Here is a 56174-nt window from a genome sequence, read left to right as displayed (position 1 = left end):
CACCCGTAAAGGCGTACGTCGTCCTGACGGTTCTGTCATTCGCTTCGACCGAAATGCTTGCGTATTGCTAAACGACAATACTGAGCAACCAATCGGTACACGTATCTTTGGTCCTGTGACACGCGAACTTCGTGGCGATAAGTTCATGAAGATCGTTTCACTGGCTCCAGAAGTTCTGTAAGGAGCACGTAGAAATGGCAGCTAAAATCCGTCGTAATGACGAAGTAATCGTTCTTGCTGGTAAAGACAAAGGCAAGAAAGGTAAAGTAACTAAGGTTCTAGCAACTGGTAAAGTTATCGTTGAAGGTATCAACCTAGTTAAGAAACATCAGAAACCTGTTCCAGCTATGGGTATCCAAGGCGGTATCGTAGAGCAAGAAGCAGCTATCGACGTTTCTAACGTGGCTATCTTTAACGCAGCTACTGGTAAAGCTGACCGTATCGGTTTCCGTTTTGAAGACGGCAAAAAAGTTCGTTTCTTCAAGTCTAACGGCGAAACCGTTTCTAACTAATAGAAGTAATTTGGAGTTCTACTATGGCGAAACTGCATGATTACTACAAGTCGTCTGTAGTCGCTGAACTGACCAAACAGTTCGGTTACACAAGCGTCATGCAAGTCCCTAGAATCGAGAAAATCACCCTAAACATGGGTGTTGGTGAAGCAATCAACGATAAGAAACTGCTAGAAAATGCAGCGTCTGATATGGCAACGATCTCTGGTCAAAAGCCACTTATCACAAAAGCGCGCAAATCTGTTGCAGGTTTCAAAATCCGTGAAGGCTACCCTATCGGTTGTAAAGTAACCTTGCGTGGCGAACGTATGTGGGATTTTCTTGAGCGTTTAATTAACATCGCTCTTCCACGTGTACGTGACTTCCGTGGTGTTAGCGCTAAGTCTTTTGACGGTCGCGGTAACTACAGCATGGGCGTTCGCGAGCAAATCATCTTCCCGGAAATCGACTTTGATAAAGTTGATCGAGTACGCGGTCTAGACATCACTATTACGACGTCTGCTGGTACTGATGAGGAAGGCCGTGCTCTGCTGGCTGCCTTTAACTTCCCATTCCGTAAGTAAGGTGAAGGGTTACTGTTATGGCTAAAAATTCAATGAAAGCACGTGAAGCAAAACGTGCGAAGCTAGTAGCTAAGTTCGCTGAAAAGCGTGCAGCGCTAAAAGCTATCATCAGCGATGTAAACGCATCTGAAGAAGATCGTTGGAACGCGGTTCTTACACTGCAATCTCTTCCACGTGATTCAAGTGCATCACGTCAGCGCAACCGTTGCAACCAAACTGGTCGTCCACACGGTTACCTACGTAAGTTCGGTCTAAGCCGTATTAAGGTTCGTGAAGCTTGCATGAAAGGCGAGATTCCGGGTCTTCGTAAGGCTAGCTGGTAATTGCCACTTAATCATTTGGAGTAAATCATATGAGCATGCAAGATCCGATTTCGGATATGCTGACCCGCGTTCGTAACGGTCAGGCAGCAAACAAAGTTGCTGTAAAAATGCCTTCTTCAAAGCTTAAAGTTGCAATTGCTGCACTACTAAAAGCTGAAGGTTACATCGTTGACTTCGCTGTTGAAGGCGAAGCAAAACCTGAGCTAGAAGTTACACTTAAGTACTTCCAAGCTAAACCAGTAATCGAGCAACTTAAACGTGTTTCTCGTCCAGGTCTACGTGTTTACAAGAAGAAAGATGAACTTCCTTCTGTAATGGGTGGTCTTGGTATTGCTATCGTTTCTACTTCCAAGGGTCTTATGTCAGACCGCGCTGCACGTAAAGCAGGTCTTGGTGGTGAAATCATCGCTTACGTAGCTTAATAAGGAGTAGACTATGTCTCGTGTTGCAAAAGCACCTGTCGCTATTCCAGCTGGCGTAGAGGTGAAACTAAACGGCCAAGAAATCACTGTAAAAGGTGCGAAAGGCGAACTAACTCGCGTTCTTAACAACGCAGTTGTAATCGCTCAGGAAGAAAATAACCTGACTTTCGGTCCTAAAGAAGGTGTTGCTAACGCATGGGCTCAAGCAGGTACTGCTCGCGCTCTAGTTAACAACATGGTTGTTGGTGTTACTGAAGGCTTTACTAAGAAGCTAACTCTTAAAGGTGTAGGTTACCGTGCTGCTATCAAAGGCAACGCTGTAGGTCTAACACTAGGCTTCTCACACCCAGTTGAGCACGAGTTGCCAGCGGGTATTAAAGCTGAATGTCCAAGCCAAACTGAAATCGTGATCACTGGTGCTGACAAGCAACTAGTTGGTCAAGTTGCGGCTGACATTCGTTCTTACCGTGAGCCTGAGCCATACAAAGGCAAAGGTGTTCGTTACGCAGATGAAAATGTGCGTACTAAAGAAGCTAAGAAGAAGTAAGGTAACACTATGGATAAGAAAGCATCTCGCATCCGTCGTGCTACACGTGCACGTCGTAAGATTGCAGAACTGGGTGCGACTCGCCTAGTTGTACACCGTACTCCTCGTCACGTGTACGCACAGGTTATCGCGGCTAACGGCTCTGAGGTTATCGCAGCAGCTTCTACTGTAGAAAAAGCGATCCGTGAGCAAGTGAAATACACTGGTAACGTTGATGCAGCTAAAGCAGTGGGTAAAGCTATTGCTGAGCGCGCTCTAGAGAAGGGCGTAACTGCAGTTGCATTTGATCGTTCTGGTTTCCAATACCACGGTCGAGTAGCGGCGCTAGCAGAATCTGCTCGCGAAGCTGGTCTGAAATTCTAAGGTAGGGTTGGAAGATGGCTAAAGAACAACAAGTTCAAGCGAATGATTTGCAAGAAAAGCTAATCGCAGTTAACCGTGTTTCTAAAACGGTTAAAGGTGGTCGAATCATGAGCTTCACTGCACTAACAGTAGTTGGTGACGGTAACGGTCGTGTAGGTTTCGGTTACGGCAAAGCTCGTGAAGTACCTGCAGCGATTCAAAAAGCAATGGAAAAAGCGCGTCGTAACATGACTACGATCGCTCTAAACGAAGGCACTCTTCACCACCCAGTGAAAGGTCGCCATTCGGGCTCTAAAGTTTACATGCAGCCTGCTGCAGAAGGTACTGGTGTTATCGCAGGTGGTGCGATGCGTGCAGTACTAGAAGTTGCTGGTGTACACAACGTACTATCTAAAGCGTACGGTTCTACGAACCCTATCAACATCGTTCGTGCAACGATCGATGCACTAGGTAGCATGAAGTCACCAGAAATGGTTGCTGCTAAACGTGGTCTAACTGTTGAATCTATTTCGGAGTAAGAACACCATGGCAACTATTAAAGTAACTCAAACTAAAAGCTCAATTGGTCGTCTGCCAAAGCACAAAGCTACTTTGCGCGGTCTAGGTCTTCGTAAAATCAACCACACAGTAGAACTTGAAGATACTCCGTGTATTCGCGGTATGATCAACAAGGTTTACTACATGGTTAAAGTTGAGGAGTAATCAGAATGCGTTTGAATACTCTAGCACCGGCTGCTGGCGCGAAAACTTCTGCGAAGCGAGTAGGTCGTGGTATCGGTTCAGGCCTAGGTAAAACTGGTGGCCGTGGTCACAAAGGTCAAAAATCACGTTCTGGCGGCAGTGTTCGTCCAGGTTTCGAAGGCGGTCAGATGCCTCTGAAACAACGTCTACCAAAATTCGGTTTCACTTCTCGTAAGAGCCTAGTGTCTGCTGAAGTTCGTCTAGCTGAGCTAGCGAAAGTTTCTGGTGACGTAGTTGATCTAAACAGTCTTAAAGCTGCTAACATCATCACTAAGAACATCGAATTTGTAAAAGTTGTTCTTTCTGGTGAAATCAACAAAGCAGTGACTGTTAAAGGTCTACGTGTGACTAAAGGCGCTAAAGCTGCAATCGAAGCTGCAGGCGGTAAAATCGAGGAATAATCTCGAGGAACGAGGTACAGATGGCTAAGAAACCAGGACAAGATTTTCGTAGTGCTCAGAGCGGCTTAAGTGAACTAAAGTCGCGCTTGTTATTCGTAATTGGTGCACTTTTAGTATTCCGAGCCGGCTCTTTTGTGCCGATTCCTGGTATTGACGCTGCTGTACTTGCCGATTTGTTCGAACAGCAAAAAGGTACCATCGTTGAAATGTTTAACATGTTCTCCGGTGGTGCTCTTGAGCGTGCATCTATATTAGCATTGGGCATCATGCCGTATATTTCGGCATCTATTGTTGTCCAATTGCTAACTGTAGTTCATCCAGCGTTAGCTGAACTCAAAAAAGAGGGTGAAGCAGGCCGTCGTAAGATAAGCCAATACACACGCTACGGCACGCTTGTACTTGCAACCTTCCAAGCTATAGGTATTGCAACTGGCCTACCAAACATGGTCGACAATCTGGTTGTTATCAACCAAACCATGTTTACGCTAATTGCTACCGTAAGTTTAGTAACCGGTACCATGTTCTTGATGTGGTTAGGTGAACAAATTACAGAGCGCGGAATTGGTAACGGTATTTCGATACTGATTTTTGCAGGTATTGTTGCTGGATTGCCTTCTGCAATCGGTCAAACAATCGAGCAAGCGCGTCAAGGTGAATTGCATGTACTTCTTCTGTTGCTAATCGCGGTATTAGCTTTTGCAGTAATTTACTTCGTTGTTTTCATGGAACGTGGTCAACGCCGAATCGTCGTTAACTATGCGAAACGTCAACAAGGTCGTAAAGTATTTGCTGCGCAAAGCTCGCACTTGCCTCTTAAAATTAACATGGCAGGTGTAATTCCAGCGATTTTTGCATCAAGTATTATCTTGTTCCCAGGAACATTGGCTCAGTGGTTTGGTCAAAACGGTGAGAGCAGCGCGTTCGGTTGGTTAACTGACGTGTCTTTGGCTCTTAGCCCAGGTCAACCGTTGTATGTAATGCTTTATGCAGCAGCAATTATCTTCTTCTGTTTCTTCTACACGGCGTTGGTTTTCAACCCGCGTGAAACAGCAGATAACTTGAAGAAGTCTGGTGCATTCGTACCCGGTATCCGCCCAGGTGAGCAGACAGCGAAATACATTGATAAAGTAATGACACGTTTAACCCTTGCTGGTGCACTGTACATTACCTTTATCTGTCTGATTCCCGAGTTCATGATGGTCGCGTGGAACGTACGTTTCTACTTCGGCGGTACATCGCTACTAATCGTAGTTGTTGTAATTATGGACTTTATGGCACAGGTACAGACTCATCTGATGTCTCAACAGTATGATTCTGTGTTGAAGAAAGCGAATCTGAAAGGCTACGGCCGTTAATCCGGCGGTAGACTCAGTTTCATTTACGGAGTTTAGCAATGAAAGTTCGTGCTTCCGTTAAAAAAATCTGCCGTAACTGTAAAGTAATCAAGCGTAACGGTGTCGTTCGCGTGATTTGCAGTGAGCCAAAGCACAAACAGCGCCAAGGCTAATTAGCAGAAATTTTTACTTGAAAATGAAGGTTGGGTCGAGTATATTCCTCGGCCTACCTTTTGCGTGCAAAAGAAGTAGTATTCCGCAGCGTATCCATAACGGGCTTTGCTGCGGCTAATTCTTTTATAGAAACACTTAGGAGTGAATAATGGCCCGTATAGCAGGCATTAACATTCCTGATCAGAAACATGCAGTAATCGCTCTAACAGCGATCTACGGCATCGGTAAAACTCGCTCTCAAGCTATCCTAGCTGAAGTGGGTATTGCTGAAAATGTTAAGATCAGTGAACTAACTGAAGAGCAGATCGATCAACTGCGTGATGGTGTAGCTAAGTACACTGTAGAAGGTGATCTACGTCGTGAAGTATCTATGAACATCAAGCGTCTTATGGACCTTGGCTGTTACCGTGGTCTTCGTCATCGTCGCAGTCTACCACTACGTGGACAGCGTACTAAAACCAACGCTCGCACCCGTAAGGGTCCGCGTAAGCCGATCAAGAAATAATCGGGAAGGTAGAGTACAATGGCTAAACAACCAACTCGCGCTCGTAAGCGCGTACGCAAGCAAGTTGCAGATGGCGTTGCGCACATCCATGCTTCTTTCAATAACACAATCGTAACCATTACTGACCGTCAAGGTAACGCTCTTGCATGGGCTACTGCAGGTGGTTCTGGTTTCCGTGGTTCTCGTAAGTCTACTCCGTTCGCTGCACAGGTTGCTGCTGAGCGTTGTGCTGAAATGGCTAAAGAATACGGCCTAAAGAACTTGGAAGTTATGGTTAAGGGTCCTGGTCCAGGTCGCGAATCTACTGTTCGTGCACTAAACGCCGCTGGTTTCCGCATCACAAACATCGTTGATGCTACACCAATCCCTCATAACGGTTGTCGTCCACCTAAGAAACGTCGCGTATAACGTTTCTAGGACAATTGGAGAAGAATCATGGCAAGATATTTGGGTCCTAAGCTGAAGCTTAGCCGTCGTGAAGGCACTGACTTATTCCTTAAGTCTGGTGTTCGCGCGATCGATACCAAGTGTAAAATTGATAACGCACCAGGTGTACACGGCGCTCGTCGCGGTCGTCTATCTGAGTATGGCGTTCAGCTTCGTGAGAAGCAAAAAGTACGTCGTATGTACGGCGTTCTAGAAAAACAATTCCGTAACTACTACAAAGAAGCTGCTCGCCTAAAAGGCAACACTGGTGAAAACCTACTTCAGCTTCTTGAAGGTCGTCTTGATAACGTAGTTTACCGCATGGGCTTTGGCGCAACTCGCGCAGAAGCACGTCAGCTAGTTAGCCACAAAGCTATCCTAGTAAACGGTAAAGTTGTAAACGTTCCTTCTTTCAAAGTAGCGGCTAATGACGTTGTTTCTATTCGCGAGAAAGCTAAACAGCAAGCTCGTATCAAAGCAGCTCTAGAAGTTGCTGAACAACGTGAAAAACCAACTTGGATTGAAGTAGATGGTGGCAAGATGGAAGGTACATTCAAGCGTATGCCTGAGCGTTCTGATCTATCAGCTGACATCAACGAACAATTGATCGTCGAGCTTTACTCTAAGTAAGGTTTAAACTAAAGAGAGGACACAATGCAGGGTTCTGTAACAGAATTTCTTAAGCCACGTCTAGTTGACATCGAACAGATCAGCTCGACTCACGCAAAAGTAACTCTTGAGCCATTAGAGCGTGGCTTTGGTCATACTCTGGGTAATGCACTTCGCCGCATCCTTCTATCTTCTATGCCAGGTTGTGCTGTAACAGAAGTAGAAATTGAAGGCGTACTTCATGAGTACAGCACGAAAGAAGGCGTTCAAGAAGATATTCTTGAAATTCTTCTAAACCTTAAAGGTTTGGCTGTGCGCGTTGCCGAAGGCAAAGATGAAGTGTTCATTACTTTGAACAAATCAGGCTCGGGCCCTGTGGTTGCAGGTGACATCACCCATGATGGTGATGTAGAGATCGCTAACCCTGAACACGTAATTTGTCACCTGACGGATGACAACGCTGAGATCGCAATGCGTATCAAAGTTGAACGTGGTCGTGGTTATGTTCCAGCTTCTGCGCGTATCCATAACGAAGAAGACGAGCGTCCTATCGGTCGCCTACTAGTAGATGCTACTTACAGCCCAGTAGACAAAATTGCCTACGCTGTAGAAGCAGCTCGTGTAGAACAGCGTACTGATCTAGACAAGCTTGTTATCGATATGGAAACAAACGGTACTCTAGAACCTGAGGAAGCAATCCGTCGCGCAGCTACAATCCTAGCTGAACAATTGGATGCATTCGTAGATCTTCGTGATGTACGAGTTCCTGAGGAGAAGGAAGAGAAGCCAGAATTCGATCCGATCCTACTGCGTCCTGTAGACGATCTTGAACTAACAGTTCGCTCTGCTAACTGTCTGAAAGCAGAAGCGATTCACTACATCGGTGATCTAGTACAACGTACTGAGGTTGAGCTACTTAAAACGCCTAACCTTGGTAAAAAATCTCTTACTGAGATTAAAGACGTACTTGCGTCACGTGGTCTGTCTCTGGGCATGCGCCTAGAAAACTGGCCACCTGCATCAATCGCTGAAGATTAATCGATACTAGTTAGAAGGATTAGGTCATGCGCCATCGTAAGAGTGGTCGTCAACTCAACCGCAACAGCTCACATCGCAAAGCGATGTTCAGCAACATGGCTAGCTCTCTAGTACGTCATGAAGTTATCAAGACTACTTTGCCAAAAGCAAAAGAGCTACGTCGCGTAGTTGAGCCTTTGATTACACTAGCTAAGACTGACAGTGTTGCTAACCGTCGTCTAGCATTTGCACGTACTCGTGACAACGAAGTAGTTGCAAAACTATTTAACGAACTAGGTCCACGTTTTGCTGCTCGTCAGGGCGGTTACACTCGTATCCTAAAAGCTGGCTTCCGTGCTGGTGATAAAGCTCCAATGGCTTACATTGAGCTTGTAGATCGCCCAGCTGCTGAAGAAGCTGCTGAGTAATCAGTTCGTAAGAACGAGAAAGCCGAGCATTAGCTCGGCTTTTTTGTATCTGTAATTCAGAAACCTTTATATCCAGCCTGCATTTATTTCAACCCATGCAGACTGGCAATTTAAAAAGTGATTATCACTTGCGCTTATTTACTAGTATTCCACAACCCGCCCAACGAACTTAGAAGCCCTTCGCTAGCGCCTTGCTTGTTCAAGTAATCCAAGATGACTGGAGCAAACTGACTGATCATAGATGGGTCTAAACCTAACGTATCGAATGCACTTTTTACTGCACTGATATTCTCAATATTTCCTAGTAAGCTTTGTGCTCCTTGCAAGTTTGAAAGTCCAGGAATCAAAGACTGTAATTCACTACTATTTTCTTGCGAAAGCTGGCTTTGAGCCAAAGCGAGTAGCGCACCACTGCCTCCGGCTGCTTGCTCAGTGGATACTGGTAATTGGCTAGTTAGCATGTCTGTTAATGGAGATGACTCGGTGTTCAAGCTGCTGCCGACCATGTCCATCAGGCCACTTTCTTTACTTTTTTGAGTGACTGAATCTAAGAATGCGTGCGCACTACCAATGTTGATTGATAGGAGTGCTAGAGTTAGGAGTGTTTTACGCATAGTACCTCCAAAGGTTGAGCGTTTTTTAAAAGTGATTTTATTTTTAAAGGCTATCAGAGTGAAAGGTTCAGAGGTGAGAAAGTCTATTCAGTTTAGACAAAAAAAACGGCGCTAGTGCGCCGTTTTATTTAATCATAATTGAAAATGGTTTCAATTAGATAATATCTAATAGTTCTACTTCGAAAACTAAAGCTGCAAATGGAGGGATAGCCGCACCAGCGCCACGCTCACCGTACGCAAGATCTTGTGGTACGTATAGCTTCCACTTAGAGCCAACAGGCATTAGTTGTAGTGCCTCTACCCAACCTTTAATTACACCTGTAACAGGGAATTCAGCAGGTTGACCGCGAGATACAGAGCTATCGAATACAGTACCGTCAGTTAGCTCACCGTGGTAGTGAACGCGAACAGAGCTTTCTGCTGTAGGAACTGCACCAGTACCTTCAGAAATGATTTCGTACTGAAGACCAGAGTCTAGAACGTTAACTTCAGGTCGTAGAGCGTTGTCTTTTAGGAACGCTTCGCCTTCTGCTGCCGCAATTTTTGCTGCTTCTTGGCGAGCTGTTTCTGCACGAGTGTGAAGTTCTTGTAGTGCTTTGTTGATTTCATCAATTTCGATTGATGGCATGTCACCAGTTAGTGCTGTTGCAATACCTGCTGCGATAGCATCAACGCTAAGACCTTCAAGACCAGAGCCTGCAAGTTGCTGACCCATTTGCAGACCAATGCCGTAGCTTGCTTTTTGTTCTGCAGTTTCAAATTTAATTTCAGACATGAATGTCGCTCTTATTAGGAGTGATAAAGGTAACAGGATATCAGTTTCGAGCTTAGGTTTAAATGATTGCGACTGAATGCTTAATTGAGGCGGCCAGGTTGTGACTTATCTCTTACTCCAAGTGAAATTTCTGCTAATTTAATCCCAATTCCATTTTAGTTTGGTGAAAAACATATACTCTCCGCGTCGGTATTTTTATACTGACCGTAGAAGTATTAAGGGACTCATTACAATGAATCGTCGCAGAAAGAAAAAGCAGCAAGTCGACTATGTCGAATTGGTTAAACAAAAATTCGCTGCTATCGACTGGAAGCAGCCGTTCAACAAAGAGCAATGGTTGGAGCGTATACAGCCTGTTAAGCAGTTTTGGTTGCGTCTGCCTAAATTTCACCAGCGTGCTTTGATGGTCTTAGTGCCATTGATTCTGGTACTCCTTGTTATTCCTTTGCCGAATAAAACAGACCAGCCAGTTGAGCAGACTGAGGTCGATCATCAACGCGTAGCGATTGAGCTGAACGCGCAGAGTTTAAGCCAGCAGCGAACCTCTCAGAACTCTGGACCGAAATCTGAAGACTGGAAAGAGTACACGGTTAAAAATGGTGATACATTAGCGCAGGTTTTCAGAAGTAATCAGCTCTCTATGGCGGATCTTAGCGCTCTGGTCAAAATAGAAGGCAGTGATAAGCCGCTAAGCCAAATAAAGCAGGGACAATTGATTCGCTTTAAGCTTAGTGACGAAGGTGAGTTAGATATGCTACAGCTGGAAAAAAGCGGGCGGTCCGTTATGTTTTTCCGTTTATCGGATGGGACCTTTGGACGTAACAAGTAAATGCTTCAAATGAAAAGACGCGAAGATATCGCGTCTTTTTAGTCAGTTTTTCATAGCGATTAGTTTTCATAGTAACCAATCGAGTTGAAGCTTATAGCGCTACGGATTCTTTCCGCATATCCACATGAGGGATACCGTCTTCAAGATAACACTCTGAGATAACCTTGAATCCATGACTAGCATAAAACTGGATGAGGTGTTCTTGAGCACCTATATCTATTGTCTGTCCTGGCCATAATGTTTCGCATTGTGCCAAGGCCTTGTCCAATAACTTATGACCTAAGCCACCGCCTCGCGCGGTCTGCTTTGTCACCACTCGACCAATACTCACATTGTCATACGTAGTGCCTGCGGGCAGTAATCTTGCGCAAGCAACCAGTTCATCACCGTGATAGCCTATTAGATGATAAACGCCTTCCAGCGTGTCCTTACCATCAAGTTCAGGGTAAGGGCAGGTTTGTTCAACAACGAATACATCCACACGCAATTTCATCATTTCATACAGCTGCGTGGTTGTTAGCTGAGCAAAGGGCAAAGTAATCCAAGTGAGCATGTTGTTATCCGTAATGAGAATAGAGTGACTGACTTTACTTTGTTTTGAGCTCATACTCATTAACAAAGGTTAATTAGCACTGGTTTTCCCACCAAATCTGGTGATAATGTGCCCTCTTTCCATCTCACCTGAGGATATCCCCGTGAGCAAACAAACATTCGATCAAGTTGGGCTTAACCCAGCGTTACTCGCCACACTTGATTCCCTGAACTATACCCACATGACGCCAATTCAAGCTTTGAGCTTGCCTGCAATCCTAAAACATCGTGATGTCATCGGGCAGGGTAAAACGGGCTCAGGTAAAACCGCTGCATTTGGTTTAGGGGTTTTATCGAACCTCAACGTCAAACGCTTTCGTGTCCAGTCATTAGTATTGTGTCCAACACGTGAGCTTGCAGATCAAGTAGCGAAGGAAATTCGTACTTTAGGTCGCGGCATTCATAATATTAAAGTGCTTACTCTCTGCGGTGGGATGCCAATGGGGCCACAAATTGGTTCGTTAGAGCATGGTGCGCATATCCTAGTTGGTACTCCTGGTCGTATTTTGGATCACCTTGAAAAAGGCCGAATTGATCTTAGCGAACTGAATACCTTGGTGCTAGATGAAGCTGATCGCATGTTGGACATGGGTTTCCAAGACGCATTAGATGCAATCATCGATGCAGCGCCAAAGCAGCGTCAAACTCTACTTTTCAGTGCTACTTTTCCAGAAAAAATTGAGCAAATTGCGCAGCGTATAATGCAGACACCGGAAGTGATTAAGGTGGAATCGACGCATGATACCTCAAGCATTGCGCAGTACTTCTACAAAGTTGAAGGCTCGGAAGCACGTGATGAAGCGTTGGCGAATTTGCTGCTGACTCACCAACCAGAGTCCGCGGTGGTTTTTTGTAATACCAAAAAAGAAGTTCAAAGTGTCGCAGATGAGTTGCATCACAAAGGATTCAGCGTTATCGATATCCATGGGGACTTAGAGCAGCGTGAACGCGACCAAGCATTGGTGCAGTTTGCTAACAAGAGTGTGTCTATCCTTGTTGCAACAGACGTTGCGGCGCGTGGTTTGGACGTTGATAATCTTGATGCTGTCTTTAACTTTGAGCTATCGCGCGATCCTGAGGTTCATGTGCACCGTATTGGTCGTACAGGTCGTGCGGGTAGTAAAGGTTTAGCGTTCAGCTTTTTTGGTGAGAAAGACGGTTTACGTGTAGCTCGTATTGAAGAATACCTAGAGATGGACGTGGTACCAGCAACATTGCCTGCCAAATCAAATCAGCAGCCATACCAAGCGAAGATGGTGACGATTAATATTGATGGCGGTAAGAAACAGAAAGTACGACCGGGTGATATTTTAGGTTGTTTGACAGGAAAAAATGGTATTCCAGGCTCTCAAGTCGGAAAGATTCACCTGTTCCCTGTGCGCGCTTATGTTGCCGTCGAAAAATCTGTGGCTAAAAAGGCTCTACAAACCATTAGTAACGGCAAGATGAAAGGGCGCCAGTTCCGGGCGCGAATTCTTAAATAGCTCAAATAGCAGAGAAAAAGCTCTTCGTTTGAAGAGCTTTTTTCTTTTTTGAGTTTATTTGAGAGTGTGATCTTTGGTTAAGCGTGCTTTGATTCGACTCAAACTGATTGGCGTAATGCCTAGGTAGGCCGCAATTTGACTATCGGTAATACGTTGCTTTAAATCTGGGTAATGAGCGCAAAATAATTGATATCGTTCCTCTGGAGAGTAGAGCAACATAAAGCGTTCTTTATTCTCTTTATTAACCAGTTGGTTTTCGAGTAGCTTTAAGTAAATGGCGTGCTTTTCTGCTCGCCAGTGATGCAACGTTTCAATTGGCAAGCAAAATAGCTGACAAGCGCTCAGCGTTTCCAATAAGTAAGGCGAAGGTTGGTCCTTTATTATGCTCTCAAACCCGATAACCCAGTCCTTCTCCCAATAAAATTCTTTACTGAATTCTTTGCCGTGCTCAGTGAGATAGCTTGCGTGACATAACCCCTCAATGATGAAGTAAAGGTGTGAGCTCAACTCTCCTTGGTGATTAAGAATGTGGCGTGTAGGCAGTTCGAGCAACTCACCATTTTCAATAAGTTGGTTTGCTTCTGTCTCTAAAAAGCCATGATTGACTAAGTCTGAAAAAAGATCGCTGTGCATGTGATAACTCGGAAACGGTTTTCTTTATTTTAACGGGTTTTATTGATAACAAAAAAGCGGCTCATGAGAGCCGCTTAGTGTTGCTGTCAAATCAACCTTATTTATTCAGATCGATTTGATAAATTGCGAAACCAATGTCGTCTGTTGACACGCGTTTCATTGGGTATTGTCCTTTCTCTTTGATGAACTGCGCCGCTTTATCGCTAGGGGAGGTTTCGAAACGAATATCTAGCTTGTTATCGGACTTAATCGGTGCGAAAGACCAGTTGTTGTCAGCGCTTGGTGTCACTTCTCCTTTTTCTTCACTCACGCGAGAAATATAAGTGGCGACGACAGAGCGGTTTTCATCTGGTGCGTCAAATGCAATGAAATCTGGGCCTGTACCAGGGAAAGTATTGCTATAAGCACGGTAGTTATTGGTTGCGATGATGAAATCTTGCTTCGGATTGACAGGCTTACCATTGAACGTCAGATTCACAATGCGCTGAGAATCTGGATTAATCACTTTACAATCCGCATCGTACTTCGGCGGTTGGGTAATGTCGATTTGGTAGTTAACCCCATCAATAACATCGAAGTTGTACGTACGGAAATTATCCCAATCAATCAAAGATTGCGGTTCAGGATTGTTGATGTCGATGTGGTTGAATTGACCCGCACTGCACTCTAGCCATTCGCGAACTTCTTTACCTTTCACTTTCATCGCAACCAAGGTGTTTGGATATAAGTAAAGATCGGCCGCATTACGAAAGGTGAGCTGACCGGATTCTACTTCTGTAAAGTTATTCGGATCGTTCTTACGACCGCCGACTTTAAATGGTGCTGCCGCACTCAGTACTGGAATGTCAGAAAGGTCTGGGTCGCCTTGAATAAAGCGTTCTACGTAGTCTTTCTGAGCAAGGTTAACGATTTGAATGGTGGGGTCGTCCTGCACTAATGCCAAGAAGCTGTACATGACATCATTTGCTTTGCCGATTGGTTGGTTTACAAATTCACGAGTGCCTTTGTGATCTTCTTCTAACGCTTTCACAATATCTGCATCGGCTTTAGCTAATGACTTCTTATTTACTTTATCGAAGATAGGGCGTGCTTCTGCTTGGCCTTCGACGACTTGCCATCTGCCGTCTTTCTCTTTCAGCATCAAATCCATCACACCTACGTGACTTCCCCAGCGGCCCGGCATCACGGACGTTACACCATTGATGGTCCCTTTATCTATATCAACACCAGGTAGGTTTGCGAAGTCTTTCCCTGGGAAGACGGCGTGAGAGTGGCCAAAAGCAATCGCATCAATACCTTCAACTTCTGTGAGGTAGTAAACAGAGTTTTCAGCGCCTAGTTTGTATGGATCAGTAGAAATGCCCGAGTGTGGAATCGCCACAATCACGTCTGCGCCTTCTTTCTTCATTTGAGGAATCAGTTTCTCTGCTGTTTCCTTAATGTCTTTAGCAAAGACTTTGCCTTCTAAGTTCTTCTTATCCCATACCATAATTTGTGGTGGTACAAAGCCGATGTAACCCACTTTTATTTGATGCGCTTCGCCGTCTGTGTCTTTAAATGTGTGAGTTTTGATGAGGTAAGGCTTGAAGTAATGCTCACCGGTTTGTTTATCAAATACGTTTGCATTGATGTAAGGGAAGTTTGCCCCCTTCAACGTCGTTTGTAGGAAATCTAAGCCATAGTTGAACTCATGATTGCCAATGTTGCCCACATCGTAGTCTAGCTTGTTCATCGCTTTGTAGACTGGGTGCACGTCGCCGGGATTAATCCCCTTTGCCGCCATGTAATCGCCCATTGGGCTGCCCTGAATTAAATCACCGTTATCTACTAGTACCGTGTTTTCTGTCTCGGACTTAGCTTGTTTCACTATTGTCGCTGCGCGACTTAAACCGATTTGCTGTGATGGTTGGTCTTTGTAGTAATCGTAATCCATCACGTTGGTGTGAATGTCGGTGGTTTCGATAATACGAAGCTTGATGGTATCGGCCATTGTTGGGCCAGCAAGCGTTAGCATGCCACTTAATACTGCGAGGGAAATAGGATGAACTGCCACTTTCATTTGGTGCTCCAATTCAATGATAAGGGGAAATCGTACTGCGTAATGTATCAAACACAGATGCAACTCGATGATAAAGATACAGAAAACTGTGAACATTAATCAGTTTACTGAACCTTATTCATATTAACCGCCGACTTTTTCACGCTTTTGAATGAGACCAAACAAAAACTTCTTAGCAGATTTTTGAATAAAAAATGAAATTTTAGAATTTCAGGTAATATAAACGCCCCGCCATAATGCTTGCATAACGATATCAATGGACGATGAGCAAGCACATGGCAACGAACGATTCAGTCACTTCTTTTCCTAAACCAAAGCCCCGGTTAGTTTCTGACAACCCAGTCGCTGGTGTTACTCGTTTTGCAAAGCAATCGCTACAGCCTGGTGAAGTCGCCTTAGTAGGTGCAGGACCAGGCGATCCTGAACTTCTGACGGTGAAAGCACTGAACTGCTTGCAGCAAGCTGATGTGGTTTTGTACGACTACTTGGTGTCTGAAGAAATCATGGCATTGATTCCAAGCGATACGATTTTGGTGTGCGTTGGGAAGCGAGCTGGGCATCACAGTGTGCCGCAGGAGAAGACGAATCAGCTTTTGGTGGATTTTGCCAAGCAGGGCTACAAAGTAGTGCGCATTAAAGGTGGGGATCCGTTTGTATTCGGTCGTGGTGGTGAAGAGTTAGAAGTGCTTGCTGATGCCGGCGTTCGTTTTCAAGTTGTCCCTGGCATTACCGCAGCAGCTGGCGCAACCGCTTATGCTGGTATTCCACTGACTCATCGTGATTATGCGCAATCGGCCATCTTTGTGACTGGCCACTTGAAAGAAGAAAGTGATGAGATGGATTGGTCCACGTTGGCGCGTGGGAATCAGACTTTAGTGATCTACATGGGGCTGATGAAATCACACTATATTCAGAATCAACTCATTAAGCATGGTCGTTCAGCGTCGACTCCGATTGCCATTATTGAGCGTGGCACGCAGATTCAACAAAAAGTATTTACGGGAGAACTCTCCCAACTCTCTGATTTATCGAAGGAAGCACAGTCGCCATCTTTGATTGTTGTCGGAGAGGTAGTGCGACTGTCTCAAAAGTTAGACTGGTTTTTGTCTAGTACTGAATTCAACAAAAGTGCTATTGCCAACTCCATATAATTTCAGACCAAAGATTAGAGACGTAATGCGCCTTCAAGCTTAAAAAGGAAATACAAAACATGGACCAACAACGTTTAACTCACCTTAAACAACTCGAAGCGGAGAGTATCCACATCATCCGTGAAGTTGCGGCTGAGTTTGATAACCCAGTCATGATGTATTCGATTGGTAAAGACTCATCAGTGATGCTGCACCTTGCGCGTAAAGCTTTTTACCCAGGTAAGATTCCATTTCCATTGCTGCATGTTGACACCGATTGGAAGTTCCGCGAGATGATTGAATTTCGTGATCGCACCGCGGCCAAATACGGTTTTGAGCTTTTGGTACATAAGAATCCAGAAGGTCTAGCCATGGGCTGTAGCCCGTTTGTTCATGGTTCTTCTAAGCACACTGACATCATGAAGACTCAAGGCTTAAAACAAGCGCTGAACAAGTACGGTTTTGATGCTGCCTTTGGTGGTGCGCGCCGCGACGAAGAGAAATCACGGGCGAAAGAGCGCGTGTATTCATTCCGCGATAAGAACCATACATGGGATCCTAAAAACCAACGTCCTGAGCTATGGAAGACGTACAACGGTCAGGTTAATAAGGGTGAGAGCATTCGTGTATTCCCACTGTCTAACTGGACTGAGCTTGATATCTGGCAATACATCTATTTAGAAAACATCGAGATCGTGCCGCTTTACCTCGCGGACAAACGCCCAGTTGTTGAACGCGATGGCATGCTGATCATGGTGGATGATGATCGTATGGAGCTTCAACCGGGTGAAGTGATTGAAGAGAAGAGCGTGCGCTTCCGTACCCTTGGTTGTTATCCATTGACCGGGGCCATCGAGTCTGAAGCAAACACTTTAACTGGCATTATCGAAGAGATGCTGGTGGCAACGTCGAGTGAGCGCCAAGGCCGAGCGATCGACCACGATCAGTCAGGATCGATGGAGCTTAAGAAACGTCAAGGTTACTTCTAAAGGATCTAAGGAAAGATAATGAACAGTGCAGTTGAAGCTCAATTAGCCGAGCTTGGTATCGAAGGCTATTTAACACAACACCAGTACAAGTCGTTACTTAGATTCTTGACTTGTGGCTCGGTGGATGACGGTAAAAGTACATTAATCGGTCGCTTACTCCATGACTCAAAACAAATTTATGAAGATCAGCTAGCGGCAGTGCATTCAGACAGCCAACGTGTGGGTACCACGGGTGAAAAGCCCGACCTTGCGTTGTTGGTCGATGGCTTACAAGCTGAGCGAGAGCAGGGGATCACGATTGATGTGGCTTACCGCTATTTCTCGACGCAGAAACGTAAATTCATCATTGCAGATACTCCTGGACACGAGCAGTACACACGTAACATGGCTACAGGTGCATCGACATGTGACTTAGCTGTGATTCTGGTTGATGCACGTAAGGGCATTCTCGATCAAACTCGTCGTCACTCTTTCATTTCCAACCTGTTGGGCTTGAAGCACTTTGTTGTGGCGATCAACAAGATGGACTTAGTGGATTACTCCCAAGAGCGCTTTGAAGAGATCCGCGATGAGTATCTGAAGTTCTCTGAGAATCTGACAGGGGATATTGATATTCAAATCATCCCGATCTCAGCGCTTGAAGGGGACAATGTGGTGGATAAAGGCCAAAACCTGACTTGGTTTAAAGGCCCATCATTGCTTGAGCTTCTTGAAACGGTCGATGTGGATCAAGAAAAAGGCGCGGGTGAATTCCGCCTCCCTGTGCAATACGTTAATCGTCCTAACCTAGATTTCCGTGGTTTTGCGGGGACCATTTCTTCTGGTTCGATCAAAGTCGGTGATGCCATTAAAGCATTGCCATCGGGTAAAACGTCAACTGTGGCTCGTATTGTGACATTTGATGGTGATATCGAAGAAGCTCGTGCCGGATTAGCTGTCACTCTGACGCTAAGCGATGAGATCGATATTAGCCGTGGCGATTTGATTGTTCTAGATAATGCTCAAGTGGAAACCACAAACCATTTGCTTGCCGATGTGGTATGGATGACAGAGCAACCCCTGCAACCGGGTCGTGACTATGACATCAAAATCGCAGGTAAGAAAACCGTAGGTCATGTTGAAGCGATTCGTCATCAATATGACATTAATAATCTCTCGACTCATAGCTCGGCAGAGCTGCCATTGAATGGTATTGGTTTGTGTGAATGGTCTCTTAATGAGTCAGTCGCGCTGGACAATTATCAAGACTGTGCAGATACCGGTGGCTTTATCATTATCGATCGTCTGACAAACGTGACGGTTGGTGCCGGCATGGTTAAAGAGAGCCTCGCCGTGGTTGAGCGCGATTTGACGGACATCTCTGCGTTTGAAGTTGAGCTTAATGCGCTTGTCCGTAAACACTTCCCACACTGGGAAGCAAAAGACGTCAGCCAGTTTCTGAAAAAGTAACTGGCTTACCCAAGTACGATAATTTCAGGCTCTGTCTGCTGTTGTACTTGGGGCGTCGCTACCTAACTGAATTGCGAAATGTCGTTAGGTATTCTCCTAATACCAGAATGCTTCGGTGGAGCCCAAGAAAACCGAGCATTCTGATGTTCTTTTCGCTTGCGCTGATTTTTGTCTGTTTACTCGTTTGTCGGTGTTTCATGGATAAATGAGTCGTTGTTGTGCCCTTTGGGGCTATTTGGTAAGGAAAGGCTATGTGGGAACAAGGGTTTGTGTTAGCGATTTTGCTTGGCATTATCACTTGCTTGCTTGTCACGAAAATTAAGCCTAGTTACGTCTTTGCGGGTGCCGCTTTTATTGCATTCATGGCTGGGATGATGGATTCAGCCACTATCGCATCCAATTTTACCAACTCTTCATTGTTAACCCTGGTTCTATTGATTCTTGCATCCTGTGCTCTAGAAAAAACACTGCTGATCAGTTGGGTGAGCCGAAGTATCTCTGAGGGCCAGTTAGGCAGCGTGATTGCTAAGCTCGGTGTATCGACCGCCTTGCTCTCTTCATTTACGAATAATACCGCTGTGGTTGTCTCATTGATTGGGGCGATTAAGCGTAATCAGCAGCATGCACCTTCGAAATTACTTATTCCCTTGTCTTACGCCGCCATTTTTGGTGGCACGTTAACTTTGATTGGTACGTCGACTAACTTAATCATCAACAGCTTTGTCGAAGACGCAGGCTTACCGAGCCTGAGCTTTTTTACACCTACGATGATAGGTTTGGCTGTGCTGGTGGGAGGGATGCTGATTCTTATCCCACTGAGCTACTTGCTACCGAATTATGATGATCAAAACCAAGAAGATTTACCTTACTTTCTTGAGTCTCGCGTTGAGCCTGGATCACCGCTAGTTGGGCGTACGATCAGCGAGAATAATTTACGTGCGCTGCGCAAACTGTTTCTTGCAGAAGTGGTGCGCGATGGTGTTACTGTTTCTTCTGTGGGACCGGATTTTGTGCTCAATGCAAAAGACCGCCTGTTATTTTGTGGCGATGTTGAGAGCGTCGCGACCCTGCAAGAAATTCCGGGTCTCAAGTTGTTTGGTCAGCAGCACTTAAATGGGCAAAACTTTATCGAAGTTGTGGTGAGCTCGTCGGCGACATTTTGCTACAAAACCCTCAAAGAAAGCCGATTCCGCGACCGATTCGATGCCGTTGTTGTGGCGATTCGCCGAGGCCACGAACGCCTAGAAGGTGGCTTGGGTAGTATTACCTTAGCGCCAGGAGACACGTTAGTTCTAGTTCCAGGAAAGCGTTTTGAGTCTGAACGCCGAGCTCATCGTAAAGAGTTTGTTTTAGTGCATGACTTGGACTCTAGCGCTCGGCTTGATACGAATAAGTCTTCCATTGTATTACTGGGCTTTGCAGCCGTAATTGGATGCGCTCTATTAGAGTTAGTACCGATTATTAAAGGTCTAGCTGCGTACCTTATCGCGCTTATTGCGTTTGGTATTGTGCAGATTTCAGAACTGCGCCGCCGTTTTCCGATCGATATCGTCGTGATTGTCGGTTCCGCTTTGTCTATTGCTCAACTGATGATCTCTTCTGGATTGTCAGAAAGAATGGGAGTGATGTTTATTGAAGCGTTTAATGGCTGGGGAGTATTTGGTGCCTTGGTGGCGACTTATATCATGACATTGGTACTCACTGAATTGGTGACAAACAATGCCGCGGCTGCGCTTTCTTTTCCTATCGGCTATAGCATGGCGGTGGGTTATGGCGTGGATCCGATGCCATTCATCATGGCGGTTTTGTTCGGCGCGAGTGCGAGCTTTATCTCTCCCTACGGTTACCAAACTAACCTGCTGGTTTACAGCGTAGGAAATTACAAATTGACCGACTACGTGAGAATTGGAGTGCCAATTTCGATTGTGTACTCTGTATTAGTACTTACTTTGATCCCGGTCTTTTTCCCGTTTTAATTCCGATATTTACAAGGATACGTTATGACTGCCGAAACGACGGTAAAAGATGAAAACATTGTTTGGCACCAGCATTCGGTTGATAAACAGTTTCGTGCTGAATTAAAGAAGCAAAAACCTGCCGTATTGTGGTTCACTGGTCTATCTGGAGCGGGTAAATCAACCGTAGCAGGGGCGTTGGAAAATCGCCTTGCAGCATTGGGTTACCACACCTATTTATTGGATGGTGACAATGTACGACATGGTTTGTGTAGCGATTTAGGTTTTTCTGAACAGGACCGGCGCGAGAACATTCGTCGTATTGGTGAACTGGCGAAGTTGATGGCAGATGCGGGTTTAATTGTTCTGTCGGCGTTTATTTCACCGCATCGTGCAGAGCGGAAGTTAGTACGCGATTTATTGCCAGAAGGCGAGTTTATCGAAGTGTATGTCAATGCATCTCTAGAGGTTTGCGAAGGTCGAGATCCTAAGGGTTTATACCGTAAAGCCCGTGCGGGAGAGATTCCTAATTTCACTGGTATTGATTCGGAATATCAAGCGCCAGAGAACCCTGAAATCGATTTGCCCGCGGGAGAAAAGAGTGTCGATGAGCTGGTGGATTTGTGCTTAATCGATCTTAAACAACGCGGTGTGATCCGATAAAAAAGCATTTAGATCATAGGTGACCTAAAGCTCTTTGAGCAGCTGGAGAAGTATTTGGATCATAGGTGATCAAATGCTTCTCAAGCTGGCTAGACGGTATGATGAACCGTACTTTTAGCTTCACTATGGACACTAAACCTATGATTTAACAGTGCAAGCATTTGATCGTAGTATTCGGCATGTGGTTTGTTTCCGAGTAAGGTACAGAGCTCATTACCTGTCGGTGTGAAGCGGTAATATAAAAGGCGGACACCTTTACTGTTTACGTTCAGTGACAAGTTTTTACCTTGGTAGGTAAGGACCAACGGTGTCTCGATACTAATTTCGCCAGATTCAAGTTCGGCACTGTGCAGCAGCCCTAATTCAATTAAGAGCAACAAGCTTGAATACGGCAGTTGAAAACTTCCCATATTTAGGCTGTTAGCGACGTCTCGCTTGCCGAAGCTAAATATGCCTCCTTGCGCTTTGTAACCAATCAGCAGTTTTCTGCTGTGATCCCCTCCAAAACTGCACGCTAAAGAGGCGGCTCTTTGCAGAGTTTGTGCTTCCTTTGGTGACATATCCTTGAGGGTTTTCAACGCTTTCATGGACGTTGAACCCGGATTGGTCACTTCACGCTTCATCACTTGAGCCCATAGCTTTTGCATCGCGCTGTTATGGATGTCTTGAGCCATCTCAAAAAATCGATGCAACCAATCTTGGTCTGGCTCTCCCGCTGTCTCATCTCGGCATGAACTGTGCGCTAATTTTAAAATCTGTTCTAAGTTTTTTTGTCGCTGTTCTTGGCGTCGTTGCTCTCGCAATTGGGCTCTTTCAAACGCAGATTTGGCTGGCGGTTCGGTTTGCAGTAAGGCGTCAAGACCGTGTATTTGGGCTATGGTTTTTACCTTACTAGCACTGTCTTTTATGTAGCCTTGTTTCTTTTCTTGTTGCGTATTTTTTTTTGTGTCTGACTGATGTTCGATGACAACAGGTTGCTTTGTCGGGTCTGCCATTCGTTTTCCTACCAAGAACTGCGCGGTTCGCACGTTTAAATTTACACCTTATCTGACCAAGCGACCAGACAGGAGTTCTCAGTTTTTGAACGAATAGGGCTATTCAAAATGATAATGAGTTGTTAAAATTGTTATCGTTATTTTGGAGGGGCTATGAAGTTCTCAGAAGCAGGTAAACTCAAAAAGCACCTGTCGATAGCGTTTCTTTTGGTTATTTATGTGGGCGTATTAGCGTATTTATCTCGTTATATCGTGTAGCACAAAGCTAAAAAAGGCGCCAGTGTGACGCCTTAGGTGTAGCGAGGCTTATCGACGACTTAAATTACATATCGTCGTAGGCTTCTATTTCTGATCCCTCAATAACGTAAGCCGTTTCTGCCAGTTCGTGGTTTATCGTCTCGGTTTTCAACGTTCCAACCACATATATAACATCCCACAACTCTTGAACAGGCGCGCCTTTCGGAAACTTCACGTAAATGATCTGGTTTGGAGGCGGTGGTGGCACGTGAATACAAGCTCCAAAATATGGCACCAATAAAAATTCGGTGACGGTATCGGCATCACCTTCAAGTGGGATAACAAACCCCGGAATTTTAACTTGGCTTCCGTTCAGTTCTGGTCGAACATTACCAATCTTGGACTGCTGCGCTGCGCCACCACTGTGATCAGATGCAGGCATGCCTATACTGTCGAACAATTTACGCTCTTTTTCTGGAACAAGGTCAATCCAGTCAAGCTTCAATGGTTCTTCGCTGGCCATAACAGGCGCTGTGAATGCGACGACCAGCAAGCAACTTGCGAGTATTTTTTTCCACATTTTATTAAATCCTTATTGTCATTCCGTCACTCAGTGACTGTCGGTAGGCGCGGAGTGCGGGAATGAAACCAATCACAATACCAGCGCATTGTACGAAACCTAATAGCATCCACTCATAAGTAGATAAGATGCTTAAGGTGAGATGTATTCCATAGTGCTGTTGGATGATCGGCTGCGCGATAGCAAGAATGGCATACAGCCCAGTAACGCCAGTAATAATACCAGCAGCAGTAAGCAAGCTAGCTTCACTAATTAAGAGTGAGAAAACATGACGAGGCCTTGCTCCCATGGCACGCAAAATCGCCATTTCACGGCGGCGTTCCTGTAGGCTAGTTAATAGACTGCTTAACATACCTAACAACCCTGCAATCACGACAAAACCAGATACTGCCATTAGGGCTTGCTCTGCAACCGACATCATTCCCCATAACTCATGCAACGCAACGCCGGGCATAATGGCGCTAAGCGGCTCTTTGGGGTAGGTGTTAATTTGTCTTTGCAGGGCGAAAGTTTGAATACGAGATTTCAAACCAACGAGCATAGCGGTAATTTGTTTGGGCTGAAAGTCTCTGTTTTTGAGATCTTGTGCCTTGGGTGTCGGGCCCAAACGCGCACCACTTTCCCATCCGACGTGAATGGCTTCGATTGCTTCTAGTGATACATGGACAGTTTTGTCGACTGGTGTTCCTGTAGGAGCAAGGATACCGACAACTTTAAATGGCAGATTGTCATGACGGCTAAAGCCAACGTCGCTAATGCCGTGGGCAATGATGATTTCGCTACCGATATCATAACCAAGTTGTTTAGCGACATCAGAACCTAGCACGGTTTCAAATAAACCATTGAATTCTCTACCCTTGCCAAATGTTAGTGGTTGCTTACTTCCAAACTTGTAATGCTCAAAGTAACTGTGATTGGTTCCCATAACTCGGAAGCCTTTATGCGAGTCGCCAAGCGAGATTGGAATAGCCCAATCGACTGAACGATGATTGGCAAACTCTTGGTAGCTTTTCCAATCGATGTTGTTGGTCGCATTACCAATACGAAACACAGAATAGAGCAATAGGTTCACTTGCCCAGAGCGTCCACCAATAATGAGGTCAGTGCCTGAAATTGTATTGGCGAAGCTATCCTTGGCTTGAGTTCGGATACGCTCGACGCCCAAGAGGAGTACCACTGAAATCGCAACGGTCATGATGGTTAGAATTGCCGTCGCTTTGCGGTTCATCAAGCTTTTCCAGGCGAGCTTTACAACAGCACTCATGATATGGCTCCTAGGCTAGATACTTGATTAATGTCGGGTAGATTGAGCGTGCGATCGAATAAGGGTTCGAGTGTTGGGTCGTGGCTAACGAATACCAGTGTGGCATTGGCTTGATTCGCTTGCTCCATAAGGAGCTCAATAAATGCTTTACGATTGTCATAGTCTAAAGCTGAGGTTGGTTCGTCAGCGATCACTAACTCTGGATGTCCTATCAGAGCTCGAGCCGCAGCCACACGTTGTTGTTGACCAATACTCAATTCAGAGACAGGGCGTGTATGAAGCTCGTTTGGCAAGTGCAGTCGTTCTAGTAGGGCCTGAGCCTGTTCATTTAATGTTTGAGATGAGGCACCTAAATGGGCACGGTCACGTCGTATTTTACTGAACTGACATGGCAATAATACGTTTTCAAGTACGTTAAGGTACGGCAATAAATTGAACTGTTGAAAGATGTAGCCAATATGATTGGCGCGAAAGCGGTCTCTCTGACTGGCACTTAAACTAGCAAGGTCAGTATCGAGTACAGATAGAGAGCCTGAAGTTAATGTGTTAATCCCCGTCAACAAAGCGAGCAAGGTCGATTTACCGCAGCCACTTGGACCTTTGATAAACACATGCTCGCCTTGTGTAATGTGTAATTTAGGGATGTGGATGGTTGCGTTGATTGAACCGGGCCAGAAAAATTGGGCATCCTCTAGCTCGACAACATTTGGTGTGGTTTCAGTCATATTAAATCACCAAAGCTGTGGCGTGTAAGTGGGTACTTACACGCCACTCGTGTTATTTGATTACGATTTGGGTGTTATCTTTGCTTAATTTAATTGCTGATTGCATGGTATCAGTGAATATATTGACGCTGATGGACTCTGTAGTTGGGAATTGGTTAAACCAATCGGTTTGGATTTGGCTAAGCTGATTAACTTGTTCGCAACTGAAGCGATATTGCACCGAAAATTCACCGTGACCGCCATGATCGTGCGCTTCATCATGAGCGTCATGGTGGTCATGTTTATCATGATGTTCATTATGATCATGGTGTTCGTGCCCTTCATGATCGTGATGTGCATGGTCATCATGGTCGTGCTCACTATGATCATGTTCCTCATGAGTTTCGCTTAGGTTGTGGCTCACGTAAGCTTCTTCAACACTACAATCAGCTTGTGAGTTAATAGCGAACAATGCGTTGCTGTCTTCGAGTGTAGCGACGGCTTGTTTAAGCGCTTGCTCTTGTTGTGCGTTTTCTGGAGCATGTTCGAAACCCACAACATCAGCTCCAGGAGCTGTGAGCTCTACTAACAGATCTTTGCCATCTTGGGCGATATTAAACTCGACGTGACCATGCACATGAGCACCATGCTGGCGGTATTCGTTTGCATTCGCTGCTGTCGATAAAGTGAGGCCAATAGCAAGGGCTAAAACGTGTTTTGATGACATTGTATTTTTCCTAATTTTACTGGCATTAACCAAAGGCGGTATTGCTCAGATTCGAGTTTCACTAAGTTATTGTTCCCTGACACACTAGGTGCGGGAATGAACTCAATAATTTTGAGTGTGGAATAGTTTGGAAATTAAGCAAAATAAGGAGGGGCACGAGCAGCGCCAAGAACTTCTTCGCCGTACACGAGATGCAAAAAAACATGATGATGCTGGGCGCGCGTAAAAGTCGGTGTAGAGAGGGTAGGTTGTACCTTTGCTATACCGTGCTGAACACCAGAAAATAATTGGCAATGATGATGGGTATGATGGTCGGGCGTCAGATCGACTTGATGAAGTACAACCGCAAAGTTCCAAGCGATCAGCAACGCAACACTGAAAAATAAAGCAGTGCGATACCAATATCTTAGTATTTTTTGCTGGTGGTGGTACATCTGAGCTCCTCTTACCGACTGTTATAATATAACACCCATAATGAATAAAAGTTCACTCTTTTGTTGGCTAGCAGAAAAATTTAACTCAACACATACGTGCCGAAAAATATTGGTAATACTCTCTGATGGAAGTGTCGCACTTATAAAGAGCAGAGTTATCACTGCCCATGCTTCTAATCAAATTCATATAGCTCCTTACAACAGGAACAAGGAGCCATTCAATGAAGCTAGATGTTCTGTTTAATAAGCTCAATGACTTTTGTTATCTCATCTTGCTCAAGTGCGCCCTCTTTGACAAACAGAACTTTGCCCGTTTTGTCTTGAACAATAATGGCCGAACTTTCTTCTTTCAGGTCCCAAGTATTAGCAACTACGCCATTTTCATCAAGAACCATGGATGACCAAGGAAACTCTTTTTTGCTGTCTTGAGCTGAAGACTTCACGAACGAGCCTGTCCCCCAAATTGCATCATCTTGGTTGATGATAGTCGTGGTCTGGTAGCTTTCTTGTGGAAAATTTGCCGCTGTTATTGCCGACATTAAAGGGGCATTCATCTCTTTTGAGCTGCTACGGCCTGCGATGGCTTGAATAACACGAACTTTGCCTTGCATATGTTGAGTTGCCCAGGGTTGGTATGCAACGCCTTCGCCTTGTAAAACAATCTCGCCGTAAGCGGCAACATTGACAGGAGGAACGCTTTTTCCCACTGACAAGTTGTGTGCAAAGGTCAAGCTTGGCGTTAAGGCCAGTAGTAGAGGTAGGAGAGTCTTAGTTTTCATATTGTTATATTCCGTACGAGGTTTGGAAGCTTCCAGTATATATCCAGATCCTAGAAATTTGTAGGACCGTTGATAACATTTATTTAACGTATGGAGTGGTGTAATCTTGCGTTATATTTAGAATTTGCTAAAATGAGTTCCGTCGCAAATTGCGCATTAAGATTGCAGAGGAAAAATAAGCAATCCGTGTTTTCTCAAAGGAATTGAGGTGAGTTATGCTACGTGAGTTTGCTGTATATCGACCATTACAAGTGGCCCGTTTTGTTAAAACGTTGTTCAAAGGTCAGTTTTTTATTGTTGGGGTTGGCTGTTTTCAGTTCGACAATGGCAAAGTGTTACTACCTGACGTCAACGATCATAAAAGGCTCACCGTCTTTAAAGAAGTCAACCAAGTGATAGCATCATTATCGGCTTAGTTAGCTTGGTACCCACTTAGATTTAGAAAAGAGCGACCATATCGGTCGCTCTTTTTGTTGCTGGTTAGGTTTATCCTTGGAGGCTTGGTGGGAAGCAAACTCCCGTTCCTCCGATGCCACAGTAACCATCAGGGTTTTTCGCCAAATATTGCTGGTGGTAGGTTTCCGCAAAGTAATACGGACCTGCTGGTTGTATTTCGGTGGTGATGTTCGCGCGTTGCTCTTCTTGCAGTGCTTGTTGATACAAGAGTTTCGATTTCTCTGCGCTCTCGAGTTGCTCCGTCGAATAAGTGTAAATTGCAGAACGATATTGAGTACCTAAGTCGTTACCTTGACGCATTCCCTGAGTTGGGTCGTGTTTTTCCCAAAAAACAGCCAGTAGCTTTTCTAATGAGATGACGCGTTCATCGAAAACGACTCGTACGACTTCTGTATGACCCGTTTTACCTGTACAGACCTCTTCATAGGTGGGATTGGGTGTGTACCCCCCAGCGTAACCGACCGAAGTAGATACAACGCCGTCGAGTTGCCAAAATACGCGCTCAGCGCCCCAAAAACAGCCCATTCCGAGCAAAATCTGCTGTTGGTGTGACGCAAGAGGCGCCTTTAGGTTAGATTTATTTACAAAATGATGATCGTCAATCTGCATTGGTTGATCTCTACCTGGCAAGGCATCTTCTATACTGATCAATGTTTGTTTGTTGAGCATGGTATTTGTCCTTCAATACGTGTCTTAAATTTGCGAACTTTTTCATTTCGTCTGTATCTGATGCTGTGATGACATAGACCGCGTTAAACCTATTAATATTACAGACTTAGAATCTAATTGGCGTTATCATTATTTACGTTTACTTAACCTCATTCAGCCATAAAAGCATGATAAAAAAAGCTCTCCCCACCATTGTTGGCCTGTTTGCCTTTTCTCATGGTGCCTATGCCGATGTTTCTTTGACTTTGAAAGGCATTGATGGCGCTTTAGAAGAGAATGTCAGTGCGTATCTATCATCTATTCCAGAGAAGGATTACTCCACTTCTCTGCGTTTTCAAGCGAGATTAGATCAAAGTATCACTGAAGCGCTTAACGCGCTTGGGTATTATCATGCAAAAATTTCATACTCTATTCCTGAAGCGAATGATGAGTTAATTGTGCTCATCAAGCCGGGCTTGCCAGTGAAAGTGAAAGTCATGGATGTGGTCATCACTGGAGAGGCCAAGGACGATGAAGAGTTTGCAAAACTTATTGAGCGCTCTCCGCTCAAAGTTGGTCAAGTTTTGAATCAAGGCCAATACGACAGCCTTAAGTCAGGCATTCGTAACTTGGCGCTTCAGCGTGGTTACTTCAATGGTGAGTTTACGCTAAGTCGATTAGAGGTTATCCCTGATCTGAACGAAGCTAATGTCCGTTTGCACTACAGCAGTGGAATACGTTTCAATTTTGGCGACGTTTCTTTTATTGGCAACCACATCTGGGAAGATCGTGTCGCATCATTACAACCTTTTAAAGAAGGGGACCCATACAACGTTTCGAAGCTGGGCGAGTTTAACCAGAAGCTATCAAATACGGAGTGGTTTTCCTCAGTTTTTGTTGAGCCTGAATTGGATAGGCTTGATGATGGCCGAGACTTGCCAATTAAAGTGTCTTTATCTCCTGCTTCCAAGAATCAGATCGAGACGGGTATTGGTTACTCAACGGATGTCGGCGTTCGAGGGACGTTGAAGTGGAAGAAACCTTGGGTGAGCTCCCGAGGACACAGTTTCAACACCGCTTTATCCCTATCTAAGCCAGAGCAAACCGTGACTGCTTCTTACAAAATTCCTTTAGAAGATGTCGCTAACGATTATTATCAAGTTCAATATGGGCTTAAAAACCTAGACAACCGTGACACGCAGAGTATCGAGTCTAACCTTGCAGTGGAGCGTCATTGGTTAGCAGACGGTGGTTGGCATAATACCGTTTATGTTCGTCATTTGTACGAGAGCTTTACGCAAGGTTTACAAGATGATGAATTCAACTTCGTACTTCCAGGTGCGACATTTTCTCGGACTAGGGTTCGAGGGGGCAATATGCCAATGTGGGGAGACAAGCAAAGCATCACTATTGAGTATGGTGATACCGCTATGCTTTCTGAAACTAGAGTGCTCCGCTTAATTGGCTCGACTTCTTGGATTCGTGGTATTGGAGAGAATCATCGTGGTTTGTTCCGCTTAGAAGGTGGTGCGAATATTACCGATGAACTTGAAAAGCTATCACCGTCGCTGCGTTTCTTCGCAGGTGGTGACAATAATATTCGTGGTTACGGCTATGAATCTATTTCACCTGTGGATGAGAGTGGTGCTTTGACGGGTGGTAAATACATTGTTAGCAGTACATTAGAATACCAATATCGTGTTTATGGAAACTGGTGGGCTGCAACGTTTTACGATATTGGTGATGCGTTTAATGAAACACCAGATTGGAAATCAGGTGCTGGTGTTGGTATCCGCTGGGCGTCTCCGGTGGGCCCTGTTAGTTTTGATTTTGCATGGGGGTTGGATGCAAAACCAGAACGAGAGTTTCGTATCCACTTCTCATTGGGGCCTGAGCTATGATCAAAATGATGTTTAAGTGGACCAAATGGCTGTCGCTCAGTTTGATTGGCCTATTGCTGTTGCTCATCATTATTGTCGCGACAGTTTTGTTTACCCACCCAGGCCTCAAATTTGCCTTGTGGGGAGCTGAAAAAGCATTACCACAATTGCAGATTGAAAAAGTGCAGGGTTCATTGTTTCCTCGCTTCGAACTGCATAACGTCAGTTTTGTCGATGAGTCTTTGAATATCGACGCCAAAGTCGAGCGTTTAGCTTTGGCAGTGAACTTCCGCTGTTTCTTTGACCCTAAGGTCTGTGTCGATGAGTTAAGACTGCAGGGGCTTGACTTTAAGATGCCAGAGCTACCGCCAGCAAGCGAGGAGCAAGAGGAAACACCACCACTGCGTTCTATCAGTACGCCAGTGCCAATTTTTGTTAATAAAGTCAGCTTTAATGACATCAATGTCAATGTGCTGGGCAATCAAATTGATTGGCAAACATTCTCGACCGCTTTGTCGATGCAGGGTGATCGTTTGGTGATCGCACCTACCGCGTTGAAAGACATTAATGTGGCTTTAGCACCAAGTGAGGCTGAACCTGAAGCGGCTGCCGAGGAGCCGAAAGAAACTGACGTTACGCCGCAAGATATTGTGTTACCCGAAGTATGGATTCCACTGACGGTTGAAGCGCGTCGTCTTGATATTCACAATTTCAAACTGGCGGGTGAAACGCCAGTGATCGTCAATCATCTTGGTTTGGTTGCAAGAGCAGGCGGTGAACGTGTTGATGTCAAAACGTTAGAGCTCGACATGCCAGAAGTGGAAGGCAAGTTGAGCACACAAGTGACGCTTTCTTCTGATTACCCTATCAAAGCGCAATTGGACGCGTTAGTGAAGCAAGCGGATGCGAAGGGACAAAAACTGTCGCTTTCGGTCTCGGGTTCGGTTGGTGATTTGTCACTAAATGCTACGCTTTCTGAGCTTGTACAAGCGGAGATCAAAGGTGATATTCAACCGCTTAAAACACAGTTGCCGTTTGATGTCGCGATTAAAAATGTACAGGCGCAATGGCCGCTATTTGGACAAAGCGATTACCAGGTTTCTGTACCAAGCTTGGCGGCAAAAGGCTCACTTGATGGCTACGAAGTCGCATTAGAAACCAAAGCTTCGGGCAAAGATATTCCCGCCGTTGATGTCGCACTAAACGGCAAAGGTACGCTAGAGCAAATTGACCTCGAAAGCCTTGTAGTGAAAACCTTAGGGGGCGAACTCTCTGGGAAAGTCATGGCCAATTGGGCCGCGCCAATCAACTGGCAAGCTGACTTGAACCTGAAAAACATTCAACCAGGTTTACAATGGAAAGAAGCTGAAGGGGATATCAGCGGTAACCTTTCGACTTCGGGGTCGTTAACAGAACAAGGCGGTTGGCAAGTCAGTTTGCCTAAGTTAGACATTGACGGCATTTTGCGAGGGTATCCGCTGAATGTTGAAGGGCAACTTGAAGCGTCTGATAAAAACGGCAAAGGCGAAGACATCCAACTTACCACTCAGGGTTTAGCGCTTTCTCATGGTCCAAACCAACTCAGTGCAAAGGGTAAGATCGATAAGCAAATTCTGATGGATGTTGAGGTTAACTTCCCTGATTTTGCGAAAAGTGTTCCGGATCTTGCAGGTAAGATGCAAGGTAAAGTCGCACTACGTGGTAGCTTGAAAGAACCAGACATCAATCTTGATCTCGCTTTAAATCAGATAAACTGGCAGCAACAGGCGAACGTAGAAACGATCACCTTAAAGGGTGATGTGAAGCCTCTGCCAGCACCAAAAGCGAACATAAGCCTAATTGCGAACAACATTACCTATGACGACATAAAAGTTGATAGTGCTGACCTTGAAGTCTCTGGGGATGAAAAACTGCATCAACTGACGCTCGATGTAGTGTCTGACCTGGTGTCGACCAGTTTAGAAATTGAAGGGACATTCCAGCAGAAACCAGAAATGATTTGGGATGGGGCGCTGCGCCGCTTGACGCTGAGCTCGCAACAAGGCCCGTGGGCGTTGCAAAAATCGACCGCGGTGAAGGTCAATATCGACAAACAGATCGCGAACGTTCAAGCGCATTGTTGGTTGCAAGCGGAGTCGAGCGTATGTCTAACCGAAGACATTAGTGTTGGTAAGAGTGGCCAGGCGAAGCTAGCCATCAATGATTTTGATTTTGACCAAATCAAGCAATTCCTGCCGCCAGAAACCAAGCTGCAAGGCTCGGTTAATGCACAGGTTTTTGCTAAATGGGCACCAGAGAAAAAGCCCGAAGTAACCTTAAGTGTCAATATGCCAAAAGGCCAAGTTGAACAAGCACTTGAGCAGCCAATTAAAGTCGGTTGGGAAAGCTTCAACTTTAAAGCGGCATTAGCGAAAGACAAGCTTGATGCCGAGTGGCTATTTGATGTGAAAGATAACGGTGACTTGTCTGGTAAGGTTTCTTTACTGAATGTCTCGTCTGAAAAGCCCACTATTGATGGTAAGGTTTCACTCTCTACGTTCCACTTGGACTTCTTGGCACCGTTGATTGGTGAGTACAGCTTGTTTAAAGCAAACATGAATACTGACCTAGCGATATCAGGTGACGTTATGCATCCGAAGGTGAACGGTCAGTTCTTGATTGACCAAATGAAGCTACAGGGTGAAGTCACACCGATAGATATAAACTCAGGACAGGTCGTCATCAACTTTAAAGGTCATCAAGCGGACTTGGATGCTGGAATTTTAACCCCGGATGGTGAGTTGAACGTTACCGGTGATGCCGACTGGCAGGACTTACAGAACTGGCGCACTAAAGCGCGTGTATTTGCTAAAGAGCTCAATGTTGATTTGCCTCCAATGGTAAAAATCAAAGTTGAGCCTGACATGACAATAGATGTGACTCCTCAGCTTGCGAAAATTGAGGGTGATATTAATTTGCCATGGGGCAGAATTGTCGTCGAAGAGCTTCCACCAAGTGCAGTAGGCGTATCGAGTGATACCGTTATTCTCGATAAAAACTTGCAACCAGTGGACGATGTGGCTGCGATGCCGTTTGATGTGGAAACGAACATCAACATTAAAATTGGTGATGACTTCCAACTTGCCGCTTTTGGCTTAAAAGGTGGGTTGAAAGGGAACCTAAACGTGACACAAAAAGACAAAGGTCCTTTCATCGTTGGTGAAGTGAATGTTGTCGACGGTTCTTATCGTTCGTTTGGTCAGGACTTATTGATTAAAGAAGGTAAGATTCTGATGAATGGTCCACCAGATCAACCTTACTTGTCTATCAAAGCGATTCGTAATCCAGACAATACCCAAGATGATGTCATTGCGGGGGTACAAGTGTCAGGCCCAGCATCTGATCCGAGTATAGAAATTTTCTCAGAGCCCGCGATGAACCAAGCCAATGCACTTTCTTATCTACTTCGTGGTCAAGATATTGATGGTGAAGCCGGTGGTAATGCAATGACTACTACCTTAATTGGTTTAAGCTTGGCGAAGAGTGGGCGTGTGGTTGGTGAAATCGGTGAAGCCTTTGGCGTACAGGATTTACAGCTGGACACTGCTGGGTCGGGCGATGATTCGCAAGTGACGGTGAGTGGTTATATTCTGCCTGGTTTGCAGGTGAAATATGGTGTCGGCATCTTTAACTCCCTAGGTGAGTTCACTGTGCGTTACCGATTGATGCAAGACTTGTATTTAGAAGCGGTATCTGGTGTAGATAGCGCCGTTGACCTACTCTATCAGTTTGAGTTCGATTAAAGTGCTTTAACCTAAGCATACACAGTCATGACTAAGGAGTGGTTATGCAGCATTTGATTTTTGTCTACGGCACGTTACGCAAGGGAGAGTACAACCATCAGTATTTGCGCTCGGCGCAGTTTCTTGGTTTACATGAAACGGATGCTCAATTTGCAATGTATGACTTAGGCCCTTATCCAGCGTTGTCTGTTGGGCAACGCTCGATTCAAGGTGAAGTGTATCTGATTGATGATGAAACCTTATCGGAGCTAGATAGGTTAGAAGATGTGCCAGTGGAATATCGCCGAGAGAGCATCGTTACGCCTTTTGGCCAAGCTTGGATCTACTTATATCAAGATATTGAGCAGTTAACCGAAGAAATCGCTTCCGGAGATTGGTGTCAAAAGGTGTGAGCTATACTGACATTATCAATAGCAACGAGCTAAACACTAAGGAGTCACGATGAAAGCATTCGTAATTGGAGTAATGGCGTTGCTTCTTGCTGCATGCGCACAAACAACACTACCGACTTCGAATAATGTGACCGATTGGCAAGTGTTTGGTAAGCAGTCAGCTTTAGATGGATTACGGGAGTTATCTGAGGAGCGAATTGCGAAGCTGGATGATGTTAACCATGCGACGCCAGAACTGATAATGGCTTATCAAGCGGGTTACCAGCAAGGTAAACAAGAGTATTGTGAGCAAAGTGCTTATATGCTCGGTGTTATCGGGCGTCCGTATTTTGGCATTTGTGATGATGTTGACCCCTTCTTTCAACATGACTACGACGCTGGACGAATGTCTTCAGCAGGCGCACCTATCTAGTTGACACAGGTAAGATGAAAGCAAAAGAGCTGCCCTAGAGCAGCTCTTTTTAGTTTTGTATCAGCAGTGATGCTTATTTTTTCTGAGCGCGCTCGTAAGATTCTAGGATTTCAGCTTTGGCGGCAGCAACATCTGCCCAACCATCCACTTTCACCCATTTGCCTGCTTCAAGCTCTTTGTAACGCTCAAAGAATTGCGTGATCTGCGCTTTCAGTAGTTCTGGGATATCGTCCACATCTTGGATGTGCTCGTACTCTTTCGAGATTTTTGAGTGGGGAACCGCAAACACTTTTGCATCTTCACCCGATTCATCTGTCATCTTCAAAACGCCAACAGGGCGGCAGCGAATGACTGAACCTGGCATGAGTGGGTATGGTGTTGGTACCAATACGTCGACTGGGTCGCCATCAAGAGACAGGGTATTGTTCACGTAGCCATAGTTGCATGGGTAGAACATTGGTGCAGACATGAAACGGTCGACAAATACAGCACCAGAGTCTTTATCTACTTCGTACTTGATTGGATCTGCATTTGCAGGAATTTCGATAACGACATAGATATCTTCAGGCAGCGACTTGCCTGCTGGTACATGGTTTAAGCTCATTAGAATATTCCTTTTCATTAACGATGAATCACACAAAAGCGGTTTCATCTGATGATAAATTCGCGTTTCACTTTAGCGACAAAAACGCGGCAGGTAAACACCTGCCGCGTTGGACAAAGGTCTGAAATTATTCTTCGTCGCGGTGCAGTTCAAGGAACTCTTCAACTTTGCGAACCATGTTCTTCGAACCTACAAAGAAAGGTACACGCTGGTGCAACTCAGTAGGCTTGATGTCCATAATGCGATTCACGCCGTCCGATGCAATGCCCCCAGCTTGCTCAATGAGGAATGCCATAGGGTTACATTCGTAAAGCAGGCGTAGCTTGCCTTGTGGGTGGCTTTGTGTGCTTGGGTAAAGGTAGATACCACCTTTCAGTAGGTTGCGGTGGAAATCAGCAACCAGCGAGCCAATGTAGCGAGAAGTGTATGGGCGACCGTCTTCTGGCACGTTTTCTTGGCAGTACTTGATGTACTTCTTCACCCCTTGAGGGAAACGAATGTAATTACCTTCGTTGATGGAGTAGATCTTACCATCATCAGGAATCATCATGTTTTCATGAGAAAGACAGAAGCTGCCGATAGATGGGTCGTAAGTAAAGCCGTTTACGCCGTTACCAGTTGTGTATACCAACATGGTGGAGGAGCCGTAAATTACGTAGCCCGCAGCCACTTGTTTGTGACCAGGTTGTAGGAAGTCTTCTTCAGTTGGTGGAGTACCGATTGGAGAAACACGACGGTAAATCGAGAAGATAGTACCAACAGAGACGTTCACATCGATGTTAGAAGAACCATCAAGTGGGTCCATCAGTACTACATATTTGGCGTTTTGGTTGAGTTCTTTATTGAACGCAACTGCTTCGTCTTCTTCTTCACTGGCAACGCCACACACTTGATCACGAGCTTCAAGCGCGGCTTTGAACTTATCGTTCGCGTAAACATCGAGCTTTTGCTGATCTTCACCTTGGACATTTTCCGTGCCTACAGCACCAGTGATATCACCGAGACCCGCTGCGTTGATTTCGCGGTTAACGATTTTTGCAGCTAAACGAATGGAGGCTAAAAGGGATGATAGATCACCGCTAGCGTGGGGGAAATCCGCTTGTTTTTCGACAATGAACTCGCCTAGGGTGCGCAGTCCTGACATGGTTAATCCTTACATTTTCATTTCATTGGGGGTAGTGCGCAAGTGAGCATCTCTTTATGGATGTTAAACGATTGCGCTGGATGTAAGTTTAAGTCGCAGATCTTTTTAATGGTAATGAAGTAACTGTTTGAGATCTCAATTTATTTGTAGACTTGTTTGAGGGATTCATCAGTAAGCAAGAGGTTGTACAGTCTGTGTTCAACCTTGTCATATTTGTGAAAGGGACTGCAAGAAGAAGGCTAAAGTCACTCGCTTTTCAGGCGGTAATCGCGATAATGAAAGCATTAAAAAACGCATTACAAGGTTTAGCTTATGCACATTCATATCTTGGGTATCTGTGGCACATTTATGGGCGGCGCAGCGATTCTAGCGCGCCAATTAGGACATAAAGTCACTGGTTCTGATGCCAACGTTTATCCGCCAATGAGCACACTGCTTGAGTCTCAAGGTATTGAAATTATTGAAGGCTTTGACCCGTCTCAACTCGACCCTCAACCAGATCTTGTGGTGATTGGTAATGCGATGAGCCGTGGCAACCCTTGTGTCGAGCATGTGCTCAACACTAACATGCGTTACACCTCTGGCCCGCAGTGGCTCAACGAGTTTTTGCTGCATGATCGTTGGGTATTGGCGGTATCGGGTACACATGGGAAAACGACCACGTCGAGCATGCTTGCCTGGATACTTGAAGATTGTGGTTATCAACCGGGTTTCTTAGTCGGTGGGGTACTCGGTAACTTCGGAGTGTCTGCTCGTTTGGGTGAAAGCATGTTTTTTGTCGTTGAAGCGGACGAATATGACAGTGCTTTTTTCGATAAGCGTTCTAAGTTTGTGCATTACCATCCTCGCACTTTAATCATGAACAATCTTGAGTTTGATCATGCCGACATCTTCGATGATCTAGAAGCGATCAAGCGCCAATTCCATCATTTAGTGCGAACTGTACCGGGCAATGGATTGATCTTAGCGCCGAGGCAGGATCAAGCGTTAGCGGATGTATTAGAGCGTGGTTGCTGGACTGAAAAACAGTTCTCTGGTGAGAATGGTGACTGGCAAGCGCACAAATTAGTGCTTGATGGCTCAAAATTTGACGTTGCGTTGCAAGGTGAGAAGGTTGGTACCGTCGAATGGAATTTGGTGGGTGACCACAATGTGGATAATGCGCTGATGGCAATCGCTGCTGCACGACATGTTGGAGTCACTCCGGATCTTGCTTGCCAGGCATTAGGGCGTTTCATCAATACCAAGCGCCGTTTAGAGCTGAAAGGTGAAGAACAAGGTGTGACGGTTTACGATGATTTTGCGCATCACCCAACGGCAATTGAACTTACTGTCGGCGGTTTGCGTAACAAGGTAGGTGAAAAACGCATCCTTGCTGTGTTGGAGCCGCGTTCTGCCACCATGAAGCGAGGTGTACACAAAAACACACTTGCAGAGTCACTACACAGTGCAGATGAAGTCTTCTTGTTCCAGCCAGATAATATCGAGTGGTCTGTGCAAGACATTGCCGACCAATGCACACAGCCAGCGTTTGTCGATGCGGATATAGATAACTTTGTAGCCAAGATCGTCGAACGTGCGCGACCAGGTGACCAAATTCTAGTCATGAGCAACGGTGGCTTTGGTGGTATTCACGGAAAACTTCTTGAGCAGTTAAAACAAAAAGCCTGATTGATATGCAAAACAAAACACAACCCTCTCATAAAAAAGCCATCACGTTGGCATTAACGGGTGCTTCTGGTGCTCCCTACGGCCTTCGTCTTTTAGAATGCTTGGTTGCGGCGGATTATCATGTCTACGTTCTGATTTCTTCGGCAGCTCGTGTTGTGATGGCAACCGAGCATAATCTTAAGCTACCAAGTGGCCCAGAAGCGGCGCAGCAAGCATTGGTAGAGCACCTGAACTGCAATCCCGATAACATCACCGTTTGCGGTAAAGATGACTGGTTCTCACCGGTTGCGTCTGGTTCTGCTGCACCAAAGCAAATGGTGGTTTGCCCATGTTCTGCGGGAAGCGTTGCAGCGATTGCGCATGGTATGTCAGATAACTTGATCGAGCGGGCCGCTGATGTGGTAATGAAAGAGCGCGGGCAGCTGTTGCTCGTGGTTCGCGAAACACCATTTTCAACGCTACATCTGGAGAACATGCACAAACTGTCGCAAATGGGCGTCACCATCATGCCAGCAGCTCCAGGCTTCTATCATCAGCCAAAGAGTATTGAAGACTTAGTGGATTTTATGGTGGCGAGAATTCTTGACCACTTAGGTATTGAGCAAGGTTTGGTGCCTCGTTGGGGTTATGACCAGCGCTCGTGAGCTGATTGTGTAACCACTCAAATACCTTTACAATCCATCCAACTCATCGGGGAGCAAACCCATTTAGCATTGAGTCAATCAATGCATTGGGGCGCTGAGACCTAAGTGTTTAACTAGGGACCCGTATTACCTGAACCAGATAATGCTGGCGTAGGAATTGAGTCTGGATATTGGAAGTCCTTAATAGCCGCCTCAAACCCTGTGCCGCTCAACTTATTTCTCTGAAATACTCATGGAGAGCGAGCAGTGAAACCCACTCTAAATCTGATTGCCCTAGCTGCAATCACCTCTACTTCAGCGTTTGCCGCTGAAAACACATTAACCATCTATACCTACGACTCTTTTGCCGCAGATTGGGGGCCGGGTCCTAAAATCGAGCAAGCTTTTGAAGCAAAATGTGGCTGTGACGTTAACTTCGTAGCGTTGGACGATGGTGTGTCGATTCTGAATCGTCTTCGTCTTGAAGGCGGTAATAGCAAAGCGGACATCGTATTAGGTTTGGATAACAATCTGATGGCAGAAGCGAAGAAAACCGATCTGCTTGCCGAGCACAATGTGGATACGGCTAACACAGTGTTACCAAACGGTTGGAGTGACACGACGTTTGTACCGTACGATTACGGCTACTTCGCGTTTGTGTACAACAAAGAGAAACTGGCTAATCCGCCGAAAAGCATGAAAGAGCTGGTGGAAACGCGCGACGATCTGAAAGTGATTTACCAAGATCCGCGGACTTCAACGCCGGGCCAAGGCTTAATGCTATGGATGAAATCTATTTATGGCGACGATGTGACGCAAGCGTGGCAGAAGCTAGCGAGCAAAACCGTAACGGTCACGAAAGGTTGGTCTGAGGCGTATTCTATGTTCCTCAATGGTGAGTCCGATTTAGTGCTTTCTTACACCACTTCACCTGCGTACCACTTAATTGCGGAAAACGATTCGAAGTTTGCTACGGCGAATTTTGCTGAAGGCCACTACATGCAAGTTGAAGTAGCCGCCAAAGTGAAAGGGGCAAAAAATTCAGAACTTGCTGATCAATTTATGAGTTTCATTTTAAGTGATGAGTTCCAATCGGCGATGCCAACGGGTAACTGGATGTACCCAGTCACTGACGTTGAGTTACCTAAAGGTTTTGAAACTTTGAGTGTTCCAAGCAAGTCGTTGAGCTTTAGTGCTGATGAAGTGGCAAAAATGCGTAAGTCTTGGATTCGCGAATGGCAAAGCGCATTGACGTTTTAGCTGACGTCCCAATCCTCATCTGAATGAGATAGGTTTTACCTTTGAATTCTGTTCCAAAAATAGGTTTAGGGGTCGCGATGATCATCGCGACCTTTGTTATTTCTGCCCTAGGTGCTTTGATTGTTCAAGCCCCTTCACTTGATGTGTCTGTGGTATGGGGCGACCCGTACTATCAACATGTCACCAAGTTCAGTTTCTACCAAGCGTTTCTTTCCACATTGCTCAGTGTTGGCTTTGCCATTCCAGTAGCGCACGCACTTTCGCGTCGCCAATTTATTGGTAAATCATTACTGCTTAAGCTGTTTGCATCGACACTGGTTTTGCCGGTTTTGGTTGGTGTTTTTGGGCTGTTAGCGATTTATGGCAACAGTGGTTTGTTGGCGCAGTGGTTGCAAAGTTTCGACACTAAACTGCCATTCTCTATTTACGGTTTGAACGGCATTTTACTCGCCCATGTGTTCTTTAATTTACCTTACGCGGCACGATTGCTTCTGCAAGCCTTGGACTCTATTCCTGCCGAGCAGCATAAGCTTTGCGCGCATCTTGGGATGAGCCATTGGGATAAGTTTCGCTGGGTAGAATGGCCGCGTTTAAGGCAGCAGCTTCCCCACGTTTGTGGGTTGGTGTTTATGTTGTGCTTTACCAGTTTTGCCACTGTAATGGCGTTGGGGGGCGGGCCAAAATCCACCACCATTGAATTGGCCATTTACCAAGCGATTAAGTTTGATTTTGATTTACAAGCTGGGGCGTTATTGGCGCTGTGGCAGATGCTGTTATGTGGACTGCTTGCTATTGGAGTGCAGAAGTTAACAAGGCCTGTTTCTATCAGTGCTGGAAGCACATCGGTACAGCAATATTTAACGAAGGATCATGGGTGGTCAAAAGCTTGGGATAGCTTTTGGATCATAGGTGCCTTTTTACTGGTAATACCGCCGTTATTGATGGTGTTACTGAGTGGCATCAACCAACAAGTTTGGACAGTATTAACCGATGAGCGTTTTTGGTTTGCGCTATTGAACTCCCTCAAAGTCGCCTGTGTCGCTAGCGTGCTTGCGGTCGCTGCAGGGGTGTCCATACTATTGACCAGTCGCCGTTGGCGGTTGCAGTACAAAAACACGCGAGCCGATCAGATAGAGTTAATCGGCACCATTATTTTGGTGACTCCAGGTCTGGTGATTAGCACCGGTTTATTCTTACTACTGCGCGCATTTACCGATGTTTTTAGCTTGGCATTTTTTGTCGTGATTTTGGTGAACGGTTTGATGGCTTTGCCTTACGTGATCAAAACGCTAGCGCAGCCAATGCTGCACATTGAACAACAGTATCAGTATGTATGTGCCAGCTTAGGCATGCGTGGCTGGCAACGGTTTAAAGTGGTGGAGTGGCAGGCGCTACGCAAGCCGTTTGCACATGCGTTTGCGATCAGCTTTATGTTTGCAATAGGGGATTTAAGTGCCATCGCACTGTTTGGTGGACAAGAGTTTCGTACCTTACCTCTGTATTTGTTCCAGTTGCTTGGCAGTTATCAGATGGACGCAGCTGCGGTGGTATCGGTGACCCTATTGTTGTTGAGTGTGGGCTGTTTTGCCTTGATTGAGAAAGTATTGAAAACGAAGGAGAGAGCGTAATGTTAGTGTTGGATGATGTGCAGTACACCTACCAACGTGAACTGTTTCGTTTTGACTTAACGATTGAGCAAGGACAGATTGTATCGCTGATGGGACCAAGTGGGGCAGGGAAGTCAACCTTGCTGGCGTTGGTGGCAGGATTCATCCATCCTGACCGTGGTGATATTTGTGTTGATGGTGAGTCCATTGTGCGTAAAGAGCCTTATCTGCGTCCGTTCTCTATGTTGTTCCAAGAGCACAATTTGTTTGCTCACTTATCGGTGCGTGACAACATCGGTTTGGGCTTACACCCAGGGCTAAAGCTTACGGTGGACCAAAATCGTCAGATTGAACAAGCCGCGCAGCAAGTTGGTGTTGCAGAGTACCTCGACCGTTTGCCAGAGCATCTTTCTGGTGGCCAGCGTCAACGTGTTGCCTTAGCGCGTTGTTTTGTTCAGCCTCATCCCATGTGGCTATTGGATGAGCCGTTCTCGGCGCTTGATCCGGTGTTGCGTGAAGAGATGCTGAGCTTGGTAAAAAAACTCGCAGCAGAGCGGGGAATAACCGTATTGATGGTCACGCACCATTTAAGCGATGCCAAAGCGATTGCCAGCCACTTTGTGTTTGTGGCAGATGGTAAAGTGGAAGCCGCGGGTGATATGTCTGCATTGAGTGAACAGCATGCTAGTGAGAAGCTTGCGGCATTTATCCGAGCAGCATGCTAGTGCCTGATAGTTGCTAGGTTATGCTTCTCCGCAACACAAACCATGCCGAGGTCCAAATTCAAATTGAGATCTTAAGCTCATGATATGGTCAATCATTGCTTGTACACGCCGTGGGCGGTTTGCTCCAGGACGATAGACTAAATAAATAGGCATTGGTACCGTGTGCCATTGCGGTAACACTCTGACTAAGGTGCCACTTTCTAGCTCTTGCGTCATGTTCTGCACAGGTAAGTTAGCGATGCCTAGTCCTTTAAGTGCGCCTTTCAATATTGCTTCTACAGTTGTACTTGAGAAGTTACTGGTTATTGAAACATTGACGGTATTATCGTGTGAGATCAGCGTCCAAGGCCCTATTTCTGAAACATATTGATACCTCAAACAGTTGTGTTTTGTCAGATCTTCTGGCGTTTCAGGTACGCCGAACTCAGCTAAATACTCAGGGCTAGCAGCCAGAACTCGAGTGGTATAGCCTAATTTTTTTGCGATCAATCGATCATCAACTATCTGACCGACTCGAATTGCCATATCAAAGCCGTGTGAAAACAGATCAACAAAATCGTTCGATGCTTCTAATGCAATTTGTACTTTTGGCCATTGTTTTAAAAATGGCAAAAAGATGTGTTCCGCCATATACGCATCCAACGCTGGTGGCGCGGAAATACGCAGCCGGCCTTGGATCTGTTGTTCCATCTCCTGTACGTCATGGCCAATTGAGTGGAATTCCTCAACTAAGCTTGCAGCACGCTCTAAAACCATTTGGCCAGCTTCGGTGATCACTAACTTTCGGGTTGTGCGCTCTAGCAGTTTGGCTTCAAAGTGTTGTTCGAGTTTGGTTATGGCTTTACTAACAGTAGATTTCGGTAGGTTTAACTCTAGCGCGCACTTGGTTAAGCTCAGTAGTCGACAGCTTGTGACAAAGATAGAAAGCGTTCTAAAGTCAATTGTTTCTAAATTTCGAACAATCACTTTCAATTATCCATATTGTTTCAATATTAATCTGATTATAGTCTGGCACCTCATCCTTAGCCATCAAGTTATTGTCATTTGAGGTAAACAACATGTCCAACTCTGTAGACTTATTTTCTCCTATCGAACTCGGTCAATTAGCATTAGATAACCGTGCTATTATGGCGCCTTTAACGAGAGCTCGTGCTGGCGCAGACCATATTCCTAATGACCTTATGGTTGAATACTACGCTCAACGTGCGAGTGCCGGACTTATCATTGCTGAATGCACCATGGTGATGGAAGGTACGTCTGCTTTCATGGCAGAGCCGGGCATTTACAACGAAGAGCAAATCGCAGCTTGGAAAAAGGTAACGGATGCGGTTCATGAGAGAGGCGGTAAGATTGTACTGCAAATTTGGCATGCGGGACGAGCTTGTCATCCTGATCTGAATGAAGGAAAAACACCTGTAGCGGCGAGCGCATTGGCCATTCGTGATGAATTAGTCCATACCCCTTCGGGTAAGCAAGCATATACGGTACCACGAGCACTCGAAGTGGATGAGATAGCTTCCATTGTTGCGGCGTTTAAACAAGGTGCAGAAAACGCCAAGAAAGCCGGCTTTGATGGGGTCGAGATACATGGCGCCAATGGTTATCTTATTGATAACTTCCTTCGTGACGGTTCAAATTTACGTACCGATGAATACGGTGGCTCGGTTGAAAATCGTGCTCGATTTTTACTTGAGATAGTGAAAGAAGTCGTTGAGGTGTGGGGACCTGGAAGAGTCGGTCTGCGTACATCTCCGCTAAATGGATTTAATGACATGAAAGACAGTGATCCAGTTGGTTTGGTGCGTTACTTAGCAGAGCAACTTAATTCTTTCGATCTTGCTTATTGGCACGTGATGCGTGCGGATCTGAAAGGCGTACAAAAAGCAGATGTTCTCAAGCCAGCACGCGAAAACTATAAAGGTCACTTAATGGCGAACGTGGGCTACAGTGCACAAGAAGCGGCAACAGCAATTGCAGAAAACAAAGTTGATGTGGTCGCATTTGGCGTTCCCTTTATCGCAAACCCAGATTTAGTTGAGCGATTTAAGAAAAATGCACCTCTTAATGAGGCGAAACCAGAACACTTTTATTTGGGTGGAGCAGAAGGTTATACCGATTACCCAGTGATGGTATAACCCTTACTTGTTTCATATAAAAAGGACGCTAATGTTAGCGTCCTTTTTCGTTTCTGTATTTACTTAGCCTTGCGGTTTTACGACCATCACATTGATTGGAGAATATTCCACAACCTTACTCGCGACAGAGCCAAGCATTACTTTATTGATTTTAGAGCGCTTGTGGCTTGGCATAATGATGAGATCAGCGCCTAAACGTTCTGCATAATCAAGAATGGTCGCGTAGGCTTTGCCTTCAGCAACATGCACTTGGTAAACCACATCTTCAGCAATATGCTCATTAGCGAAAGTTTTTAGTTGCTGCTTCACGTCTTGCTTCATTTTGGCCGCAGCATCTTTCGGAAAGTATGTAGCAACCATCGACATGTGAATACCAGGTAGTACCGTCAGAAGATGGATTTGAGCATTTGCTTGCTTTGCCTGCCAAACCGCTAGTTCAACCGCTCGGTCTGAAAAGCCTTGGTCATTTAGATCAACCGGAACAAGAATTTGTTTGTACATTCAATGTCTCTCATTAAGGCCCCTTTATCCTCGGGGCCAAATCGGTTATGCGCTCAATTGTTCCTTACGAGCACGACGTTTTTGGTTCATGGCAAGCACCAGCAAAATCATTAAGCATGGTACAAACACCCACTCTTTCATCGGACGGTCTGCATCCTGGATAACCCACTTGATTTCCCAATCAAAGTCGATACCTGCGGACTCTGCTGGACTACCAAATTCAACCATATCGACAATCATTTTGTTGTCACTTTCGGTCAGCATCAGACCCATAGATGAAATACGTGCGTCTGCTGTTGTCGCACTGTCTTCGAATGGAAGACGAACCGTTTTCTCAATGTAGTCGCCCTCAAGGTTTTCACCGGCAACACGTAACTCCAATGATTCTCCTACATTTAGTGTTTCCGTGATTTGAGCTACCTCAACGCCAGGAGAAAGAACTTTCGCTGGGTACAGCATGTCCCACCAAAAACCTGGACGGAAAAACGAAAATGTCAGTACTAATAATAGGACTGTTTCCCACCACTTGTTACGCGTGAACCACCACCCTTGAGTTGCCGCAGAGAAAATCAGCATTGCAATGATCGATGAGATGACCGTGAGTGCCAAATGCCACCAAGAGTCGATCCCCATTAACAATAGCTGGGTATTGAACACAAACATGAACGGCAAAATAGCGGTTCGAATATCGTAAGTAAAACCTTGGATACCAGTACGAATTGGATCTGATTTCGCAATTGCTGCTGCTGCAAAAGCCGCAAGGCCTACAGGTGGGGTATCGTCGGCCAAAATACCAAAGTAGAAAACGAACAAGTGCACAGCTATCAACGGAATAATCAAGCCATGCGCTGCGCCGAGCGTAACAATAACCGGCGCCATTAGCGTAGAGACCACGATGTAGTTCGCCGTTGTTGGCAGACCCATCCCCAGAACCAAGCTAATGATGGCGGTAAAGAGCAGCATAAGAATGATGCTGCCACCAGAGATAAACTCGACGAAGTCGGTCATCACTAGGCCGATACCCGTTAGTGTAACAACACCAACAACGGTGCCCGCTGCCGCGGTTGCAACGCCGATACCAATCATATTGCGCGCACCAGAAACTAAGCTCTCGGCAAGATCGACAAAGCCATCTTTGGTTTGCTGAAGCATGTCACCTTGCTTTGATAGCAGTGCAATCAACGGACGTTGAGTAAGCAAAATGAAAATCATGAACACCGTTGCCCAGAATGCCGAAAGGCCAGGTGAGAAACGTTCGACAGTCAAACACCAAACCAATACGACGATAGGGAGTAGGTAGTGCAAGCCTGACTTAACGGTTGGGCCAGGGTCAGGTACTTCTGTTAATTCTGCATCAATCTCAATTGCGCCATCTTGCACGTGATTTGCTGAGACTTTCACCAACCCAACGTACGCGATTAATAGTGCGACGGTAACAATTGGTGTCGCGGCATCACCAAAGACGTCCTTTGTCCAACCCACTCCGTAGTAAACCAATGCGCTGATCACACACAATCCTAAGATTGTGCCAGTAAAGGACAGCAGACTTTGTACTAGTGTTGGGTTGTGGCGACGAGGAAGGCCTGTCATGCCTGCTTTACACGCTTCAAGGTGAACAATGTAAATTAAAGCAATATAAGAGATTAGCGCTGGAAGTAGGGCGGCTTTAATCACCTCAACGTAGGAGATACCGACGTATTCCACCATCAAAAATGCTGCTGCACCCATGATTGGCGGTGTTAACTGACCATTGGTTGAAGCCGCTACCTCTACCGCACCCGCTTTTGTGCCGGGAAAGCCAACACGCTTCATCAGTGGAATCGTAAAGGTGCCAGTTGTTACTACGTTTGCGATTGAAGAACCAGAAACCAGACCAGATAAACCTGATGCAACAACGGCCGCTTTAGCTGGACCACCTTTCATATGGCCAAGTAACGAGAAGGCAACTTTAATGAAGTAAGCACCAGCACCAGCGCGTTCCAGCATTGCTCCAAACAATACAAACAAGAAGACAAAAGAGGTAGAAACACCTAGCGCAACCCCAAATACGCCTTCTGTTGTTAGCCACAAGTGAGACATGGCCTTGTTCAAGCTTGCCCCTTTGTGTGCGATAACGTCAGGCATGTAAGGGCCTGCAAAGGTGTAAGTAAGGAAAACAGCAGCCACGACCATTAATGGTGGACCAAGAGCTCGGCGTGTTGCTTCTAAAAGGAGGATCATACCGATAACAGCAACAACGATATCAACCGTTGTCGGTGCGCCTGAGCGTCCCGCTAGCTCGGTATAAAAAAGGTATATATAGGCTGCTGAAAAGCTGCCAGCCAACGCGAGTATCCAATCAACAAGAGGGATATGATCGCGAGGAGAGTTCTTCATCGCTGGATAAGCAGTGAAAGCCAAAAAGATCGCGAAAGTAAGGTGGATAGATCGCGCTTCCGTGTCGTTCAGTACGCCAAAATTGAAAATAAATGGTAACGGGGATGCGTACCATAATTGAAATAGTGACCAACACAGAGGAACAAACCAAAGGATTCGTCCTTGCATTCCCGAAGGGCTACGTGCACCTGTGTCTGCCTGAGCCACCATTTCTTGCACATCTTGTGACGGAGCTTGATTCGTCGCCATGTACTTTTTCCTTATTATTGATGGTCCTGTCTGATTTTTATCGAGAACCACACTTCGCCTCTATCAGTGTAGTGAATGGAGCGAAGTTTGCTTTCGAGTATTTTGCTGCCTGAACTCAAAGTGTTGATTGTTGGATACTCTGTTAGGCGGCGTTTAAGTTTTCTTGGGTATGAGCTCGCAGTTTTCAGAAGAAAACTGGCGAATGAAGCATACAGTTAGAACGTGCTACAACCTGTATGCTCAAACAGGCAGAAAATATTCTTTCCTGCCTGTATGTAGAGTCTGAGGAAATTACTTAATTAGACCCATTTCTTTGTAGTATTTTTCTGCACCTGGGTGAAGAGGAATAGAAAGACCAGCTTTCACCATGTCTTCTTTCTTCAAGTTTGCGAATGCAGGGTGTAGACGCTTGAAGGTATCAAAGTTTTCAAACACAGCTTTTGCCACGTTGTAAGCGACATCGTCTGAAACATCAGAGGTCGTTACCATTGTTGCTGCAACACCAAAGCTGTTTACGTCTTTGTCTGTACCGCGGTACATACCAGCCGGTACTGAGCTAAAGGCGTAGTATGGGTTGTCGGCAACAATTTTATCGATTTTAGGGCCTGTTGCTGAAACTAGCTTCGCATCACATGATGTGGTTGCTTCTTTGATTGAACCGTTCGGGTGGCCGACCATGTAAATGAAGGCGTCAATTTTGTTATCACAAAGTGCCTGAGAGCGTTCAGAGCCTTTTAGCTCAGACGCCAATTTGAAGCTGTCGTTTGTCCAACCCATCGCTTCCATGACAACGCCCATCGTTGCACGGTCACCAGAGCCTGGATTACCGATGTTTACGCGCTTACCTTTCAGGTCTTCAACGTTTTCAATACCTGAATCTGCACGCGCAATGATGTTGAAAGGTTCTGTATGAAGAGAGAACATTGCGCGTAGCTTCTTGTACGGGCCTTGTTCTTCAAACTTGCTCGTACCGTTGTAGCCGTGGTACTGCCAATCCGATTGCACGATACCAAAATCTAATTCGCCTGCACGGATAGTGTTAACGTTGTAAATTGAGCCACCAGTCGATTCTACTGAACAACGGATGTTGTGGTCTTTACGACCTTTATTTACCAACTTACAGATAGCACCACCAGTTGGGTAGTAAACACCAGTCACAGAGCCAGTACCGATGGTAATAAACTCTTGAGCGTTAACTGCGCCTGCGCCCATTACGGCTGCAGCGATAGCGCCTACTTTGAGAAGTTTGTTAAATGCCATGAATTTCCCTTCCTTATATTCATTATTTACCCGGAAATAACCATAAATCACTTCTGGAGTTTCCTATTTGGAAACGGCACCTTTTTCAATCCAATCGTTTGAAAAAGCGAGCGAATCATAACAAAAAATTGGCAGAAAATTATCCAATTGTTAAATGTTATAGTTGATAAGTCTGAATTTTGTATCAGGGGATAGGATTCAATTTGTGATTTAATTCTTTTTATAACAATTACTTAATTAACGTTTAGTGACTGAAATGAAAAAGATCAATTGCGTGATGTTAATCACAAAATGGATGGTTAAAGAATGAGCGGAGTAAGCAAAAAATTTACATAAATTATGGGCTACAAAATGAGACTTCTTTTATAACCCACAATGAGTTAGCTGATTGAAGCTTTATAGAACTTAACCAGTATATTCGAACAGCTCGCACACTGATTTGAAGAGTTGCTCAGTCGTAATTGCCATGGTTGGCGTAATGAAAATGGTATCGTCACCTGCGACAACACCAAGAATACCTTCGGATTTACCGAGTGAATCAAGCAAGCGAGCAATCAACTGTGCTGCACCTGGGCCGGTGTGAATTACCACTAACGCTGCGTTACGATCGATGTCTAGTACCAGTTCACGCAGAGAGCTGCTGACTGTTGGGACACCTAGCTCAGCAGGAAGACAGTAAACCATTTCCATTTTTGCATTGCGCGTACGGACGGCGCCAAATTTAGTCAGCATACGTGAGACTTTAGATTGGTTGATACTCTCAAACCCTTGCTGTTTGAGTGCGTCAACAATCTCGCCCTGTGAACCAAAGCTTTCTTCTTTTAACAGGGCTTTAAAGGCGCGAACTAAGTTGTCTTGTTTTTCTGAATTGCGCATAGTCATTACAAATCTCTTATTACGGGTCAGCAATTTTGCATATTCTCGCATATATATTCAGGCGGTGCCAAAGAGTCCCAGGATTATGTTAGATGCGTCACTGTAAACTATATACCACATAGAATTCTTTAGCGCGCTGAAGTAGGGCTGTATCTGTTTTCTTGAATTCCTTGTCATTTCAACAGAATAAAAGAATAATCCAAGCCCCATTTGTAGCACGGTAACAGCGAGTTGCGCGAGGTCGCAAAGCTAGCGTTAATTGATTGTAATCAAGTTGTGATTCCGATAGCTTTATTTAAGTTGGTTACAAACTACCCTACGAATACGTTTATAAGAGAAATACTCTCAAGGAGAACTACATGAAAGTAGCCGTTATTGGTGCCGCTGGTGGCATCGGTCAAGCCCTGGCCCTTCTACTTAAGAACCGTCTTCCTGCTGGTTCTGATCTAGCCCTATATGATATTGCTCCAGTAACTCCTGGTGTGGCCGCTGATCTTAGCCACATCCCTACGCCAGTTTCTATCAAAGGTTACGCTGGTGAAGATCCTACTCCAGCACTAGAAGGCGCGGATGTTGTGCTAATTTCTGCTGGTGTTGCGCGTAAGCCAGGTATGGATCGTGCGGATCTATTTAATGTAAACGCTGGTATCGTTAAATCGCTAGCGGAGAAGATTGCGGTTGTTTGTCCGAAAGCTTGTGTTGGTATCATCACAAACCCTGTAAATACAACAGTGCCAATTGCTGCTGAAGTTCTTAAAAAAGCGGGTGTTTATGATAAGCGTCGTCTATTTGGTGTAACAACGTTGGATGTTATCCGTTCAGAAACGTTTGTTGCTGAGCTAAAAGACAAAGATCCAGGTGACGTTCGCGTGCCAGTAATTGGTGGTCACTCTGGCGTAACGATCTTACCTCTACTGTCTCAAGTAGAAGGTGTTGAGTTTACAGCTGAAGAAGTAGAAGCATTAACGAAACGTATTCAAAATGCAGGTACTGAAGTTGTAGAAGCGAAAGCGGGTGGTGGTAGTGCAACACTATCAATGGGCCAAGCTGCATGTCGCTTTGGTCTGTCTCTGGTTCGTGCTCTTCAAGGTGAAGAAGGCGTAGTTGAGTGCGCTTACGTTGAAGGCGACGGCGAACACGCGACTTACTTCGCGCAACCTGTGAAACTGGGTAAAGAAGGCGTTGAAGAAGTACTAAGCTACGGCAAACTCAGCGATTACGAAAAGTCTGCATTAGACGGTATGCTAGAAACACTAAATGGCGACATCAACATTGGTGTTGAATTCGCAAAGTAATCTAGAAAGCCTATATAAGAAGAAAGCCGATCATTTTGATCGGCTTTTTTGATCCTTGATTTCTCAACTTCGTAAAAATGGTCGAAAAAAACCACGTAGTGAAGGAGAAGATGATGGAAGCGAGTCGAATCCGTAAAGGCATGGTTGTTGAGTGCAAACAAGGCGTCGGTACGATATTAGTGGTCGACCATGAAGCAGAGACGGTATTGTTGTCCAAACAAGGGACTGAACAGCAGCTCGCCGTTAGCTTTGATGAAATAGAAGATGATCCACAACTGCATGGCGGTAGTGACAGATATTACTAGCGCCTCGGGCGTCGTCATTAGGTATCAAACGTAAAAAAGGAAGAGCATGCTCTTCCTTTTTGCTATAAGTCTTGCGCTATGGGTAGCTATTGATTACTTCGTGCGTTGTACTGCGACATGAGCCAGAGTAACAAGTGCTTGTTTGTATTCAGACTCTGGCAACACTGACAGTTCTGCGATTGCTTTGTCTGCTTCTTCTAGAGCTTTTTGCGTTGTGTATTCCAGAGAGCCTGCTTCTTTCATGACCGCAAGAATTTCTTCTAAGCGATCCATGCCATTCGCTTTCTCAATCGCTTCACGAATCATGATTGCGTTTTCTGGTGTGGTATTACGCATAGCATGGAGTAGAGGTAAAGTTGGCTTACCTTCGGCCAAGTCATCACCCACATTTTTACCCATGTCTTCGCCATCAGAAGTGTAATCCATGACGTCATCAATGAGCTGAAACGCAGTGCCTAGATACTTACCGTAATTTTGCATTGCGATTTCAACATGCTCAGGAGCATCATTTAAGATTGCACCGATTTGAGTTGCGGATTCAAATAAGCGCGCAGTCTTAGAGTAGATGACTTGCATGTAGCTTTCTTCTGTCGTGTCAGGGTCGTTACAGTTCATCAACTGCTGTACTTCACCTTCGGCGATCACGTTTACGGCATTGCTCATTAGTTTAAGGATCTTCATGGATCCTAGTTCCGTCATCATCTGAAATGAGCGTGTATAGATAAAGTCCCCAACTAATACGCTAGCCGCATTGCCAAATGCTGCATTCGCAGTGGCTTTACCACGGCGCATGTCTGATTCATCTACCACGTCATCATGCAGCAAAGTCGCTGTATGGATGAACTCAATAAACGCAGCTGCCATTGTATGACCATTGCCTTGGTAACCAAGTGCACGGGCTGACAGTATCGCTAAAAGCGGTCTTAGACGTTTGCCTCCACCACTCACGATATAAAAACCGAGCTGGTTGATTAAAGAGACATCAGAATTAAGTTGGGCTTGAATTGTTTCATTCACTTTTGCCATGTCATCGGCAGTAAGCGCTTGGATAGTTTTAAAATCCATCGTATATCCGGCTGAAGTTAGACCCTGCAAGGCTTATTCGATTTATATAATTGTCGAATAATACACTAAAAAACGTTGATTAATACATTACTAAAGGGCATGATTGCCGCACTTTTCTTTGGCGATTAGCTTTTCGCCAATTTTTTCAAAATATGGCTTGTCATAGGAGCATCTATTCTGTAGAATCTGCGCCCTATTGATGATTAGTTTAGCGCACACCCTCAAGAAAGGCTGTGCGGAAAAAGCGGAGTAAAATATGTACGCTGTTTTCCAATCTGGTGGTAAACAACACCGTGTAAGCGAAGGTCAAACTCTTCGTTTAGAGAAATTAGACGTTGAAACTGGTGCAACTGTAGAATTTGATAAAGTTCTTCTTGTTGCTAACGGCGAAGACATCAAAGTTGGTGCTCCTCTTGTAGAGGGCGGCAAAATTGTTGCTGAAGTTGTACAACACGGTCGTGGCGATAAAGTTAAAATCGTTAAGTTCCGTCGTCGTAAGCACTCTCGTAAGCAACAGGGTCACCGTCAGTGGTTCACTGAAGTGAAGATCACTGGTATCAACGCTTAATCTATTAGGAGAGTTTAACAATGGCACACAAAAAAGCTGGTGGTTCTACTCGTAACGGCCGCGATTCAGAAAGCAAACGTCTAGGTGTTAAGCGTTTCGGTGGTGAATCTGTACTTGCAGGTAACATCATCGTTCGTCAACGTGGTACTAAGTTCCACGCTGGTAACAACGTAGGTATCGGTAAAGACCACACTCTATTCGCTCTTACTGAAGGTAAAGTGAAGTTCGAAGTGAAAGGTCCTAAGAACCGTAAGTTTGTAAGCATCGAAGCTAAGTAATTAGGTTTTTAACCAAATTACTTAATAGCTTTAAGCTGAATTCAAAAGCCCTGCCGAATCGGCGGGGTTTTTTATTTGTGGCAGTCGACATATCGAAGTTTCTCGCTAAGATCCTAAGCGATTTGAATCTGGGAGCTTAGATCTGTCATCTGCTAAAATTGTCGGATGACATAGTAAGATTTAATCCACGCACGAAGTAGTCGGAGTAAAAGATGAAGTTCGTAGATGAAGCGGTAGTAAAAGTTCAGGCTGGTGATGGCGGTAGTGGCGTTGTCAGTTTCTGGCGTGAAAAATTCATCACTAAAGGTGGCCCTGATGGCGGTGATGGCGGTGACGGTGGTGATGTTTATATCCAAGCCGATGAAAACCTAAATACCCTGATTGATTACCGTTTCCAGCGCTTCTACGAAGCTGAGCGTGGTGAAAACGGTCGCGGTGGTAACTGTACAGGTAAGCGTGGTAAAGACATCGTTCTTCGTGTACCTGTGGGTACGCGCGCTGTGGATATCCACACAAATGAAATCGTGGCGGAAGTTGCTGAACACGGTAAGAAAGTGATGATCGCAAAAGGCGGTTGGCACGGTCTAGGTAACACGCGTTTCAAATCTTCAGTAAACCGCGCGCCTCGTCAGAGAACATTGGGTACAAAGGGTGAAGTACGCGAAATTCGCCTTGAGCTATTGCTTCTTGCTGATGTGGGTATGCTTGGTCTACCTAATGCTGGTAAATCAACCTTTATCCGCGCAGTATCAGCAGCAAAACCGAAAGTCGCTGATTACCCATTCACGACTTTGATCCCAAGCTTGGGTGTCGTAAGTGTCGTACCAGAGAAAAGTTTTGTTGTTGCAGACATCCCTGGTTTGATCGAGGGTGCAGCAGATGGCGCTGGCCTTGGTATTCGATTCTTGAAGCACTTAGAGCGTTGTCGAGTGTTGCTGCACATGATCGATATTATGCCAATTGATCAGTCCGATCCGGTGCAAAATGCATTGACGATCATTGATGAATTAGAACAATACAGCGAAAAACTGGCAAGTAAGCCGCGCTGGTTAGTGTTCAACAAAGTTGATCTAATGCCTGAAGAAGAAGCGAATGAGAAGATCCAAGAAATCTTAGACGCACTAGGTTGGGAAGACGAGTACTTTAAGATCTCGGCGATCAATCGTAACGGTACTAAAGAGCTTTGTTACAAACTGGCTGACTTTATGGATAACCTACCTCGCGAAGAGGAAGAAGTGGCTGAAGAAGATAAAGTTAACTTCATGTGGGATGATTACCATAAAGATGCGATGGCGGGTAAAGACGTTATCACTGAAGATGACGACGACGATTGGGATGACTGGGACGATGAAGAAGATGACGGTCACGTTGTCTACGTTCGTGACTAATCAGAACGGTCAAGCAATGCCTGTTTGCCTATAATTCATTAAGCCGCAATTATCTATTGCGGCTTTTTTTGTATCTAAATCATATTTAGGTGATGTGATTTACGGCACAATAACTGATACGTCGTGTTTTTTTGAGGGTTAGTTTGGCCCTCGCGCGTATGAATGAGTAACACCCTAAAAGGAATTAGACTTATTTATGACTCTAGAAACCATACCGCCTAGAGAGTTGGCGGTATCTACTCAACGATCGATTTCTCGTCTTGTCGCCCAAGCCGGACAAATGCTACTTGCTCATGGTGCTGAAAGTACTCTTGTGAGCGATATTATGCGTCGTATTGGCCTTGCTTGTGGGGTGAATGAAGTTGCGGTAGCACTATCAGCTAATGCATTGGTTGTGACGACGGTAATGGATGGGCATTGCATCACCACCACCCGAAGCTGCGCTGATCGTGGCATCAATATGCGCGTTATTACGCAAATTCAACGAATCTGTATCATGATGGAACGTGGTTTGCTCGATTCAACCATGGCGCAGAAAAAGCTGAACGCTATCAGTCCAGAGCGTTATAACCGCTGGTTGGTGGTGTTTATGATTGGCTTGTCTTGTGCGGCATTCAGTCATCTAGCTGGTGGTGATTGGGGAGTCTTCATCATGACCTTTTTAGCTTCAGCTGGTGGCATGATCGTTCGCCAAGAAATTGGTCATCGTCATTTCAACCCTCTATTGAACTTTGCTGCGACCGCTTTTGTGACTACCTTAATTTCAGCACAGGCGGAAATTTACCAAATCGGTAATCTACCTACCGTAGCAATGGCATCGTCGGTATTAATGCTTGTACCTGGTTTCCCACTCATTAACTCTGTCGCAGATATGTTGAAAGGCCACATTAATATGGGGATTGCTCGATTTGTGATGGCTAGTTTACTAACGTTGGCGACATGTTTGGGGATCGTTGCTGCGATGAGTGTAACTGGAATTTGGGGGTGGGCTATCTAATGAGTTTATTTGATTTGATGTTTGGCCTTTTGAATGACATGTTTTTTGCGGCGATTCCCGCCGTAGGATTTGCATTGGTTTTTAACGTACCACAAAGAGCTTTAGTTTATTGCGCTGTTGGTGGCGCGATTGGTCATGGTAGCCGCTACTTGATGATGCAGTTTGGCATTCCTATTGAGTGGGCAACCTTTTTTGCTGCGACGTTAGTTGGGATGATTGGTGTGTACTGGTCTCACCGTTTTCTCGCGCATCCAAAAGTGTTTACTGTGGCTGCTTTGATCCCGATGGTGCCGGGTGTGTTTGCGTACAAAGCAATGATCGCTATGGTAGAGATCAATCATGTTGGCTACTCACCCGAGCTTGTCGCAACCTGTATGGAAAACTTTCTTAAGGCCATGTTTATTATTGCAGGTTTAGCTGT

63 protein-coding genes and 1 riboswitch (2 of these 64 running past the window's edge) are annotated in these 56174 nt (G+C 45.3%); of the genes, 42 read left to right on the top strand and 21 right to left on the bottom strand.

Going from position 1 to position 56174, the window contains the following annotated elements; translation table 11 throughout:
* The 17 genes from rplN to rplQ all read left to right on the top strand — a co-directional run.
* Positions 1-181: the final stretch of a 50S ribosomal protein L14 gene (gene rplN / locus R7O13_RS12500; protein WP_004410450.1), read on the top strand. It extends 191 nt beyond the left edge of the window; 181 of the gene's 372 nt are visible here — the last part of the coding sequence; the start codon falls outside the window, past its left edge; its stop codon occupies positions 179-181.
* Positions 182-194: 13 nt separating this feature from the next.
* The gene (gene rplX, locus R7O13_RS12495; protein WP_005379574.1) at positions 195-512 is read left to right on the top strand and encodes a 50S ribosomal protein L24; all 318 of its coding nucleotides are present in this window, start codon (positions 195-197) and stop codon (positions 510-512) included.
* A gap of 23 nt (positions 513-535) precedes the next feature.
* Complete coding sequence (rplE, locus tag R7O13_RS12490) at positions 536-1075, top strand: 50S ribosomal protein L5 (protein ID WP_005379573.1); 540 nt, start codon at positions 536-538, stop codon at positions 1073-1075.
* A gap of 17 nt (positions 1076-1092) precedes the next feature.
* A complete protein-coding gene (gene rpsN / locus R7O13_RS12485) occupies positions 1093-1398 on the top strand; it encodes a 30S ribosomal protein S14 (RefSeq protein ID WP_004410442.1) in 306 nt (101 codons plus the stop codon).
* Between the two features lie 29 nt (positions 1399-1427).
* Entirely contained in the window at positions 1428-1820 is a 393-nt protein-coding gene (gene rpsH / locus R7O13_RS12480; protein WP_005379572.1) for a 30S ribosomal protein S8, read from the top strand.
* Between the two features lie 13 nt (positions 1821-1833).
* A complete protein-coding gene (rplF, locus tag R7O13_RS12475; protein ID WP_005379570.1) occupies positions 1834-2367 on the top strand; it encodes a 50S ribosomal protein L6 in 534 nt (177 codons plus the stop codon).
* Between the two features lie 9 nt (positions 2368-2376).
* Positions 2377-2730, top strand: a complete 354-nt coding sequence (rplR, locus tag R7O13_RS12470; protein ID WP_005379568.1) for a 50S ribosomal protein L18 — start codon at positions 2377-2379, stop codon at positions 2728-2730.
* 14 nt (positions 2731-2744) lie between these two features.
* A complete protein-coding gene (gene rpsE / locus R7O13_RS12465) occupies positions 2745-3248 on the top strand; it encodes a 30S ribosomal protein S5 (protein WP_004745894.1) in 504 nt (167 codons plus the stop codon).
* Between the two features lie 7 nt (positions 3249-3255).
* Entirely contained in the window at positions 3256-3432 is a 177-nt protein-coding gene (gene rpmD / locus R7O13_RS12460; protein ID WP_005379565.1) for a 50S ribosomal protein L30, read from the top strand.
* A 5-nt stretch (positions 3433-3437) separates the two neighbouring features.
* A complete protein-coding gene (rplO, locus tag R7O13_RS12455) occupies positions 3438-3872 on the top strand; it encodes a 50S ribosomal protein L15 (RefSeq protein ID WP_005383155.1) in 435 nt (144 codons plus the stop codon).
* 20 nt (positions 3873-3892) lie between these two features.
* Complete coding sequence (secY, locus tag R7O13_RS12450; RefSeq protein WP_005379562.1) at positions 3893-5227, top strand: preprotein translocase subunit SecY; 1335 nt, start codon at positions 3893-3895, stop codon at positions 5225-5227.
* A gap of 38 nt (positions 5228-5265) precedes the next feature.
* A complete protein-coding gene (gene rpmJ, locus R7O13_RS12445; protein ID WP_000868186.1) occupies positions 5266-5379 on the top strand; it encodes a 50S ribosomal protein L36 in 114 nt (37 codons plus the stop codon).
* Between the two features lie 149 nt (positions 5380-5528).
* On the top strand, positions 5529-5885 hold the full coding sequence (gene rpsM, locus R7O13_RS12440; protein WP_005383154.1) for a 30S ribosomal protein S13: 357 nt from the start codon (positions 5529-5531) through the stop codon (positions 5883-5885).
* An 18-nt stretch (positions 5886-5903) separates the two neighbouring features.
* On the top strand, positions 5904-6293 hold the full coding sequence (gene rpsK / locus R7O13_RS12435; protein WP_001118870.1) for a 30S ribosomal protein S11: 390 nt from the start codon (positions 5904-5906) through the stop codon (positions 6291-6293).
* Positions 6294-6320: 27 nt separating this feature from the next.
* Positions 6321-6941: a 30S ribosomal protein S4 gene (gene rpsD / locus R7O13_RS12430; RefSeq protein ID WP_005383146.1), complete on the top strand. Its 621-nt coding sequence runs from the start codon at positions 6321-6323 to the stop codon at positions 6939-6941.
* A 24-nt stretch (positions 6942-6965) separates the two neighbouring features.
* On the top strand, positions 6966-7958 hold the full coding sequence (locus R7O13_RS12425; RefSeq protein ID WP_005383143.1) for a DNA-directed RNA polymerase subunit alpha: 993 nt from the start codon (positions 6966-6968) through the stop codon (positions 7956-7958).
* Positions 7959-7984: 26 nt separating this feature from the next.
* A complete protein-coding gene (gene rplQ / locus R7O13_RS12420; RefSeq protein ID WP_005383141.1) occupies positions 7985-8365 on the top strand; it encodes a 50S ribosomal protein L17 in 381 nt (126 codons plus the stop codon).
* Between the two features lie 134 nt (positions 8366-8499).
* On the opposite strand, the gene R7O13_RS12415 is transcribed toward rplQ, so the two are convergent.
* Positions 8500-8979: a DUF2780 domain-containing protein gene (locus R7O13_RS12415; protein WP_017820297.1), complete on the bottom strand. Its 480-nt coding sequence runs from the start codon at positions 8977-8979 to the stop codon at positions 8500-8502.
* A 154-nt stretch (positions 8980-9133) separates the two neighbouring features.
* Complete coding sequence (locus tag R7O13_RS12410; RefSeq protein ID WP_005383137.1) at positions 9134-9754, bottom strand: FKBP-type peptidyl-prolyl cis-trans isomerase; 621 nt, start codon at positions 9752-9754, stop codon at positions 9134-9136.
* Positions 9755-9986: 232 nt separating this feature from the next.
* Between R7O13_RS12410 and R7O13_RS12405 the strand changes: the two genes are divergently transcribed.
* Positions 9987-10583, top strand: a complete 597-nt coding sequence (locus tag R7O13_RS12405; RefSeq protein ID WP_017820296.1) for a LysM-like peptidoglycan-binding domain-containing protein — start codon at positions 9987-9989, stop codon at positions 10581-10583.
* A 91-nt stretch (positions 10584-10674) separates the two neighbouring features.
* On the opposite strand, the gene R7O13_RS12400 is transcribed toward R7O13_RS12405, so the two are convergent.
* Positions 10675-11136: a GNAT family N-acetyltransferase gene (locus R7O13_RS12400; RefSeq protein ID WP_017820295.1), complete on the bottom strand. Its 462-nt coding sequence runs from the start codon at positions 11134-11136 to the stop codon at positions 10675-10677.
* A 142-nt stretch (positions 11137-11278) separates the two neighbouring features.
* Between R7O13_RS12400 and dbpA the strand changes: the two genes are divergently transcribed.
* Positions 11279-12658 (top strand): ATP-dependent RNA helicase DbpA, encoded by a 1380-nt coding sequence (gene dbpA, locus R7O13_RS12395; protein WP_005379583.1) that lies wholly within the window; start codon positions 11279-11281, stop codon positions 12656-12658.
* 54 nt (positions 12659-12712) lie between these two features.
* Here the strand turns inward: dbpA and R7O13_RS12390 are convergent, their stop codons facing one another.
* Both R7O13_RS12390 and cpdB read right to left on the bottom strand, forming a co-directional pair.
* Complete coding sequence (locus tag R7O13_RS12390) at positions 12713-13291, bottom strand: Crp/Fnr family transcriptional regulator (RefSeq protein ID WP_033906009.1); 579 nt, start codon at positions 13289-13291, stop codon at positions 12713-12715.
* Positions 13292-13388: 97 nt separating this feature from the next.
* A complete protein-coding gene (gene cpdB / locus R7O13_RS12385; RefSeq protein WP_198556780.1) occupies positions 13389-15350 on the bottom strand; it encodes a 2',3'-cyclic-nucleotide 2'-phosphodiesterase in 1962 nt (653 codons plus the stop codon).
* Positions 15351-15625: 275 nt separating this feature from the next.
* Between cpdB and cobA the strand changes: the two genes are divergently transcribed.
* The 5 genes from cobA to cysC all read left to right on the top strand — a co-directional run bounded on the left by cobA (position 15626) and on the right by cysC (position 21536).
* Positions 15626-16501: a uroporphyrinogen-III C-methyltransferase gene (gene cobA / locus R7O13_RS12380; protein ID WP_031780800.1), complete on the top strand. Its 876-nt coding sequence runs from the start codon at positions 15626-15628 to the stop codon at positions 16499-16501.
* A gap of 59 nt (positions 16502-16560) precedes the next feature.
* Positions 16561-17469, top strand: coding sequence for a sulfate adenylyltransferase subunit CysD (gene cysD, locus R7O13_RS12375; RefSeq protein WP_005379592.1), 909 nt, complete (start codon positions 16561-16563; stop codon positions 17467-17469).
* A gap of 18 nt (positions 17470-17487) precedes the next feature.
* Entirely contained in the window at positions 17488-18918 is a 1431-nt protein-coding gene (gene cysN, locus R7O13_RS12370; RefSeq protein ID WP_318303953.1) for a sulfate adenylyltransferase subunit CysN, read from the top strand.
* Positions 18919-19169: 251 nt separating this feature from the next.
* Positions 19170-20894 carry an SLC13 family permease gene (locus R7O13_RS12365; protein ID WP_005379596.1) on the top strand — a complete coding sequence of 575 codons (1725 nt, stop codon included), beginning with the start codon at positions 19170-19172 and terminating at the stop codon, positions 20892-20894.
* A 24-nt stretch (positions 20895-20918) separates the two neighbouring features.
* Positions 20919-21536, top strand: coding sequence for an adenylyl-sulfate kinase (gene cysC / locus R7O13_RS12360; protein ID WP_005379598.1), 618 nt, complete (start codon positions 20919-20921; stop codon positions 21534-21536).
* A gap of 89 nt (positions 21537-21625) precedes the next feature.
* Here cysC and R7O13_RS12355 read toward each other — a convergent pair whose 3' ends face one another.
* From R7O13_RS12355 to R7O13_RS12325, 7 genes are all read right to left on the bottom strand, one after another.
* On the bottom strand, positions 21626-22531 hold the full coding sequence (locus R7O13_RS12355) for a TIGR03899 family protein (RefSeq protein WP_005379599.1): 906 nt from the start codon (positions 22529-22531) through the stop codon (positions 21626-21628).
* Between the two features lie 322 nt (positions 22532-22853).
* On the bottom strand, positions 22854-23348 hold the full coding sequence (locus tag R7O13_RS12350; RefSeq protein ID WP_005379600.1) for a DUF3299 domain-containing protein: 495 nt from the start codon (positions 23346-23348) through the stop codon (positions 22854-22856).
* A 4-nt stretch (positions 23349-23352) separates the two neighbouring features.
* Positions 23353-24612 carry an ABC transporter permease gene (locus R7O13_RS12345; RefSeq protein ID WP_053306844.1) on the bottom strand — a complete coding sequence of 420 codons (1260 nt, stop codon included), beginning with the start codon at positions 24610-24612 and terminating at the stop codon, positions 23353-23355.
* Positions 24609-25337 (bottom strand): ABC transporter ATP-binding protein, encoded by a 729-nt coding sequence (locus R7O13_RS12340; RefSeq protein WP_017820286.1) that lies wholly within the window; start codon positions 25335-25337, stop codon positions 24609-24611. The genes R7O13_RS12345 and R7O13_RS12340 overlap by 4 nt, the downstream gene beginning before the upstream one ends.
* A 52-nt stretch (positions 25338-25389) precedes the next feature.
* Positions 25390-26043 carry a zinc uptake protein ZrgA gene (gene zrgA, locus R7O13_RS12335; protein WP_318303951.1) on the bottom strand — a complete coding sequence of 218 codons (654 nt, stop codon included), beginning with the start codon at positions 26041-26043 and terminating at the stop codon, positions 25390-25392.
* A gap of 134 nt (positions 26044-26177) precedes the next feature.
* Positions 26178-26477 carry a DUF2607 family protein gene (locus tag R7O13_RS12330; protein WP_080996158.1) on the bottom strand — a complete coding sequence of 100 codons (300 nt, stop codon included), beginning with the start codon at positions 26475-26477 and terminating at the stop codon, positions 26178-26180.
* A gap of 227 nt (positions 26478-26704) precedes the next feature.
* The gene (locus R7O13_RS12325) at positions 26705-27256 is read right to left on the bottom strand and encodes a YtfJ family protein (protein WP_005383122.1); all 552 of its coding nucleotides are present in this window, start codon (positions 27254-27256) and stop codon (positions 26705-26707) included.
* A gap of 215 nt (positions 27257-27471) precedes the next feature.
* Between R7O13_RS12325 and R7O13_RS12320 the strand changes: the two genes are divergently transcribed.
* Positions 27472-27672, top strand: coding sequence for a DUF1107 domain-containing protein (locus R7O13_RS12320; protein WP_104975813.1), 201 nt, complete (start codon positions 27472-27474; stop codon positions 27670-27672).
* A gap of 70 nt (positions 27673-27742) precedes the next feature.
* Here the strand turns inward: R7O13_RS12320 and msrA are convergent, their stop codons facing one another.
* Complete coding sequence (msrA, locus tag R7O13_RS12315) at positions 27743-28381, bottom strand: peptide-methionine (S)-S-oxide reductase MsrA (protein ID WP_005379620.1); 639 nt, start codon at positions 28379-28381, stop codon at positions 27743-27745.
* 167 nt (positions 28382-28548) lie between these two features.
* Between msrA and R7O13_RS12310 the strand changes: the two genes are divergently transcribed.
* The 4 genes from R7O13_RS12310 to R7O13_RS12295 are packed head-to-tail and all read left to right on the top strand — an operon-like array spanning position 28549 to position 34826.
* A complete protein-coding gene (locus R7O13_RS12310; protein ID WP_005383121.1) occupies positions 28549-30261 on the top strand; it encodes an autotransporter assembly complex protein TamA in 1713 nt (570 codons plus the stop codon).
* Positions 30258-34022 (top strand): translocation/assembly module TamB domain-containing protein, encoded by a 3765-nt coding sequence (locus R7O13_RS12305; RefSeq protein WP_104978740.1) that lies wholly within the window; start codon positions 30258-30260, stop codon positions 34020-34022. The genes R7O13_RS12310 and R7O13_RS12305 overlap by 4 nt, the downstream gene beginning before the upstream one ends.
* 44 nt (positions 34023-34066) lie before the next feature.
* On the top strand, positions 34067-34414 hold the full coding sequence (locus R7O13_RS12300) for a gamma-glutamylcyclotransferase (protein WP_170890672.1): 348 nt from the start codon (positions 34067-34069) through the stop codon (positions 34412-34414).
* A gap of 49 nt (positions 34415-34463) precedes the next feature.
* Positions 34464-34826, top strand: a complete 363-nt coding sequence (locus R7O13_RS12295; protein WP_017633454.1) for a DUF2799 domain-containing protein — start codon at positions 34464-34466, stop codon at positions 34824-34826.
* A 73-nt stretch (positions 34827-34899) separates the two neighbouring features.
* Here the strand turns inward: R7O13_RS12295 and ppa are convergent, their stop codons facing one another.
* Complete coding sequence (gene ppa / locus R7O13_RS12290; RefSeq protein WP_005379635.1) at positions 34900-35430, bottom strand: inorganic diphosphatase; 531 nt, start codon at positions 35428-35430, stop codon at positions 34900-34902.
* 127 nt (positions 35431-35557) lie between these two features.
* Positions 35558-36574, bottom strand: a complete 1017-nt coding sequence (fbp, locus tag R7O13_RS12285) for a class 1 fructose-bisphosphatase (protein WP_005383114.1) — start codon at positions 36572-36574, stop codon at positions 35558-35560.
* Positions 36575-36886: 312 nt separating this feature from the next.
* Between fbp and mpl the strand changes: the two genes are divergently transcribed.
* The 5 genes from mpl to thiQ all read left to right on the top strand — a co-directional run bounded on the left by mpl (position 36887) and on the right by thiQ (position 42460).
* On the top strand, positions 36887-38245 hold the full coding sequence (gene mpl, locus R7O13_RS12280) for a UDP-N-acetylmuramate:L-alanyl-gamma-D-glutamyl-meso-diaminopimelate ligase (protein WP_167415655.1): 1359 nt from the start codon (positions 36887-36889) through the stop codon (positions 38243-38245).
* Positions 38246-38250: 5 nt separating this feature from the next.
* Entirely contained in the window at positions 38251-38889 is a 639-nt protein-coding gene (locus tag R7O13_RS12275; protein WP_033906022.1) for a flavin prenyltransferase UbiX, read from the top strand.
* Between the two features lie 37 nt (positions 38890-38926).
* A riboswitch (TPP riboswitch) is annotated at positions 38927-39063 on the top strand.
* Between the two features lie 72 nt (positions 39064-39135).
* Positions 39136-40128 carry a thiamine ABC transporter substrate binding subunit gene (gene thiB, locus R7O13_RS12270; RefSeq protein ID WP_005379642.1) on the top strand — a complete coding sequence of 331 codons (993 nt, stop codon included), beginning with the start codon at positions 39136-39138 and terminating at the stop codon, positions 40126-40128.
* Positions 40129-40169: 41 nt separating this feature from the next.
* Positions 40170-41756: a thiamine/thiamine pyrophosphate ABC transporter permease ThiP gene (gene thiP, locus R7O13_RS12265; RefSeq protein WP_318303944.1), complete on the top strand. Its 1587-nt coding sequence runs from the start codon at positions 40170-40172 to the stop codon at positions 41754-41756.
* Positions 41756-42460: a thiamine ABC transporter ATP-binding protein gene (gene thiQ, locus R7O13_RS12260; protein WP_005379648.1), complete on the top strand. Its 705-nt coding sequence runs from the start codon at positions 41756-41758 to the stop codon at positions 42458-42460. Before thiP ends, thiQ begins: the two co-directional genes overlap by 1 nt.
* Before the next feature lie 18 nt (positions 42461-42478).
* On the opposite strand, the gene R7O13_RS12255 is transcribed toward thiQ, so the two are convergent.
* Positions 42479-43426, bottom strand: a complete 948-nt coding sequence (locus R7O13_RS12255) for a LysR family transcriptional regulator (protein WP_005379650.1) — start codon at positions 43424-43426, stop codon at positions 42479-42481.
* Between the two features lie 92 nt (positions 43427-43518).
* Between R7O13_RS12255 and R7O13_RS12250 the strand changes: the two genes are divergently transcribed.
* Positions 43519-44595, top strand: a complete 1077-nt coding sequence (locus R7O13_RS12250; protein WP_213911463.1) for an alkene reductase — start codon at positions 43519-43521, stop codon at positions 44593-44595.
* A gap of 63 nt (positions 44596-44658) precedes the next feature.
* Here R7O13_RS12250 and R7O13_RS12245 read toward each other — a convergent pair whose 3' ends face one another.
* The 4 genes from R7O13_RS12245 to argR all read right to left on the bottom strand — a co-directional run bounded on the left by R7O13_RS12245 (position 44659) and on the right by argR (position 49857).
* Positions 44659-45096, bottom strand: a complete 438-nt coding sequence (locus tag R7O13_RS12245) for a universal stress protein (RefSeq protein WP_005379654.1) — start codon at positions 45094-45096, stop codon at positions 44659-44661.
* Between the two features lie 45 nt (positions 45097-45141).
* On the bottom strand, positions 45142-47721 hold the full coding sequence (locus R7O13_RS12240; RefSeq protein ID WP_005383099.1) for a TRAP transporter permease: 2580 nt from the start codon (positions 47719-47721) through the stop codon (positions 45142-45144).
* 291 nt (positions 47722-48012) lie between these two features.
* Complete coding sequence (locus tag R7O13_RS12235; protein ID WP_005379657.1) at positions 48013-48981, bottom strand: TAXI family TRAP transporter solute-binding subunit; 969 nt, start codon at positions 48979-48981, stop codon at positions 48013-48015.
* A gap of 405 nt (positions 48982-49386) precedes the next feature.
* Positions 49387-49857, bottom strand: a complete 471-nt coding sequence (gene argR, locus R7O13_RS12230) for a transcriptional regulator ArgR (protein WP_005379659.1) — start codon at positions 49855-49857, stop codon at positions 49387-49389.
* 359 nt (positions 49858-50216) lie between these two features.
* Between argR and mdh the strand changes: the two genes are divergently transcribed.
* Positions 50217-51152, top strand: a complete 936-nt coding sequence (gene mdh / locus R7O13_RS12225) for a malate dehydrogenase (RefSeq protein WP_005379660.1) — start codon at positions 50217-50219, stop codon at positions 51150-51152.
* 113 nt (positions 51153-51265) lie between these two features.
* On the top strand, positions 51266-51457 hold the full coding sequence (locus R7O13_RS12220) for a hypothetical protein (RefSeq protein ID WP_318304049.1): 192 nt from the start codon (positions 51266-51268) through the stop codon (positions 51455-51457).
* Between the two features lie 93 nt (positions 51458-51550).
* Here R7O13_RS12220 and ispB read toward each other — a convergent pair whose 3' ends face one another.
* On the bottom strand, positions 51551-52522 hold the full coding sequence (gene ispB, locus R7O13_RS12215; protein WP_005383097.1) for an octaprenyl diphosphate synthase: 972 nt from the start codon (positions 52520-52522) through the stop codon (positions 51551-51553).
* Between the two features lie 256 nt (positions 52523-52778).
* On the opposite strand from ispB, the gene rplU reads away from it, so the two are divergent.
* The 5 genes from rplU to R7O13_RS12190 form a co-directional block, all read left to right on the top strand.
* Positions 52779-53090, top strand: coding sequence for a 50S ribosomal protein L21 (gene rplU / locus R7O13_RS12210; protein ID WP_005383096.1), 312 nt, complete (start codon positions 52779-52781; stop codon positions 53088-53090).
* A gap of 20 nt (positions 53091-53110) precedes the next feature.
* Entirely contained in the window at positions 53111-53368 is a 258-nt protein-coding gene (gene rpmA / locus R7O13_RS12205; RefSeq protein WP_318303940.1) for a 50S ribosomal protein L27, read from the top strand.
* Positions 53369-53580: 212 nt separating this feature from the next.
* Positions 53581-54756: an Obg family GTPase CgtA gene (gene cgtA, locus R7O13_RS12200; RefSeq protein WP_005383091.1), complete on the top strand. Its 1176-nt coding sequence runs from the start codon at positions 53581-53583 to the stop codon at positions 54754-54756.
* Positions 54757-54952: 196 nt separating this feature from the next.
* Complete coding sequence (locus R7O13_RS12195) at positions 54953-55753, top strand: threonine/serine exporter family protein (RefSeq protein ID WP_005379664.1); 801 nt, start codon at positions 54953-54955, stop codon at positions 55751-55753.
* Positions 55753-56174, top strand: partial view of a threonine/serine exporter family protein gene (locus R7O13_RS12190; RefSeq protein WP_005379665.1) — the 5' portion only. The gene runs 52 nt beyond the window's last position; 422 of the gene's 474 nt are visible here — the first part of the coding sequence; its start codon is at positions 55753-55755; its stop codon lies beyond the right edge, outside the window. Before R7O13_RS12195 ends, R7O13_RS12190 begins: the two co-directional genes overlap by 1 nt.

It is taken from the genome of Vibrio sp. Y176 (assembly GCF_033438945.1).
The sequence above is the reverse complement of the archived record's forward strand: the minus strand, read 5'-3'. Positions and strand labels throughout refer to the sequence as shown.

Coding starts and splice junctions, on each gene's coding strand:
- rplX (WP_005379574.1), top strand. CDS start 195: ATGGCAGCTAAAATCCGTCGTAATGACGAAGTAATCGTTCTTGCTGGT.
- rplE (WP_005379573.1), top strand. CDS start 536: ATGGCGAAACTGCATGATTACTACAAGTCGTCTGTAGTCGCTGAACTG.
- rpsN (WP_004410442.1), top strand. CDS start 1,093: ATGGCTAAAAATTCAATGAAAGCACGTGAAGCAAAACGTGCGAAGCTA.
- rpsH (WP_005379572.1), top strand. CDS start 1,428: ATGAGCATGCAAGATCCGATTTCGGATATGCTGACCCGCGTTCGTAAC.
- rplF (WP_005379570.1), top strand. CDS start 1,834: ATGTCTCGTGTTGCAAAAGCACCTGTCGCTATTCCAGCTGGCGTAGAG.
- rplR (WP_005379568.1), top strand. CDS start 2,377: ATGGATAAGAAAGCATCTCGCATCCGTCGTGCTACACGTGCACGTCGT.
- rpsE (WP_004745894.1), top strand. CDS start 2,745: ATGGCTAAAGAACAACAAGTTCAAGCGAATGATTTGCAAGAAAAGCTA.
- rpmD (WP_005379565.1), top strand. CDS start 3,256: ATGGCAACTATTAAAGTAACTCAAACTAAAAGCTCAATTGGTCGTCTG.
- rplO (WP_005383155.1), top strand. CDS start 3,438: ATGCGTTTGAATACTCTAGCACCGGCTGCTGGCGCGAAAACTTCTGCG.
- secY (WP_005379562.1), top strand. CDS start 3,893: ATGGCTAAGAAACCAGGACAAGATTTTCGTAGTGCTCAGAGCGGCTTA.
- rpmJ (WP_000868186.1), top strand. CDS start 5,266: ATGAAAGTTCGTGCTTCCGTTAAAAAAATCTGCCGTAACTGTAAAGTA.
- rpsM (WP_005383154.1), top strand. CDS start 5,529: ATGGCCCGTATAGCAGGCATTAACATTCCTGATCAGAAACATGCAGTA.
- rpsK (WP_001118870.1), top strand. CDS start 5,904: ATGGCTAAACAACCAACTCGCGCTCGTAAGCGCGTACGCAAGCAAGTT.
- rpsD (WP_005383146.1), top strand. CDS start 6,321: ATGGCAAGATATTTGGGTCCTAAGCTGAAGCTTAGCCGTCGTGAAGGC.
- R7O13_RS12425 (WP_005383143.1), top strand. CDS start 6,966: ATGCAGGGTTCTGTAACAGAATTTCTTAAGCCACGTCTAGTTGACATC.
- rplQ (WP_005383141.1), top strand. CDS start 7,985: ATGCGCCATCGTAAGAGTGGTCGTCAACTCAACCGCAACAGCTCACAT.
- R7O13_RS12415 (WP_017820297.1), bottom strand. CDS start 8,979: ATGCGTAAAACACTCCTAACTCTAGCACTCCTATCAATCAACATTGGT.
- R7O13_RS12410 (WP_005383137.1), bottom strand. CDS start 9,754: ATGTCTGAAATTAAATTTGAAACTGCAGAACAAAAAGCAAGCTACGGC.
- R7O13_RS12405 (WP_017820296.1), top strand. CDS start 9,987: ATGAATCGTCGCAGAAAGAAAAAGCAGCAAGTCGACTATGTCGAATTG.
- R7O13_RS12400 (WP_017820295.1), bottom strand. CDS start 11,136: ATGCTCACTTGGATTACTTTGCCCTTTGCTCAGCTAACAACCACGCAG.
- R7O13_RS12390 (WP_033906009.1), bottom strand. CDS start 13,291: ATGCACAGCGATCTTTTTTCAGACTTAGTCAATCATGGCTTTTTAGAG.
- cpdB (WP_198556780.1), bottom strand. CDS start 15,350: ATGAAAGTGGCAGTTCATCCTATTTCCCTCGCAGTATTAAGTGGCATG.
- cobA (WP_031780800.1), top strand. CDS start 15,626: ATGGCAACGAACGATTCAGTCACTTCTTTTCCTAAACCAAAGCCCCGG.
- cysD (WP_005379592.1), top strand. CDS start 16,561: ATGGACCAACAACGTTTAACTCACCTTAAACAACTCGAAGCGGAGAGT.
- cysN (WP_318303953.1), top strand. CDS start 17,488: ATGAACAGTGCAGTTGAAGCTCAATTAGCCGAGCTTGGTATCGAAGGC.
- R7O13_RS12365 (WP_005379596.1), top strand. CDS start 19,170: ATGTGGGAACAAGGGTTTGTGTTAGCGATTTTGCTTGGCATTATCACT.
- cysC (WP_005379598.1), top strand. CDS start 20,919: ATGACTGCCGAAACGACGGTAAAAGATGAAAACATTGTTTGGCACCAG.
- R7O13_RS12355 (WP_005379599.1), bottom strand. CDS start 22,531: ATGGCAGACCCGACAAAGCAACCTGTTGTCATCGAACATCAGTCAGAC.
- R7O13_RS12350 (WP_005379600.1), bottom strand. CDS start 23,348: ATGTGGAAAAAAATACTCGCAAGTTGCTTGCTGGTCGTCGCATTCACA.
- R7O13_RS12345 (WP_053306844.1), bottom strand. CDS start 24,612: ATGAGTGCTGTTGTAAAGCTCGCCTGGAAAAGCTTGATGAACCGCAAA.
- R7O13_RS12340 (WP_017820286.1), bottom strand. CDS start 25,337: ATGACTGAAACCACACCAAATGTTGTCGAGCTAGAGGATGCCCAATTT.
- zrgA (WP_318303951.1), bottom strand. CDS start 26,043: ATGTCATCAAAACACGTTTTAGCCCTTGCTATTGGCCTCACTTTATCG.
- R7O13_RS12330 (WP_080996158.1), bottom strand. CDS start 26,477: ATGTACCACCACCAGCAAAAAATACTAAGATATTGGTATCGCACTGCT.
- R7O13_RS12325 (WP_005383122.1), bottom strand. CDS start 27,256: ATGAAAACTAAGACTCTCCTACCTCTACTACTGGCCTTAACGCCAAGC.
- R7O13_RS12320 (WP_104975813.1), top strand. CDS start 27,472: ATGCTACGTGAGTTTGCTGTATATCGACCATTACAAGTGGCCCGTTTT.
- msrA (WP_005379620.1), bottom strand. CDS start 28,381: ATGCTCAACAAACAAACATTGATCAGTATAGAAGATGCCTTGCCAGGT.
- R7O13_RS12310 (WP_005383121.1), top strand. CDS start 28,549: ATGATAAAAAAAGCTCTCCCCACCATTGTTGGCCTGTTTGCCTTTTCT.
- R7O13_RS12305 (WP_104978740.1), top strand. CDS start 30,258: ATGATCAAAATGATGTTTAAGTGGACCAAATGGCTGTCGCTCAGTTTG.
- R7O13_RS12300 (WP_170890672.1), top strand. CDS start 34,067: ATGCAGCATTTGATTTTTGTCTACGGCACGTTACGCAAGGGAGAGTAC.
- R7O13_RS12295 (WP_017633454.1), top strand. CDS start 34,464: ATGAAAGCATTCGTAATTGGAGTAATGGCGTTGCTTCTTGCTGCATGC.
- ppa (WP_005379635.1), bottom strand. CDS start 35,430: ATGAGCTTAAACCATGTACCAGCAGGCAAGTCGCTGCCTGAAGATATC.
- fbp (WP_005383114.1), bottom strand. CDS start 36,574: ATGTCAGGACTGCGCACCCTAGGCGAGTTCATTGTCGAAAAACAAGCG.
- mpl (WP_167415655.1), top strand. CDS start 36,887: ATGCACATTCATATCTTGGGTATCTGTGGCACATTTATGGGCGGCGCA.
- R7O13_RS12275 (WP_033906022.1), top strand. CDS start 38,251: ATGCAAAACAAAACACAACCCTCTCATAAAAAAGCCATCACGTTGGCA.
- thiQ (WP_005379648.1), top strand. CDS start 41,756: ATGTTAGTGTTGGATGATGTGCAGTACACCTACCAACGTGAACTGTTT.
- R7O13_RS12250 (WP_213911463.1), top strand. CDS start 43,519: ATGTCCAACTCTGTAGACTTATTTTCTCCTATCGAACTCGGTCAATTA.
- R7O13_RS12245 (WP_005379654.1), bottom strand. CDS start 45,096: ATGTACAAACAAATTCTTGTTCCGGTTGATCTAAATGACCAAGGCTTT.
- R7O13_RS12240 (WP_005383099.1), bottom strand. CDS start 47,721: ATGGCGACGAATCAAGCTCCGTCACAAGATGTGCAAGAAATGGTGGCT.
- R7O13_RS12235 (WP_005379657.1), bottom strand. CDS start 48,981: ATGGCATTTAACAAACTTCTCAAAGTAGGCGCTATCGCTGCAGCCGTA.
- argR (WP_005379659.1), bottom strand. CDS start 49,857: ATGCGCAATTCAGAAAAACAAGACAACTTAGTTCGCGCCTTTAAAGCC.
- mdh (WP_005379660.1), top strand. CDS start 50,217: ATGAAAGTAGCCGTTATTGGTGCCGCTGGTGGCATCGGTCAAGCCCTG.
- R7O13_RS12220 (WP_318304049.1), top strand. CDS start 51,266: ATGGAAGCGAGTCGAATCCGTAAAGGCATGGTTGTTGAGTGCAAACAA.
- ispB (WP_005383097.1), bottom strand. CDS start 52,522: ATGGATTTTAAAACTATCCAAGCGCTTACTGCCGATGACATGGCAAAA.
- rplU (WP_005383096.1), top strand. CDS start 52,779: ATGTACGCTGTTTTCCAATCTGGTGGTAAACAACACCGTGTAAGCGAA.
- rpmA (WP_318303940.1), top strand. CDS start 53,111: ATGGCACACAAAAAAGCTGGTGGTTCTACTCGTAACGGCCGCGATTCA.
- cgtA (WP_005383091.1), top strand. CDS start 53,581: ATGAAGTTCGTAGATGAAGCGGTAGTAAAAGTTCAGGCTGGTGATGGC.
- R7O13_RS12195 (WP_005379664.1), top strand. CDS start 54,953: ATGACTCTAGAAACCATACCGCCTAGAGAGTTGGCGGTATCTACTCAA.